The 55675-nt window shown below is 72.9% G+C and carries 54 protein-coding genes (1 of these 54 cut by a window edge); 29 read left to right on the forward strand and 25 right to left on the reverse strand.

The window, feature by feature from the left end; all coding sequences use genetic code 11:
- Nucleotides 1-93 precede the first annotated feature (93 nt).
- The 9 genes from E4U92_RS25605 (at nt 94) to E4U92_RS25645 (ending at nt 7869) form a co-directional block, all read left to right on the forward strand.
- Nucleotides 94-738: an HAD family hydrolase gene (locus E4U92_RS25605; RefSeq protein WP_137302830.1), complete on the forward strand. Its 645-nt coding sequence runs from the start codon at nt 94-96 to the stop codon at nt 736-738.
- A gap of 69 nt (nt 739-807) precedes the next feature.
- The gene (locus tag E4U92_RS25610; RefSeq protein ID WP_137302831.1) at nt 808-1542 is read left to right on the forward strand and encodes a VC0807 family protein; all 735 of its coding nucleotides are present in this window, start codon (nt 808-810) and stop codon (nt 1540-1542) included.
- Between the two features lie 66 nt (nt 1543-1608).
- Nucleotides 1609-2832: an MFS transporter gene (locus E4U92_RS25615; protein WP_137302832.1), complete on the forward strand. Its 1224-nt coding sequence runs from the start codon at nt 1609-1611 to the stop codon at nt 2830-2832.
- Nucleotides 2783-3958, forward strand: a complete 1176-nt coding sequence (locus tag E4U92_RS25620; RefSeq protein ID WP_137302833.1) for an acetoin utilization protein AcuC — start codon at nt 2783-2785, stop codon at nt 3956-3958. The genes E4U92_RS25615 and E4U92_RS25620 overlap by 50 nt, the downstream gene beginning before the upstream one ends.
- A gap of 100 nt (nt 3959-4058) precedes the next feature.
- Nucleotides 4059-4874, forward strand: coding sequence for a phosphatase (locus E4U92_RS25625; protein ID WP_137302834.1), 816 nt, complete (start codon nt 4059-4061; stop codon nt 4872-4874).
- Between the two features lie 129 nt (nt 4875-5003).
- Complete coding sequence (locus E4U92_RS25630) at nt 5004-5216, forward strand: helix-turn-helix domain-containing protein (protein WP_158101684.1); 213 nt, start codon at nt 5004-5006, stop codon at nt 5214-5216.
- 134 nt (nt 5217-5350) lie between these two features.
- Entirely contained in the window at nt 5351-5449 is a 99-nt protein-coding gene (locus E4U92_RS25635; protein WP_003948845.1) for a 30S ribosomal protein bS22, read from the forward strand.
- A 216-nt stretch (nt 5450-5665) separates the two neighbouring features.
- Nucleotides 5666-6757 (forward strand): NAD-dependent epimerase/dehydratase family protein, encoded by a 1092-nt coding sequence (locus E4U92_RS25640; protein ID WP_137302835.1) that lies wholly within the window; start codon nt 5666-5668, stop codon nt 6755-6757.
- 14 nt (nt 6758-6771) lie between these two features.
- Entirely contained in the window at nt 6772-7869 is a 1098-nt protein-coding gene (locus E4U92_RS25645) for a lysophospholipid acyltransferase family protein (protein ID WP_137302836.1), read from the forward strand.
- Nucleotides 7870-7952: 83 nt separating this feature from the next.
- On the opposite strand, the gene E4U92_RS25650 is transcribed toward E4U92_RS25645, so the two are convergent.
- The 3 genes from E4U92_RS25650 to E4U92_RS25660 form a co-directional block, all read right to left on the reverse strand.
- Nucleotides 7953-9200: a DUF5667 domain-containing protein gene (locus tag E4U92_RS25650; protein WP_137302837.1), complete on the reverse strand. Its 1248-nt coding sequence runs from the start codon at nt 9198-9200 to the stop codon at nt 7953-7955.
- A 270-nt stretch (nt 9201-9470) separates the two neighbouring features.
- Entirely contained in the window at nt 9471-10304 is an 834-nt protein-coding gene (locus E4U92_RS25655) for an ECF subfamily RNA polymerase sigma factor, BldN family (RefSeq protein ID WP_137302838.1), read from the reverse strand.
- Nucleotides 10305-10710: 406 nt separating this feature from the next.
- Nucleotides 10711-11625 carry an HAD family hydrolase gene (locus E4U92_RS25660; RefSeq protein WP_137302839.1) on the reverse strand — a complete coding sequence of 305 codons (915 nt, stop codon included), beginning with the start codon at nt 11623-11625 and terminating at the stop codon, nt 10711-10713.
- 106 nt (nt 11626-11731) lie between these two features.
- Between E4U92_RS25660 and E4U92_RS25665 the strand changes: the two genes are divergently transcribed.
- The 5 genes from E4U92_RS25665 (at nt 11732) to E4U92_RS25685 (ending at nt 17522) form a co-directional block, all read left to right on the forward strand.
- Nucleotides 11732-12016 (forward strand): glutaredoxin family protein, encoded by a 285-nt coding sequence (locus E4U92_RS25665; protein ID WP_107119741.1) that lies wholly within the window; start codon nt 11732-11734, stop codon nt 12014-12016.
- Between the two features lie 280 nt (nt 12017-12296).
- Complete coding sequence (locus E4U92_RS25670; protein WP_137302840.1) at nt 12297-13058, forward strand: redox-sensing transcriptional repressor Rex; 762 nt, start codon at nt 12297-12299, stop codon at nt 13056-13058.
- On the forward strand, nt 13055-14833 hold the full coding sequence (locus E4U92_RS25675; protein ID WP_137302841.1) for a glutamyl-tRNA reductase: 1779 nt from the start codon (nt 13055-13057) through the stop codon (nt 14831-14833). The genes E4U92_RS25670 and E4U92_RS25675 overlap by 4 nt, the downstream gene beginning before the upstream one ends.
- Complete coding sequence (gene hemC / locus E4U92_RS25680) at nt 14830-15825, forward strand: hydroxymethylbilane synthase (RefSeq protein ID WP_137302842.1); 996 nt, start codon at nt 14830-14832, stop codon at nt 15823-15825. The genes E4U92_RS25675 and hemC overlap by 4 nt, the downstream gene beginning before the upstream one ends.
- Nucleotides 15822-17522, forward strand: a complete 1701-nt coding sequence (locus tag E4U92_RS25685; RefSeq protein ID WP_137302843.1) for a bifunctional uroporphyrinogen-III C-methyltransferase/uroporphyrinogen-III synthase — start codon at nt 15822-15824, stop codon at nt 17520-17522. Before hemC ends, E4U92_RS25685 begins: the two co-directional genes overlap by 4 nt.
- Nucleotides 17523-17705: 183 nt before the next feature.
- Here E4U92_RS25685 and E4U92_RS25690 read toward each other — a convergent pair whose 3' ends face one another.
- Nucleotides 17706-18998, reverse strand: coding sequence for a sensor histidine kinase (locus E4U92_RS25690; RefSeq protein WP_137302844.1), 1293 nt, complete (start codon nt 18996-18998; stop codon nt 17706-17708).
- Between the two features lie 480 nt (nt 18999-19478).
- Between E4U92_RS25690 and E4U92_RS25695 the strand changes: the two genes are divergently transcribed.
- Complete coding sequence (locus E4U92_RS25695; RefSeq protein ID WP_137302845.1) at nt 19479-20423, forward strand: response regulator; 945 nt, start codon at nt 19479-19481, stop codon at nt 20421-20423.
- A 51-nt stretch (nt 20424-20474) separates the two neighbouring features.
- Here the strand turns inward: E4U92_RS25695 and E4U92_RS25700 are convergent, their stop codons facing one another.
- Both E4U92_RS25700 and E4U92_RS25705 read right to left on the reverse strand, forming a co-directional pair.
- Entirely contained in the window at nt 20475-21110 is a 636-nt protein-coding gene (locus E4U92_RS25700) for a L,D-transpeptidase family protein (RefSeq protein WP_137302846.1), read from the reverse strand.
- Nucleotides 21111-21341: 231 nt separating this feature from the next.
- Nucleotides 21342-22202, reverse strand: a complete 861-nt coding sequence (locus tag E4U92_RS25705; protein ID WP_137302847.1) for an alpha/beta fold hydrolase — start codon at nt 22200-22202, stop codon at nt 21342-21344.
- A 197-nt stretch (nt 22203-22399) separates the two neighbouring features.
- Between E4U92_RS25705 and hemB the strand changes: the two genes are divergently transcribed.
- The 3 genes from hemB (at nt 22400) to E4U92_RS25720 (ending at nt 25743) form a co-directional block, all read left to right on the forward strand.
- Nucleotides 22400-23392: a porphobilinogen synthase gene (hemB, locus tag E4U92_RS25710; RefSeq protein ID WP_137302848.1), complete on the forward strand. Its 993-nt coding sequence runs from the start codon at nt 22400-22402 to the stop codon at nt 23390-23392.
- 114 nt (nt 23393-23506) lie between these two features.
- Entirely contained in the window at nt 23507-24406 is a 900-nt protein-coding gene (locus E4U92_RS25715) for an SAM-dependent methyltransferase (RefSeq protein ID WP_137302849.1), read from the forward strand.
- A 116-nt stretch (nt 24407-24522) separates the two neighbouring features.
- Complete coding sequence (locus E4U92_RS25720; RefSeq protein WP_137302850.1) at nt 24523-25743, forward strand: aminotransferase-like domain-containing protein; 1221 nt, start codon at nt 24523-24525, stop codon at nt 25741-25743.
- A gap of 16 nt (nt 25744-25759) precedes the next feature.
- On the opposite strand, the gene E4U92_RS25725 is transcribed toward E4U92_RS25720, so the two are convergent.
- Genes E4U92_RS25725 through E4U92_RS25735 form a run of 3 tightly spaced genes read right to left on the reverse strand, consistent with a single transcriptional unit; the run spans nt 25760 to nt 27614 of the window.
- Nucleotides 25760-26551, reverse strand: coding sequence for a DUF4253 domain-containing protein (locus E4U92_RS25725; RefSeq protein ID WP_137302851.1), 792 nt, complete (start codon nt 26549-26551; stop codon nt 25760-25762).
- Nucleotides 26552-26598: 47 nt separating this feature from the next.
- Nucleotides 26599-26790, reverse strand: coding sequence for a DUF397 domain-containing protein (locus E4U92_RS25730; RefSeq protein ID WP_137302852.1), 192 nt, complete (start codon nt 26788-26790; stop codon nt 26599-26601).
- A complete protein-coding gene (locus tag E4U92_RS25735; RefSeq protein WP_137302853.1) occupies nt 26787-27614 on the reverse strand; it encodes a helix-turn-helix domain-containing protein in 828 nt (275 codons plus the stop codon). The genes E4U92_RS25730 and E4U92_RS25735 overlap by 4 nt, the downstream gene beginning before the upstream one ends.
- 113 nt (nt 27615-27727) lie before the next feature.
- Between E4U92_RS25735 and E4U92_RS25740 the strand changes: the two genes are divergently transcribed.
- A complete protein-coding gene (locus E4U92_RS25740; RefSeq protein WP_137302854.1) occupies nt 27728-28141 on the forward strand; it encodes an ATP-binding protein in 414 nt (137 codons plus the stop codon).
- Here the strand turns inward: E4U92_RS25740 and E4U92_RS25745 are convergent.
- The 5 genes from E4U92_RS25745 to argS all read right to left on the reverse strand — a co-directional run bounded on the left by E4U92_RS25745 (nt 28133) and on the right by argS (nt 35177).
- Complete coding sequence (locus tag E4U92_RS25745; protein WP_137302855.1) at nt 28133-29521, reverse strand: DUF6177 family protein; 1389 nt, start codon at nt 29519-29521, stop codon at nt 28133-28135. The genes E4U92_RS25740 and E4U92_RS25745 overlap by 9 nt on opposite strands.
- Before the next feature lie 63 nt (nt 29522-29584).
- A complete protein-coding gene (locus tag E4U92_RS25750; RefSeq protein WP_137302856.1) occupies nt 29585-30457 on the reverse strand; it encodes an immunity 49 family protein in 873 nt (290 codons plus the stop codon).
- Nucleotides 30458-30469: 12 nt separating this feature from the next.
- Nucleotides 30470-32848 carry a hypothetical protein gene (locus tag E4U92_RS25755; RefSeq protein WP_137302857.1) on the reverse strand — a complete coding sequence of 793 codons (2379 nt, stop codon included), beginning with the start codon at nt 32846-32848 and terminating at the stop codon, nt 30470-30472.
- On the reverse strand, nt 32845-33276 hold the full coding sequence (locus tag E4U92_RS25760; RefSeq protein ID WP_206666481.1) for a DUF6507 family protein: 432 nt from the start codon (nt 33274-33276) through the stop codon (nt 32845-32847). The genes E4U92_RS25755 and E4U92_RS25760 overlap by 4 nt, the downstream gene beginning before the upstream one ends.
- 131 nt (nt 33277-33407) lie before the next feature.
- Nucleotides 33408-35177 carry an arginine--tRNA ligase gene (gene argS, locus E4U92_RS25765; RefSeq protein ID WP_137302859.1) on the reverse strand — a complete coding sequence of 590 codons (1770 nt, stop codon included), beginning with the start codon at nt 35175-35177 and terminating at the stop codon, nt 33408-33410.
- A gap of 137 nt (nt 35178-35314) precedes the next feature.
- Here argS and lysS point away from each other — a divergent pair, with 137 nt between their 5' ends.
- Nucleotides 35315-37057: a lysine--tRNA ligase gene (gene lysS, locus E4U92_RS25770; RefSeq protein WP_137302860.1), complete on the forward strand. Its 1743-nt coding sequence runs from the start codon at nt 35315-35317 to the stop codon at nt 37055-37057.
- A 95-nt stretch (nt 37058-37152) separates the two neighbouring features.
- On the opposite strand, the gene E4U92_RS25775 is transcribed toward lysS, so the two are convergent.
- The 3 genes from E4U92_RS25775 to E4U92_RS25785 form a co-directional block, all read right to left on the reverse strand.
- Nucleotides 37153-38436 carry a DUF2637 domain-containing protein gene (locus E4U92_RS25775; protein ID WP_137302861.1) on the reverse strand — a complete coding sequence of 428 codons (1284 nt, stop codon included), beginning with the start codon at nt 38434-38436 and terminating at the stop codon, nt 37153-37155.
- A 103-nt stretch (nt 38437-38539) separates the two neighbouring features.
- Nucleotides 38540-39559 (reverse strand): DUF3558 domain-containing protein, encoded by a 1020-nt coding sequence (locus E4U92_RS25780; protein WP_137302862.1) that lies wholly within the window; start codon nt 39557-39559, stop codon nt 38540-38542.
- Nucleotides 39560-39690: 131 nt separating this feature from the next.
- A complete protein-coding gene (locus tag E4U92_RS25785; protein WP_137302863.1) occupies nt 39691-40491 on the reverse strand; it encodes a DUF3558 domain-containing protein in 801 nt (266 codons plus the stop codon).
- A gap of 204 nt (nt 40492-40695) precedes the next feature.
- Here E4U92_RS25785 and E4U92_RS25790 point away from each other — a divergent pair, with 204 nt between their 5' ends.
- Nucleotides 40696-41889 carry an RtcB family protein gene (locus E4U92_RS25790; RefSeq protein WP_137302864.1) on the forward strand — a complete coding sequence of 398 codons (1194 nt, stop codon included), beginning with the start codon at nt 40696-40698 and terminating at the stop codon, nt 41887-41889.
- A 41-nt stretch (nt 41890-41930) separates the two neighbouring features.
- Here E4U92_RS25790 and E4U92_RS25795 read toward each other — a convergent pair whose 3' ends face one another.
- From E4U92_RS25795 to E4U92_RS25810, 4 genes are all read right to left on the reverse strand, one after another.
- Nucleotides 41931-42731, reverse strand: a complete 801-nt coding sequence (locus E4U92_RS25795) for an LAGLIDADG family homing endonuclease (RefSeq protein ID WP_308433323.1) — start codon at nt 42729-42731, stop codon at nt 41931-41933.
- Nucleotides 42732-42902: 171 nt separating this feature from the next.
- The gene (locus E4U92_RS25800) at nt 42903-44162 is read right to left on the reverse strand and encodes a GNAT family N-acetyltransferase (protein ID WP_137302866.1); all 1260 of its coding nucleotides are present in this window, start codon (nt 44160-44162) and stop codon (nt 42903-42905) included.
- A gap of 11 nt (nt 44163-44173) precedes the next feature.
- Nucleotides 44174-44959, reverse strand: coding sequence for an SDR family NAD(P)-dependent oxidoreductase (locus E4U92_RS25805; RefSeq protein ID WP_137302867.1), 786 nt, complete (start codon nt 44957-44959; stop codon nt 44174-44176).
- Nucleotides 44960-45157: 198 nt separating this feature from the next.
- Entirely contained in the window at nt 45158-45493 is a 336-nt protein-coding gene (locus E4U92_RS25810; RefSeq protein ID WP_137302868.1) for a YnfA family protein, read from the reverse strand.
- 131 nt (nt 45494-45624) lie between these two features.
- Here E4U92_RS25810 and E4U92_RS25815 point away from each other — a divergent pair, with 131 nt between their 5' ends.
- From E4U92_RS25815 to E4U92_RS25825, 3 genes are read left to right on the forward strand one after another with little or no spacing between them, the layout of a single operon-like run.
- Entirely contained in the window at nt 45625-46131 is a 507-nt protein-coding gene (locus tag E4U92_RS25815) for a hypothetical protein (RefSeq protein WP_373311692.1), read from the forward strand.
- 14 nt (nt 46132-46145) lie between these two features.
- The gene (locus tag E4U92_RS25820) at nt 46146-46676 is read left to right on the forward strand and encodes a MarR family winged helix-turn-helix transcriptional regulator (protein WP_137302869.1); all 531 of its coding nucleotides are present in this window, start codon (nt 46146-46148) and stop codon (nt 46674-46676) included.
- A 26-nt stretch (nt 46677-46702) separates the two neighbouring features.
- Nucleotides 46703-47515: a maleylpyruvate isomerase family mycothiol-dependent enzyme gene (locus E4U92_RS25825; protein WP_137302870.1), complete on the forward strand. Its 813-nt coding sequence runs from the start codon at nt 46703-46705 to the stop codon at nt 47513-47515.
- 21 nt (nt 47516-47536) lie between these two features.
- On the opposite strand, the gene E4U92_RS25830 is transcribed toward E4U92_RS25825, so the two are convergent.
- Nucleotides 47537-48397: a helix-turn-helix transcriptional regulator gene (locus E4U92_RS25830; RefSeq protein WP_137302871.1), complete on the reverse strand. Its 861-nt coding sequence runs from the start codon at nt 48395-48397 to the stop codon at nt 47537-47539.
- Between the two features lie 126 nt (nt 48398-48523).
- Between E4U92_RS25830 and E4U92_RS25835 the strand changes: the two genes are divergently transcribed.
- The 5 genes from E4U92_RS25835 (at nt 48524) to E4U92_RS25855 (ending at nt 53334) form a co-directional block, all read left to right on the forward strand.
- A complete protein-coding gene (locus tag E4U92_RS25835; RefSeq protein WP_137302872.1) occupies nt 48524-49633 on the forward strand; it encodes an LLM class flavin-dependent oxidoreductase in 1110 nt (369 codons plus the stop codon).
- Complete coding sequence (locus E4U92_RS25840; protein ID WP_137302873.1) at nt 49630-50259, forward strand: FMN reductase; 630 nt, start codon at nt 49630-49632, stop codon at nt 50257-50259. Before E4U92_RS25835 ends, E4U92_RS25840 begins: the two co-directional genes overlap by 4 nt.
- Before the next feature lie 74 nt (nt 50260-50333).
- Nucleotides 50334-51065 carry a response regulator transcription factor gene (locus E4U92_RS25845; protein WP_137302953.1) on the forward strand — a complete coding sequence of 244 codons (732 nt, stop codon included), beginning with the start codon at nt 50334-50336 and terminating at the stop codon, nt 51063-51065.
- Nucleotides 51066-52496: a sensor histidine kinase gene (locus E4U92_RS25850; RefSeq protein ID WP_137302874.1), complete on the forward strand. Its 1431-nt coding sequence runs from the start codon at nt 51066-51068 to the stop codon at nt 52494-52496. It abuts the gene before it with no gap.
- Between the two features lie 10 nt (nt 52497-52506).
- Complete coding sequence (locus E4U92_RS25855; RefSeq protein WP_137302875.1) at nt 52507-53334, forward strand: MFS transporter; 828 nt, start codon at nt 52507-52509, stop codon at nt 53332-53334.
- A gap of 24 nt (nt 53335-53358) precedes the next feature.
- On the opposite strand, the gene E4U92_RS25860 is transcribed toward E4U92_RS25855, so the two are convergent.
- The 3 genes in view from E4U92_RS25860 to modA are tightly spaced (each overlapping or abutting the next) and all read right to left on the reverse strand, a layout consistent with a single transcriptional unit that may run on beyond the window.
- Nucleotides 53359-54447: an ABC transporter ATP-binding protein gene (locus tag E4U92_RS25860; RefSeq protein WP_137302876.1), complete on the reverse strand. Its 1089-nt coding sequence runs from the start codon at nt 54445-54447 to the stop codon at nt 53359-53361.
- Nucleotides 54444-55250, reverse strand: a complete 807-nt coding sequence (gene modB / locus E4U92_RS25865) for a molybdate ABC transporter permease subunit (RefSeq protein ID WP_137302877.1) — start codon at nt 55248-55250, stop codon at nt 54444-54446. Before modB ends, E4U92_RS25860 begins: the two co-directional genes overlap by 4 nt.
- On the reverse strand, nt 55247-55675 hold the 3' portion of the coding sequence (modA, locus tag E4U92_RS25870; RefSeq protein ID WP_137302878.1) for a molybdate ABC transporter substrate-binding protein. 399 nt of this gene lie beyond the right edge of the window; the window shows 429 of its 828 coding nt (coding positions 400-828); its start codon lies beyond the right edge, outside the window; its stop codon occupies nt 55247-55249. Before modA ends, modB begins: the two co-directional genes overlap by 4 nt.

Here is a 55675-nt window from a genome sequence, read left to right on the forward strand (position 1 = left end):
ACCCTGTGGGAGAGTAGGACACTGCCGAACAATCATTGTAGAAAAGCCTCGTGCCATTCGGCACGGGGCTTTTCTGCGTTTAGGCTCGGTGTCATGCGCTATGACCTCGTCATCTTCGACAACGACGGTGTGCTCGTCGACAGTGAGCCGCTCTCCAACCGGCACCTCGCCGCGTACCTCACCGAGCTCGGGCACCCGACGACGTACGAGGAGTCGATACGCGACTACATGGGCTCCGCGATGCACCGGATCCACGACCTGGTGCTGGAGCGGACCGGGCAGCGGCTGCCGGCGGACTTCGACGACGTCTTCCACGCGCGGGTGTTCGCGGCGTTCGAGCGGGAGCTGAAGCCCGTGGCGGGGGTCGTCGGGGTGCTGGAGAGGCTGCGGGCCGAGGGGGTGCCGTGCTGCGTGGCCTCGTCCGGGAGTCATGAGCGCATCCGGGTGGGGCACCGGGTGACGGGGCTCGACCAGTGGTTCGACGAGGGGCGGATCTTCAGCTCGCAGGACGTCGGGCGGGGCAAGCCGGCGCCGGACCTCTTCCTCCACGCGGCCCGGGAGATGGGAGTCGCCCCTGAGCGGTGCATCGTCGTCGAGGACTCCCCGCTGGGTGTGCAGGCGGCGGTCGCGGCCGGGATGGACGTGGTCGGGTTCACCGCGATGACGCCCGCCGAGAAGCTCGCCGGGGCCCGCAAACTCTTCGGCGACATGGGGGAGTTGGCTCCGCTGCTCGTCTGACATCTGTCATGCGGACTGCCGGACGATCGTTCCTACCGGACGACCCCCTCCGGCGGCGAAGCTGAGGGCATGACGACGAAGACGCACGCGAAGCGCCCGGCCCTGACCCCCCTGATCGTGGATGTCGCCGTGCCCGTCGGTGGGTACTACCTGCTCAAGGACGGCTTAGGGACCAGCACGTTCGCCGCGCTGGCGGGCAGCAGTGTGGTGCCGGCGCTGCGGACCGCGTGGGGCGTGGTCAGGGAGCGCGCGCTCAACGGGCTCGCCGCGCTGATCCTCGCGGTCAACGTCGTCGGGCTGCTGCTGGGCCTGGTGTCCGGGGACCCGCGGCTCATGCTCGCCAAGGAGAGCGCGGTCGGCAGTGTCATCGGGCTCGGGGTGCTGGTGTCCGTGGCGCTCGGGAAGCCGCTCATGACCGCCGCCATGAAGCCGTGGCTGGTCAAGGGGCGGGCCGAGCGGGAAGCGGCCTGGGAGCGGCTGTGCGCCGGGTCCGCGGACTTCCGGCGGGCCGAGCGGGTGTTCTCGGGCGTGTGGGGCGGCTTCCTGCTCACGGAGTGCGCCGTGCGGGTCGCCGGCGCCTACACACTGCCCGTGGACACCATGGTGTGGCTCGGGTCGGTGATCCTGGTCGTCACGCTGGGCTCGGCGTTCGCGGTGAGCGGTGCGCTGGCGGCCGGGCCGATGGCGCGGATGCTGCTCGGCGAGGTCGAGGCGGGGGCGGCCACCGGCGCGGAGCCCGGGGCGGAGACCACGGCCGTGTCCGGCCGGACCGTGGGGGCGCCCGAGGTCGCCCTCGCCCGCTGAAGCTGAGCAGAACTCATCTTCGGCCGGATCTACCCAGCAGTAGCCCGGGGCCCTACGCTCGCCGCCATGACTGATGTGCTGCGGCGCGGCAGGGCCTCGCTGGCGTTCGGTTTCCTCGCGCAGGGCGTCGCGTTCGCCCTGCTCGTGACCCGCATCCCGGCCGTGCAGGACCGCTACGGGGTGTCCGACGCGCTGCTGCCCGTCTTCCTGGCCGCCGTGCCCGTGCTGGCCGGCGTCGGGAGCGTGACGACCGAGCACCTGGTGAAGCGGGTCCGGCCGAGCGTGGTGCTGCGCTGGTCCCAGCCGGTGGTGCTGCTGGCGCTGCTCGGGGTCGGGGCGGGGGAGCGGATGGTCGAACTGGCCGTCTCGCTCGCGGCGTTCGGGCTGGCGGTCGGTGCGCTGGACGCGTCCATGAACATGCTCGGGGTGAGCCTGCAGCGGTCGTACGGGCGCAGCATCATGCTGAGCTTCCACGCGGCGTACAGCCTGGGCGGGATCGTCGGGGCGTCGCTCGCCTGGGCGGGGGCGCACTGGCACCTGGCGCTGTGGGTGTCGTACCTGCCGGTGGCGGCGGTCCTGCTGCCGGCGGTGCTCGTGGGGAGCCGGTGGTACGTCGACGCGGGACCGGCGGAGGGCGGTGCGGAGGGTGGAGCCGGTGCCGGGCAGGGCGGGGCGCTCGTCTTCAAGCTGCTGCTCCCGCTGTGCCTGGTGATGTCGTTCGCGTACATCGGTGACTCGACCGTGTCCAACTGGAGTGCCAAGTACCTGCAGGACGTGCTGGGGAGTTCGGAGCAGCTGGCGACGGTGCCGTACAACGTGTACATGGTGACCACGCTGCTGGGGCGGGCCATCGGGGACTCCGGGGTGCGGCGGTTCGGGGCCGTGGCGGTGGTGCGGGCCGGGGCCGTGGTGGCCGCGGCGGGGTTCGCCGTGGTGGCCGTGGCGCCGGGGCCGTGGGTGGGGATGCTCGGGTTCACGCTGCTGGGGCTGGGGTTGTGCGTGCTGGTGCCGCAGACGTTCGCGGCCGCCGGGCGGCTCTTCCCGGGGGCCTCGGACGCGGCGATCGCCCGGCTGAACATCTTCAACTACGTCGGGTTCCTCGTGGGGTCGCCGTTGGTGGGGGCGCTGGGTGACGCGTGGAGCTACCGCGGGGCCATGCTCGTCCCGATGGTGCTGGTGTCGCTGACGTTGGTGTACGCCCGGTCGTTCGCGCGTCAACCGGACCGATACGGTGGCGGGCATGAGCGGCCGCGCACAGCTGATGTGGGACGAGGCAGTAACGGGCTATGACTTCGGGCCCGAGCATCCGATGGATCCGGTCCGGCTGGAGCTGACCCGGAAGCTGGTGGACGCCCTCGGGCTGGACCGGGAGGTGGACGTCGTCGCGGCCAAGCCGGCCGGGGAGTCGACGCTGCGCCTGGTGCACCGCGAGGACTACATCGACGCCGTGAAGGCGGCGTCCGCGGACCCCCGGTCGGCTGACGAGGCGTACGGGCTGGGCACCCTGGACGATCCCGCGTTCGCGGGCATGCACGAGGTGAGCGCGCTGATCGCCGGGCAGTCGGTGGGCGCGGCGGAGGCCGTGTGGCGGGGCGAGGCCCTGCACGCGGTGAATTTCGCGGGCGGGCTGCACCACGCGATGCCCGGGGCCGCGTCCGGGTTCTGCGTCTACAACGACGCCGCCCTCGCGATCGCGCGGCTGCTGGAGCTGGGCGCCGAGCGGGTCGCGTACGTGGACGTCGACGTGCACCACGGGGACGGCGTGCAGGCGGCGTTCTGGGAGGACCCCCGGGTGCTGACGATCTCCCTGCACGAGCATCCGCGGACCCTGTTCCCGCAGACCGGCTGGCCGGAGGAGACCGGGGCGGCCGGGCCGGCGGAGGGCTCCGCGGTGAACGTGGCCCTGCCGGCGGGGACCGGGGACGCCGGGTGGCTGCGGGCGTTCCACGCGGTGGTGCCCGAGCTGCTCGCGGAGTTCCGGCCGGACGTGCTGGTGACCCAGCACGGGGCGGACACGCACTTCGAGGACCCGCTGGCGCACCTGGCGGTGTCGCTGGACGCGCAGCGGGCCGTGCAGGTGGCGTGCCACGAGCTGGCGCACGCGCACGCCGGGGGCCGGTGGGTGGCGCTGGGCGGCGGCGGATACGCCGTGGTGGAGGTGGTGCCGCGGTCGTGGGCGCACCTGGTGGGGATCGCGGCGGGCCGGGAGGTGGCGCCGGAGACGGTGATCCCGGAGAGCTGGCGCCAGGCCGTGTACGCGCGGACCCGGCAGCTCGGGCCGATGCGGATGACCGACGGGCGGTGGCCGGTGGAGTGGGCCTCCTGGGAGGCGGGGTACGACCCGGCGGACCGGCTCGACCAGGCGGTGCTGGCGACACGGCGGTCGGTGTTCCCGCTGCGGGGACTGCTGGCGTAGATCACCGCCGGGCCGGCCCCCGGCGGGCGGCGTTACGCCGACCGTGCGCAGTTCGCCCGATCCGCTGGTCGGCTCCCGGGCGCTGCGTCAGGATCGTCGGGTGGTGAGCGCGGGGGCCCTGTGGGGGCATCTGGTGGGCTCCCGGCTGGCGGGGGTGGTGGGCACCTCGCGGGAGGCGGGGCTGCGCAGCTACCGGTTGTTCGCGGCCCGGGACCCGCGGGTGCTGCTGGGGATCGACCCGGGGAGCGGGTGGGGCTTCGGGGACGTGCTGGCGGTGATGGCCGAGCGGGTGGGCGTGCCGGCCGACCCGCGGTGCGTGGCCGGACCGGACGTGATCGACCCGGCGCTGACCCTGGCCGGTCTGGACGCCTTCGCCGGGCGGGTCGCGGAGGTGGTGCGGCGCCGGGGAGCGGTGCTGATCGGCACCGGGCACCCGCACCGGCTGCTGGGCTTCTACGCCTGCCTCGCGGACGCCTTGTCGGCGGGGGGATGTACTGTCCTCACCCCGGCGCAGGGTCGCCGTGTCGACATAACGACCCGGTTCGGTCTACGCACGTACAACCTCGCGTACGTACGGGGCGTCGGGTTCGTACGGGAGAGCGGGGGCCTTTGCGCCGGGAGCACGACCGGCGCGCACTGCCACTCGCCGCTGCCGGTGCGGGTGGCCCTGGATGCCGCGGCCGAGGCCGGCGGGCCGCTGCCGCAGCTCGTGATCGGGGACCACGGATGGGTCTGCGGGGCAGGTCAGCTGGGGTTCGAGGCGGTCGGCCTGGCCGACACGGACGACCCGGCGCTCTTCGTGGGGCAGGCGCAGGGCGTGGTGTCCGCCGTCGTTCCGCTCGACGACGGTGTGCGGGACGATTACTACCTGCCGCTGGCCCGCTACGTACTCAATCGAGCGTGTCTGTCACAGTAGGCCGCCGATGGGTGCACCTCTTCCCCACTCGCATCACCCGCCCCTAGTCTGGGGAGTGAGCACGCAACGACGAAGAGTCACCGGAAGGGGAAGCCGGTGGCCGTCGAGTGCGGAAGGTTCAGGTGTGTCATGGCAGCAGCCGGCGAGAGGCCTCTGAGCGAGGTCCAGTTCCTGACCGTGGCGGAAGTCGCCTCGGTGATGCGAGTGTCCAAGATGACCGTGTACCGCCTGGTGCACAGTGGTCATCTGCCCGCGATCCGGGTGGGGCGGTCCTTCCGCGTCCCCGAGAACGCGGTTCACGAGTACCTCCGCGACAGCTACGTGGGGGTGGAAACCGCCTAGTGGTAACCGGCCGACAGCGGCCTCCGACCCTCGATTAACGGCCTCGGCACTCGGGCGGGTAGGCTAGCCCCTCGTAGGTCGTGTGGGCCCATGGCGCCCAAACACCGAGTGATGAGAAGTGAGCGAGGGTAGTCGTGGGCTCTGTTATCAAGAAGCGGCGCAAGCGGATGGCCAAGAAGAAGCACCGCAAGCTGCTCAAGCGCACGCGCGTTCAGCGTCGTAACAAGAAGTAAGGTTGCGCGACGCGAGCCGCGAAAGCGTGTTGTGGCCCCCCACCAGGATTCCGGTGGGGGGCCACGCGTCTTTCCGGGGCGGTTTCGGTCATCGGGCATCGCGTGGTCGTCACAGGGCGACATCGAACCGATAAGTTGACGCAGAGGGGAAACCCGCCGGACGGAGGGTCCTGTCGCAGGTGAGTCCTGAAGGTCCTGGAAGGAAGGCGCTGCACCGTGGGCAAGGTCGTGCTCGTGACCGGGGTGGCCCGTCAGCTCGGAGGCCGGTTCGTCCGGCGGATCCAGCGTGACCCGGAGGTCGACCGGGTCGTCGCCGTGGACGCGGTGCGGCCCGAGCACCACCTGGGCGGCGCCGAGTTCATCCAGGCCGACATCCGGCAGCCCACCATCGCGCGGGTGCTCGCCGAGACGGGTGCCGACACCGTCGTCCACCTGGACGTCACGGCGACGGCCCTGGGCAGCGGCAGCCGGGCCACGGTCAAGGAGACCAACGTCATCGGCACCATGCAGCTCCTCGGTGCCTGCCAGAAGTCGCCCAAGGTGCAGCGGCTGGTGGTGAAGTCCAGCACCAACGTGTACGGGTCGGCGTCCCGGGACCCGGCCGTGTTCACCGAGTCGACCCCGGCCAAGTCGCTGCCGAGCGGCGGCTTCGCCAAGGACGCCTGCGAGGTAGAGGGCTATGTGCGCGGGTTCGCCCGGCGCCGGCCCGACGTCGCCGTGAGCGTGCTGCGGTTCGCCAACATCCTCGGCCCCACCGCCGAGACGCCGCTCGCCGCGTACTTCTCGCTGCCGGTGCTGCCGACCGTGTTCGGCTACGACCCGCGGCTGCAGTTCGTGCACGAGGACGACGTGATCGACGTGCTGCGGATCGCCTCGCACGAGCCCCGCCGGGGCACCCTCAACAGCGGGACGTTCAACATCGCCGGGGACGGGGTGCTGCTGCTGTCCCAGTGTTCCCGCCGGCTCGGGCGGCCCACCGTGCCGCTGCTGCTGCCGGCCGTCACGTGGGCCGGCTCCCTGGTGCGTACGCTGGGGATGACGGACTTCTCCCCCGAGCAGATCCGCCTGCTCACGCACGGCCGGGTCGTGGCGACGGACCAGATGCGCGAGACCCTGGGCTTCGTCCCCAAGTACACGACGGCGGAGACCTTCGCGGACTTCGCCCGCAGCCGGGGGCCGGGGCTGCTGCCCCCGCAGGCCGTGGCCGGGGCCGTCGACCGGGTCGCCGCCCTGGCCGTGCCGGGCGGCGGCGGCTCGGCGGCGGCCGCCGCGCCGACGTCCCACTCCCCGACGCAGAGCGCCAACTGAGGAGCGCAGCAACGATGGCGGACGCCAAGGTCATTCCGTTCGACGACGACCGGTCCCGCGGGAGCGCCGCGCAGCGCCCGCCGCGGCGCCGTGGCACGGGGAGCCGGCGCACCGGCGGCGAGCAGCCGGTGCCGGTGCGCGAGATCCGCGGCGCGGGCGAGGCCCGTGACCCCGGCGAGGTGCGTGAGGCCGGCGACCTCCAGGCCCTGCCGGGCGGGGCCGCGGCGCCGGACGACGTGCCCGGGCCGGACGGGGAGCAGCGGGCGGGCGCCGGCGGGCTGGAGCGGCGCATCGCGAGCGGGCTGGCGTTCCTGCGCCGCCGTCTCACCGGGGACTACGAGGTCGACGACTTCGGCTACGACGAGGAGCTGACCGACCAGGTCCTGATGTCGCTGCTGCGGCCGGTGTACGAGAAGTACTTCCGGGTCGAGGTGAAGGGCGTCGAGAACATCCCGGCCGACGGCGGGGCGCTGATCGTCGCCAACCACTCCGGGACGCTGCCGCTGGACGGCCTGATGATGCAGGTCGCCGTGCACGACCACCACCCGGCGGGCCGGCACCTGCGGCTGCTCGCCGCCGACCTGGTGTTCGTACTGCCGGTCGTCAACGAGCTCGCCCGCAAGCTCGGGCACACCCTGGCCTGCGCCGAGGACGCCGAACGGCTGCTGGAGCAGGGCGAGCTGGTCGGGGTCATGCCGGAGGGCTTCAAGGGCATCGGCAAGCCGTTCAGCGAGCGCTACAAGCTGCAGCGGTTCGGCCGGGGCGGCTTCGTCTCGACGGCGCTGCGGCACGGCGCGCCGATCATCCCCTGCTCGATCGTCGGGGCGGAGGAGATCTACCCGATGCTCGGCAACGCCAAGACGCTGGCCCGGGTGCTGGGCTTCCCGTACTTCCCGCTGACGCCGACGTTCCCGTGGCTCGGCCCGCTGGGCGCGGTTCCGCTGCCGACGAAGTGGACGATCCAGTTCGGCGAGCCGATCCCCACGGACGGCTATCCGCCGGAGGCCGCCGAGGACCCCATGCTGATGTTCAACCTGACCGACCAGGTGCGCGAGCAGATCCAGCACACCCTGTACAAGCTGCTGGTGCAGCGGCGGTCGGTGTTCTTCTGACGCCTGCGGCCTCGTGGCCGGTGGGTACGTCGATGGGGGCGCCCCTCTCCGGGAGGGGCGCCCCCATCTGCATCCGCGGGCCGCTAGTCGGTGTCCTCGCCGTCGATGCCCAGGCCGGGCAGCAGGCCCGGGAGCAGCGGCGGGATCGTCACGTCCGGCTGGGTGCTCGGCAGGACGGGCGGCGAGGTGGTGCCGGCGCTGTCCGGCGGGTCCAGCAGGCCGCCGGTGTTGCCGCCGAGCAGGCCGTCGTCCGACGTGCCGGAGCCGGCGGAGCGGCTCGGGCTGCCGCTGCCGTCGCCGGTGTGCCCGCCGGTCGTCGTGCCGCTGCCGGTGCTCGGCGAGGTGGAGCGCTCGCTGCTGGAGGCGCCGGCCGACGCGGAGCCCGTGCCCGGGCCGGTCCCCGTGCCGCCGCCCCGGGCCGGGGGCTGCGGGAGCAGGGACTGCAGCGGCGCGACTTCCTGGTCTATGGCGTCGAGCACCGACGACACCTGCTCACTGACGTCCCCGAGCTGCACGGGCAGCCGGTCGCGCAGCTTGCTCCACGCCTCGCGGTGGGACTGCGAGAACGAGGACAGGGCCTGGATGGGGCCCAGGGAATTGGGGTCGCGCTCGTAGGCTTCGTGCAGCAGGCGGTGGCCCTCGGAGGCGTCGTGCTGCATGCCGAACAGGGTGCGGCGGATCTCGCTCACGGAGTCGTGGTCGAGGTCGCCGCCGCGGCCGCGCTCCAGGAGCCGGCGCGCCTCGTTCAGCCGGGTGGAGGCCAGGTCGAGGTACGCCTGGCCACGCTCGCTGTCGCCCTCGGCCAGGTAGTTGAGCTTGAAGTCCTCGATGCCGCGCTTGAGGCCGTAGAGCGAGTCACCGGGGAGGGCGTCGGAGCTGGCGGCGGCGACCCCGCCGAAGGCGCCCGCGGCGACCCCCACACTGAGGCCGCCCGCGGTGAGGCTCTTGGCGAGCCGGCTGCGGGGGCGGAACCTGCCCAGCGGGGTCGCCCGGTGGGCGCCCCGCCGCGCGGAGCGCTGCTCGGGCACCGAAGGGTCCGCGGCCTCGCCCCCGAACCTGCCTTCCTGGAGCATGGCCTCCATCGCGGCGACCAGCTGGGCCCGCTGCACGACCTTGACCTCGGGGTCGAGCTCGGGTCTGGGCAGCTCGGCGAGACTCGTGGCGAGGGCCAGCAGATGGCCCTGCCCGGTCTGGTCCGCAGCGGCGGGTGCCGGTGCCGGTGCCGGTGCCGGTCCTTCGGACTGCTCGGCCGCCGGGCCCTGTTCGGACTGCTCCTGAAGGGCTTGGGCGAAGGCGTTCGCCCGCCGGTGCGCCGATACGTTCGCGATCACTGGCGGCACCTCCTCTCGTCATGACGGTCGACTCCCCTGGGGTCCTCGGGGTTGCACGTCTTCGACCGGTTCTCCTCGATCGGGTGATCGAGGCCGGTCGGGACGTGACCACAGGGAGCCTGTATCCCGCACAACGACTGGCGCGGCACTTGGGTTACGGACTGCGGATGATCGGATCGGGAAGGCAACGGACTTTCACTGACCGTGAGTTGGGGATCGCGGAGCGTGGGGGTGGGGCCGGGTGGGGCCGGCTCGGCGTTAGCGGGACGCTCAGCGGGCGTCGTCCGGGAGGAGGCGGGCCAGGGTGCGCACGGCGCGGTACTGCAGGGTCTTGATGGCGCCCTCGTTCTTGCCCATCACGCGTGCGGTCTCGGCGACCGACAGGCCCTGCAGGAAACGCAGCGTCACGCACTCCTGCTGCTGGGGGTTGAGCCGGCGTACGGCGTCGAGGAGGGCGGCGTTGGACAGGGACTCCAGGACGGAGTCCTCGGGTGAGCGCTCGACCTCGTTGGCGTCGAGCATCTCGCCGGTGGTGACCTCCAGCCGGAACCGGCTCGACTTGAAGTGGTCGGCGACGAGGTTGCGGGCGATGGTGACGAGCCAGGCGCCGAAGTCGCGGCCCTGCCAGGTGAAGGTGCCGATGCGGCGCAGCGCGCGCAGGAACGTCTCACTGGTGAGGTCCTCGGCCGTGGCGCGGCCGCCGACGCGGTAGTAGATGTAGCGGTAGACGGTGTCGCTGTACTGGTCGTAGAGGCGGCCGAAGGCGTCGGCCTCGCCGGCCTGGGCGCGCTCCACGAGGTCCATCATCCGGGCGCTGTCGCTGTCGGCGGCCGGCCGCCGGGCGGTGGTCGCGGCCGCGCGTCCGCGTCTGACGGCCGCGCGCCCGTCGCCCGACCGCCGTCCCTCGACGACGGGGCTGCGCCCCGGCACCTGCTCGAGGCCGTCGGCCAGTGCGTAGCACGGGCCGGCCGGTGCGGTGGCCGTGGCGAGGGCGGGGACGGCGTACGCGGTGGGGACGAGGCCGCGCAGCGTCTCTTTGACCGTTGCGACTGTTGCGCGCAGCGTAGCCAGGCCCGAGGCGTCAACCCCGACATGTGGGTACACAAGACTCCCAGAGGCAGAGCTTCCATCACGTGCAGTGCCGGACCGTTCACCCGTCGTAGCGACGGAGGGGTACCGGATTGCGTCTGAGGAGAATAACGCTTCGTGCAGGGCCTGCTACACCGAGTTGCTCAAATCATCGATTGCGTCGCTTCCGTATCCGTTTGCCGTTCGGTCAAGTGCCTGAGTGTGACCGGTTGTTGATCGGAACGGTTCGGATCGGGGGGTGATACGGGACGTGTTGTGGCTGTCCGCCGACAAGAGGACTGGAAGCGGCTCCGGCGGGGTACGACGGTGGGATTGGTCGCTTCGTCCGGGGGTGTCGCCGAAGGCGACGCAAACGATCGTCTCGGCCGCGTGCGTGATCGACCCGATCGGCCGGCGGACGCCGCGACGGTCCGGCGCGTGCCTACCGGCGGCGCCGGTGCAGCGCGATGGCCGCCGCCGTTCCGCCCGCCACCGCGCCCACGCCCGCCGCCGCCGGGATGCCCACCTTCGCCGCCTTGCGGCCCGTGCGGTAGTCGCGCAGGCGCCACTCCAGCTCGCGGGCGTGCTTGCGCAGCTTGCTGTCCGGGTTGATGGCGTAGGGGTGGCCCACCAGGGACAGCATCGGGATGTCGTTGTGGCTGTCGCTGTACGCGGCGCAGCGGGACAGGTCCAGGCCCTCGGCCGCGGCCAGCGCGCGCACCGCCTCCGCCTTGGCCGGGCCGTGCAGCGGCTCGCCGACCAGCCGGCCCGTGTAGACCCCGTCGACCGACTCGGCCACCGTGCCCAGCGCGCCGGTCAGGCCCAGGCGGCGGGCGATGACCTGGGCGATCTCCACCGGGGCGGCGGTGACCAGCCACACCTTCTGGCCCGCGTCCAGGTGCGCCTGGGCCAGCGCGCGGGTGCCCGGCCAGATGCGCTCGGCCATGTACTCGTCGTAGATCTCCTCGCCGATCGACTGCAGCTCGGAGACGCGGTGGCCCTTGACGATCGACAGCGCCGAGTCGCGGGCCTCCTGCATGTGCTCGGGGTCCTCGACGCCGGCCAGCCGGAACCACGCCTGCTGCCAGGCGAAGCGGACCAGGTCGCGGGTCTCGAAGAACTTGCGCTTGTACAGGCCCCGGCCGAAGTGGAAGAGGGCGGCGCCCTGCATCACGGTGTTGTCCAGGTCGAAGAAGGCGGCGGCCCGGTCGTCGCCGAGGACGGGGAACACCGGTTCACCGGGCGGCCGGGTCTCCTGGGTGGACTTGCGGGCGGCCTCCGCCGAGGCCTCGCCTGCCAACACGCTCCGCGCCGTGGCGGAGCGCCTGCGGGGGGTGAGCCATCCGAGAGCGGCCATGGCGTGAGCATAGCCATTCCGCCTGCGGATTCCCGCAGCCGCCGGGTGGGGGCGCTGTGAACTCTCCGCGTCCGGACCGTTAAAGAGGGAGCGGTGAGGCGTGAGAATGGCTGGCATGAGTCCCCTCTTTCGTCGTAAGGGCCCCGCCCCGCAGGACCGGCTGGTCACGCTCATCGGGAAGCCCGACTGCCACCTGTGCGAAGAGGCACAGGAGGTCGTCGAGAAGGTGTGCGGCGACCTCGGCGTCCCCTGGGAGAAGCAGGACATCACCCAGGACCCCCGCCTCCACGAGCAGTACTGGGAGCAGATCCCGGTCGTCCTCGTGGACGGACGGCAGCACACCTTCTGGCGCGTGAACGAGCAACGGCTGCGCAAGGCGCTGACCGACTAGTCCAAACGGGTCGCCGCGTCGCTTAGGATCGACGGCGACTTGGTCTCGGGGGCGGGATTCGTGAGGAGAGTGGGCGGTTTTGCCCCCGACAAGGAAGGAACGCGGGCGTGTATACGCCGGTTCCCCGCAGGCGCGCCGGGATCGCGTGACCCCGGTCACGTTGGCCGGGCAAATCGGACACCATCTTTGTGCACGCGTTCACAAAGACATAGCCTGCATAGGACGGGGCGGTCGTGGGACGTATGACCGCCTACAGCCCCGCTCTACCCGCAGGAGCACCGTGGCAACTGGCCGAACTCACCGACCGGCGACCCGTAGCCGAGGGATTCCCGAGGCCACCGTCGCCCGTCTTCCGCTGTACCTCCGCGCCCTGACCGCGCTGTCGGAGCGCTCGGTCCCCACGGTCTCCTCCGAGGAGCTCGCGGCCGCGGCCGGCGTCAACTCCGCCAAGCTGCGCAAGGACTTCTCCTACCTCGGCTCCTACGGGACGCGCGGCGTGGGCTACGACGTCGAGTACCTCGTCTACCAGATCTCCCGGGAGCTGGGCCTGACGCAGGACTGGCCCGTCGTCATCGTCGGCATCGGCAACCTCGGCGCCGCCCTCGCCAACTACGGCGGGTTCGCCTCCCGCGGTTTCCGGGTCGCCGCCCTGATAGACGCCGACCCGGCGATGGCCGGCAAGCCCGTCGCGGGCATCCCCGTGCAGCACACCGACGAACTGGAGAAGATCATCCAGGACAACGGTGTGAGCATCGGCGTGATCGCGACGCCCGCCGGCGCCGCCCAGCAGGTCTGCGACCGGCTCGTGGCCGCCGGCGTGACCTCCATCCTGAACTTCGCGCCCACCGTGCTGTCCGTGCCCGACGGCGTCGACGTGCGCAAGGTCGACCTCTCCATCGAGCTGCAGATCCTCGCCTTCCACGAGCAGCGCAAGGCCGGCGAGGAAGCCGGCGCCGCCGCGGCCCACCCGGCCGCCGCGACCCGCCCCGACGCGGCGGACCAGGGACCCGACGGGGACGTGCCCGCCGTGATGCCGGCATGAGCCTCCTCGTCGTCGGACTGAGCCACCGCAGCGCCCCGGTCAGCGTGCTGGAGCGGGCCTCGCTGGGCCCGGACGCGCAGATCAAGTTGCTCCAGGACACCGTCGCCGCCGAGCCGGCCACCGAGGCCGCGGTGCTGGCCACCTGCAACCGCATCGAGCTGTACGCCGACGTGGACAAGTTCCACGCGGGCGTCGCCGAGCTGTCCACCCTCCTCGCCCAGCACAGCGGGGTCGGGCTGGAGGAGCTCACCCCCTACCTCTACGTGCACTACGAGGACCGCGCCGTCCACCACCTGTTCTCGGTGGCCTGCGGACTGGACTCCATGGTCGTCGGCGAGGGCCAGATCCTCGGACAGATCAAGGACTCCCTCGCCCGGGCGCAGGACCTGCACACCGCCGGGCGGCTGCTGAACGACCTGTTCCAGCAGGCCCTGCGGGTCGGTAAGCGCGCCCACTCCGAGACCGGCATCGACCGGGCCGGGCAGTCGCTCGTCACCTTCGGCCTGGAGCAGCTCGCCGGGGACGGCGCGGTGCCCGACTGGGCGCACGGCAAGAAGGCGCTGGTCATCGGCGCCGGATCGATGTCCTCGCTGGCCGCCGCCACCCTCGCGCGCGCCGGGGTCGCCGAGATCGTCGTCGCCAACCGCACCTTCGAGCGCGCCGAGCGCCTCGCCCAGATACTCACCGGGGCCGAGGGAACGGCCGTGACGGCCCGCGCGGTGCCCATGGACGCCGTCGGCGCCGAACTGACACGTGCCGACGTGGCCGTCTCCTGTACCGGCGCGACCGGCCTCGTGCTGACGGCCGAGGCGGTCGCGGCCTCCCTGGCCGGCCGCAGCGGCCACGCCGTCCGCCCGCAGCGGCCCGACGCGCCCGCGGACACCCGCGCCACCGGGCGGACGCCGCTGCCGCCCACCTCCCTCGGCACCGAGGACGGCTGCCCGCTGGACCTGCCCGCCGTGCAGTCCACCGCCGGCTTCTCCGTGGCCGGCGAGGCCGCCGTGGCCGGGATGGGCGCCGCCGAGCTGGAGCAGCACGCCGCCTGGGTCGACAACGGCGCACCGGACGCCGCGGGCCGCGCCCCGCGCGCCGCGGCCGGCACCGCGACCCGGCCGGGCACCGCCGCCCCGCTCGATCCCGCCGAGGACGCCGACGCCATCGCCGCGCTCGCCGCGGCCGTCACCGCCGTCGGGCGCATCCCCGAGCGCCGCAGGCCCGAGCCGGTCGCCGACGCCGTACGGCCCGAGCCCGTGCTGTTCCTGCTCGACCTCGCCATGCCGCGCGACATCGACGCGGCCGCGCACCGGCTCACCGGGGTCCGGCTGGTCGACATCGAGTCGCTCGCCGAGGCCTCCGCGGACGCGCCGATGGCCGCCGACGTCGACCAGGTGCGCCGCATCGTCTCCGACGAGGTGACCGCCTTCGGCGCCGCCCAGCGGGCCGCGCACATCACGCCGACCGTCGTCGCGCTGCGCACCATGGCCGCCGACGTCGTCGCCGGCGAGATCGCCCGCCTCGAGGGGCGGCTGCCCGGCCTCGACGACAAGCACCGCGCCGAGATCACCCAGACCGTCAAGCGGGTCGTGGACAAGCTGCTGCACGCGCCGACGGTGCGGGTCAAGCAGCTCGCCGCCGAGCCCGGCGGAGCCGGGTACGCGGACGCGTTGCGCACCTTGTTCGACCTCGACCCCGAGACGGTGGCCTCCGTCTCCCGCGCCGAGGACAGCACGACCGAGAACACCGAGAAGAAGGCCAGAACCGAGGGCCAGCGATGACTGAGAAGGCACTGAGGCTCGGGACCAGGCGGAGCAGACTCGCCATGGCCCAGTCCGGGCAGGTGGCGGACGCCGTGAGCCAGGTGACCGGACGGCCCGTCGAGCTCGTCGAGATCACCACCTACGGCGACACCTCGCGCGAGCACCTCGCGCAGATCGGCGGTACCGGCGTCTTCGTCACCGCGCTGCGCGACGCGCTGCTGCGGGGCGAGGTCGACTTCGCGGTTCACTCGCTGAAGGACCTGCCGACGAGCCAGCCCGAGGAGCTGGTGCTGGCGGCCGTGCCCGTGCGCGAGGACCCGCGGGACGTGATCGTCGCCCGCGACGCGCTGAAGTTCACCGACCTGCCGCGCGGCGCGCGCATCGGCACCGGCTCGCCGCGGCGCATGGCGCAGCTCAACGCGTACGCGCGCGCCCACGGCCTCGACATAGAGACCGTGCCGATACGCGGCAACGTCGACACCCGCATCGGGTACGTCCGCGACGGCGGACTCGACGCCGTCGTCCTCGCCGCCGCCGGGCTGAACCGGATCGGCCGGGGCGAGGAGGTCACCGACTTCCTCTCGGTCGACACCGTGCTGCCCGCCCCCGGCCAGGGGGCCCTGGCGGTCGAGTGCCCCGCCGACCGGGCGGACCTGATCGCCGCGCTCGCCGAGCTCGACGACCCCTTCACCCGGGTCGCCGTGACGGCCGAGCGGTCGCTGCTCGCCGCCCTGGAGGCCGGCTGCTCCGCGCCCGTGGGCGCGCTGGCCGACCTGCCGCCGTTCTCGGCTCCGTTCGAGCGGGGGAACCCCCACGCGGACGGGCAGATTGTCAAGGAAATGCGCCTGCGCGGCGTCGTCGGCACGACCGACGGCTCCCGCATGGTGCAGCTGTCCACCACCGGTCCCGTGCCCGAGACGCACGACCAGGCGGCGACGCTCGGTCGGCACCTCGCCGCCGAGATGCTCGCCCAGGGCGCGGCCGGTCTGATGGGGGAGCGAGCACAGTGAGCCCCACCGCCCTTCCTGCCGCCGGTCCTGAACACGGGCACGTCACCTTCCTCGGTGCCGGACCCGGGGATCCGGGACTGCTGACTCTGCGCGCCGTCGAGGCGCTGGCGAACGCGGACGTCCTCGTCGCCGAGCACGAGGTGCTCGACGTCGTGCGTGCGCACGCCAGGCCGGGCGTGTCCGTCGTGAACGCGGACCCCTCGCCGGACCTCGTTCCGGTCCCGGGCACACCCCAGCCGACGGTTGTTGACGGCGCGTCAACGACCGCTGCTGTCCCCGCCGTGCGGGATGCCGCACATCTTGTCATGGAGGCCGCGCGGGGCGGCAGGCGGGTCGTCCGTGCGGTCCCCGGGGACCCGGGACTTGATACGTACGCGGCGGAGGAAATGCTCGCCTGCGCGGCCGCCGGTGTCCCCTTCGAGGTGGTGCCGGGTGTCGCGGCGGCGGTCGGCGTGCCCGCGTACGCCGGTGTGCCGCTGCGCGACGCCCAGGGCGCGGACGTCCGGTTCGTGGACGCCCGCACGGCGTCCGACCGGTGCTGGACCGAGGTGGGCGCCTCCGACGGCACGGTCGTCGTCTCGACGACGCTGGACTCCGTCGCCGCGGCCGCCGGTGAGCTGGTGGCGGCCGGGCGCAAGCCCGACACCCCGCTCACGGTGACCGTCGCGGGGACGACCACCCGCCAGCGCACCTGGAACGCCACCCTCGGCACCATCGCGCAGACGCTGAAGCAGGCCAAGGTGCTGCCCTCCCCGGAGGGCGGCCGCCCGGTGATAGCCGTGGTCGGCGAGCGTTCCGCCCCCGCCCTGCGCGACCAGCTCGCGTGGTTCGAGTCCAAGCCGCTGTTCGGCTGGAAGGTCCTCGTGCCGCGCACGAAGGAACAGGCGGCGTCGCTCTCCGACCAGCTCCGGTCCTACGGGGCCGTGCCGCACGAGGTGCCGACGATCGCCGTCGAGCCGCCGCGCACGCCCCAGCAGATGGAGCGGGCCGTCAAGGGCCTGGTGACCGGTCGCTACGAGTGGATCGCGTTCACGTCGGTCAACGCCGTGCGGGCGGTCCGCGAGAAGTTCGAGGAGTACGGGCTCGACGCCCGCGCCTTCGCGGGCATCAAGGTCGCCGCGGTGGGCGAGCAGACGGCGAAGGCCCTGATCGCCTTCGGCGTGAAGCCCGACCTCGTCCCGTCGGGCGAGCAGTCCGCGGCCGGCCTGCTGGAGGACTGGCCGCCCTACGACCCGGTCTTCGACCCGATCGACCGCGTCTTCCTGCCGCGCGCCGACATCGCCACCGAGACCCTGGTGGCCGGGCTGATCGAGCTCGGCTGGGAGGTCGACGACGTCACGGCCTACCGGACCGTGCGCGCCTCGCCGCCGCCGGCCGAGACCCGCGAGGCGATCAAGGGCGGCGGCTTCGACGCGGTGCTCTTCACGTCGTCCTCGACGGTCCGCAACCTGGTCGGCATCGCCGGCAAGCCGCACAACGTCACCGTCATCGCGTGCATCGGCCCGGCCACGGCCAAGACGGCCGAGGAGCACGGGCTGCGGGTGGACGTGATGGCACCGGAGCCGTCGGTGCACAAGCTCGCGGAGGCCCTGGCCGACTTCGGCCTGCGGCGCCGGGCGGCGGCCCTGGAGGCGGGCGACCCGGTGACGCGGCCGAGCGAGCGGCGGCCGGGGGCGCGGCGGCGCCGGGCCACGTGAGGCTCGGGGGCGGCGTCCGTGAAGCCTGCGGCCGGTGCGGAGGCGCCAGGTCGCTGGTGAAGTGAGGGCCGGGCGTGCGCCTGGCCCCGTGGGACACGGACCGGGGGTCCGGTGGCCGGGCGGTCGCCGGACCCCCGGTCTCTTCGGTCGCCCGCCTCGTGGGCGTGGAGGAGCTGCCCGGGGTCAGCCGCTGCCCCGGTCGGGTCCCGGAGGACGGTGGTCCCCGGGGAGCTGCTGTCCCAGCGGGAGCCGGAGCCGTACCTCGAAGCCGCCCTCCGGGCGCGGCCCGGCGGTCAGCGTGCCGTGCCAGATCTTCGCCCGCTCCCGCATCCCGATCAGGCCGTGCCCGGATCCGGCCTGCCGTACTGCCTCACCCACCGCGGGAGCCGGGCCGGTCCGCGGGCCGGGTGCCCGGCCGCCGCGGTCGAGGACGGTGACGTCCAGCTCGTGGTCGCGGTACGCGACGGTCACCTCGGCGGCGGCCGCCGCCGCGTGCTTGACGACGTTGGTGAGCGCCTCCTGCACGACGCGGTAGGCGCACAGTTCGACGCCCGGGTGCAGGGGCCTGCGCTCCCCGCTGAAGCGGACGGTGACGCGCAGGCCGGCCACCTCCAGGTGCTCGGCCAGCGCGGGGATGCGGTCGATGCGGGCGAGCAGGTCGTCCGGCACCGGCGCGGCGGGCCCCTCGCCGTTCCCGGCGCCGTCCCGCACCGGGGCGCCCTCGTCCGCGCCGGTCACGTCGTGGGTGCGCAGGACGATCAGCAGCCGGCGCAGCTCGTCGAGCGCGTCCCGGCCGGCCCGTGTGGCGACGCCCAGCGCGGTGCGGGCGGCCGGGGGGTCGGAGTGGAACGTGTACTCGGCGATCCCCGTCTGCAGGGTGGCGATCGTCATGTGCTGGGAGATCGTGTCGTGCAGCTCCCGCGCGATGCGGAAGCGCTCGTCGAGCACGGCCCGCCGGGCCTCCTGGCGCTGCTGCCGGTCCAGCAGGGCGGTCAGCCGCCGCAGTTCGGCGTTGCGCTGGGCGAGCCGGCGCTGGGTGAGCCCGACGGCCCCGGCGACGGCGGGCACGATCACCGCCTGCACGGCCACCACCGGCCAGGGCAGCCGGCCGTACACACCGCTCAGGGCGATGACCGCCGCCAGCACCACCGCCCCGCACCCGGCCCGCCCGCGCCGCTCCCCGGCCGCGACCGAGACGAAGGCCACCGCCGGGCCCCAGAAGTTGAGGGACGGCTGGTACCCCAGCACCAGGTAGGCGGTGAACCCGCCCGCCGTGATCACCAGCACCGGGAACGGCCGCTTCTCCCCCAGGGCGAGGGGCAGGGCGACGAGCGCCGTCAGGAGGTACGCCCGCACGTCGAACGGCTGCCACGGCGCCGGGTGGTAGAAGGCACCGGCCAGACAGCCGGCGACCGCGGAACCGACGGCCACGGCGAGCTGCGCCGGCCGCGGGCGCGGGGCACGCGGTGCGGGCATCCGGGGACGGCAGCCGACGGTTCCCACCTGATCCGCCCCCACCACGAGTCGTTCGAGGTCTCCGGCCAGATCGACGAGACACCCCCCAAGGTCCCCGCGGGCCGGCGGGAGCGGCACCCCCGCCGCCGCTCCCGCCGTTCCCCCGTACCGTCGACGGCGACCCCCACACGCCGTCGACACGGCCCGAACCGCAGCCGCGGGGACCGGGGTTGCACCCCCGCCGCCGCGCCCCTCGTCGAGCCGGTACGACGAGACTAGGCAAGCCGGGACGGCCCGCGCATCCGACGGGAGACCGATCCCCGGGTCAACCACAGGCGTCGAACGGCGTGCCGGGGTAAACCAGCGCGGCAGCCCGGCCCCTGGCCCCGACGGTCACCTGGGGATACGGCACCCGGTGGACGAGCCGTGGCCCTGGCGCAACGGCGGACCACCGTTACTGCGTCGATGAGCAGTACACGACCGCACACGGGGGGAACCGCTATGCGCACTGTCCGTGAGACCCTGACGGCCTCCGACCCGGGAGCCGTGACCGTCGCCGGGCTCCGGCCGGGCACCGGCGGCGACACGTACGGCACGACCGCCGCGCCCGCCACCCGGGGGAGCGGGGACCGGCAGCAGCACGTCGCGCGGGTGCTGGTCGTCGACCACCACGACCTGATGCGGGCCGGGCTCGTGGCTCTGGTCGGGGCCGAGCCGGGGCTGGTGGTGGTCGGGGAGGCGGCGGACGGCCCGGCGGCGGTGGCGCAGGCGGCCCGCACCCGACCGGACGTCATCCTGATGGAGCCGGCGCTACCGGGGCTCGACGGCGCGCGGGCCTGCGCACGCATCCTGTCGGCCGCCGCGCGGGCCCGGACGGCCCGGCCCCGGGTGCTCGTGCTGGCGTCCTCCGACGCCGACGAGCAGGTCGGCCGGGCGGTCCACGCCGGGGCGTCGGGTGTGCTGTACAAGGACGTCGCCCCGGACCGGTTGCTGCGGGCGCTGCACGTGCTGGCCGCCGGGGACTGCCTGTTCGCCCCCGGCGTGGTCCGCCGCCTCGTGGCGGGCGGCGGACCACGATCGGGCGGCGGCACCTGCGCCGGTACGGACGCTCCCGGGACGGCCGGGGCGTCGGACGCCGGTCCGGCGCCCGGTCTGGGCGTCCTCACGCCCCGGGAGCGGCAGATCCTGGGGCTCGTGGCGACGGGCGCGACCAACGACGAGATGGCCGCCCTGCTGAGGGTGACCGAGGCGACCGTGAAGTCGCACCTGAGCCGGGCGATGACCAAGCTCGGCCTGGTCAGCCGGGCGCAGGCCGTCGTCCTGGCCTACGAGACCGGCCTGGTCGTCCCGCACCGCTGCCGGGCCGGACGGGGAGAGCCTCCGCTCCGGCCCGGCACGTGGGTCACGGGGGCGCGGCACGTGGGTCACGGGACCCGGATCACGTGACGGCCGCCCGTCGGCGGGACGGGATCCACGAGCCGCGGGTCCCGGACGGGGTCAGCCGACGTAGAGCTTCGTCGGGTGCGGGAAGTTGGCCCGGTAGCCCTTGAGCTGCCGGATGTCCGACGGCTTGAGCTTGATGCAGCCGGCCGACTTGTAGTCGCTGTTGCCGTCCCAGCGGTACGGCTCGGACCGGCCCTGGGCGCCGCTGGGCAGCATCTCGCTGTGGATGAACAGGGCGGTGCGCGGTGTGCCGTTGCTGCACCGGGTGTCGTTGAGCAGCCAGGAGATGCCGTTGACGCCCCGGGCTCCGCCGTTGTGGTGGTTGTAGAAGGCGCGGATCGTGTATGTGCCGTTGGGCAGCCAGCCCGCGTTGCGTGCGCAGGAGTTCCGGCTGCCGTTGCCGGAGCCCGCCCGCCAGCTGGCCACCGTGAAGCTGTGCACCCGGTCGCCGTTCCACTGCACGTAGACCAGGCTGAGCCGGGAGTTGGAGGGGTTGCTGCTGTTCTTCTTGAACGACAGGTAGGTGTAGTTGTCGCCGGCCGCGGCGGCCGTCCCGGCCGCCCGGGTGGTGGTGCCGTCCGTGGCCGCGGTGGCCGCCGTGGCCGGCAGCACCCCGACCACGGTGAGGGCGGCTCCTGCCGCCGCCACGGCCGCGAGAGCCGATCGGCCGTTCCCCCGTACTGCGCGCATGTGTGTTCCCCTTCTCGCGCGTCGTCCGTGCGGTCCCGCGGAGGTGCGGGGCCGCGCTGCACCGACACCGTACGGAGAACGGGGCGCCGGGGTCGTCCCGTGGCAGTGGGGGATCGTCCCTCAACTTCCGCCCTACATGGCGAAGTTGGCCTCAACCGGGCTTGTGGCGGGCGCGCCCGGTCCGGGTCGCCGGGGGGGGGGGGGCGGCGGCCGCCTGGGCCGCCGGACGGCTCAGCCGGCGAAGAAGTCCGCCAGGGCCGCGGCCAGGTCCTGCGGGGCCTCTTCGGCGACGTGGTGGCCGGAGTCGACGCCGTGGCCGCGGACGTCCGTCGCCCAGTCGCGCCAGATCCGCACCGGATCGCCGTAGAGCTGCTCCAGGTCGTCCCGCAGCGACCACAGGATCAGCGCCGGGCACCGCACGCGCGTGCCGGCGGCCCGGTCCTCCTCCTCGTGCCGGCGGTCGACGGTGAGGCCCGCCCGGTAGTCCTCCAGCATCGCGCGCACCACCTCCGGGTCGCGGGTGGCCTCCCGGAACTCGTCGTGGTTCTCCTGTCCCATGACCCGCGGGTCGCCCCGGTACCAGGCGTCCGGGTCGGCGTTGATGACGCGCTCCGGGGTGTCCGGCTGGGCGAAGAAGAACCAGTGCCACCACTGGGTCGCGAACTCCGGTGTGATGCGCGCCAGGTGCTCGCTGAGCGGCAGGCCGTCGATCAGCGCCACCCGTTCCACCGCCCCCGGGTGGTCAAGGACCAGGCGGAACGCGACGGCGGCCCCGCGGTCGTGCCCGACGAGCGCGAACCGTTCGTGACCCAGCGCCCGCATCACCGCCACCACGTCGGCGGCCACCGCCCGCTTGGAGTGGGCGCTGTGGTCCGGCGCCGGGGCCGGGCCCCGGGAGCGGCCGTAGCCGCGCAGGTCCGGGCAGACCACGGTGAAGCCGCGGTCCACCAGCAGCGGGGCCACCCGGTGCCACGTGGCGGACGTACGGGGATGGCCGTGCAGCAGCACCACCGGCGGCCCGTCCCCGCCGTACCGCACGAAGACGGACGCCTCACCGGTCTCGACGTACCTGGTCCGGAATCCCTCGAACACGCTCGCGTGCCTCCCGCCCTTGTCCCGACGTCAGGGGTGACCCGCCGTCCTCGTCCGTGCCGCCGAGGACCGCGGGCGCAGCGCTGTGGGTTCCCCGCGTGGCGGCGCCGACACCGTGGCGGGCGGCCGCTCGGGGACGCCGCGGGGCCGACTCGGCGTCGGCAAAGGCACCGGCCGGGCGGGCGTAGCGTAGGTGTATGGCGAAGTACGGATCCTTTCCCGGTGCGCGGCCGCGGCGGCTGCGGACCAGTCCGGTCATGCGGCGGATGGTCGCCGAGACGCGGCTGCACCCCGCCGACTTCATCCTCCCCGCGTTCGTGCGGGAGGGCGTGAGCGAGCCGGTGCCGATCGGGGCCATGCCCGGGGTCGTGCAGCACACCCGCGACAGCCTGCGGAAGGCCGCCGTTGAGGCCGCCGAGGCCGGGGTCTCCGGCATCATGCTGTTCGGCGTGCCGGAGGACACCAAGAAGGACGCCCTCGGCACCGCCGGGACCGACCCCGACGGCATCCTCCAGGTCGCCCTGCGCGACGTGCGGGCCGAGGTCGGCGACGACCTGCTCGTGATGGCCGACCTGTGCCTCGACGAGTTCACCGACCACGGGCACTGCGGTGTCCTGGACGACCAGGGCCGGGTCGACAACGACGCCACCCTGGAGCGGTACGCCGAGATGGCGCAGGTGCAGGCCGACGCCGGCGCCCACGTCGTCGGGCCGAGCGGGATGATGGACGGGCAGATCGGCGTCATCCGCGACGCCCTCGACCAGATCGGCCGCGAGGACGTGGCGATCCTCGCCTACACCGCCAAGTACTCCTCCGCCTTCTTCGGCCCCTTCCGCGAGGCCGTCGGGTCCTCCCTGCGCGGTGACCGGCAGACGTACCAGCAGGACCCCGCCAACTGGCGCGAGTCGCTGCGCGAGCTCGCCCTCGACCTCGAGGAGGGCGCTGACATGGTCATGGTCAAGCCGGCCGGCCCGTACCTCGACATCCTCGCCCGGGTCGCCGACGCCGTGGACGTGCCCGTCGCCGCGTACCAGGTCTCGGGCGAGTACGCGATGATCGAGGCCGCCGCCGAGAAGGGCTGGATCGACCGCGACCGCGCCATCCTGGAGTCGCTCACCGGCATCAAGCGGGCCGGCGCCCGCACGATCCTCACCTACTGGGCGACGGAGGTCGCCCGGACGCTGGGCTGACCCCGGAAGGGGGGTCTCCGGGCACCTTCACGTGCCCTCAGGAGTTAGGTTGTCGACCACTTCCGCGCTTGTGCGTGGACGACACCGACCTGCTCATGACCCAGGGGGACCCCCATGCCAGGTGACGCGCTCGACCACGACCCCGCCGAGCTGCGCAGACGGATCGACACCAGCAGGGCCCATCCGGCGCGGGTGTACGACGTCTTCCTCGGCGGCAAGGACAACTACCCCGTCGACCGGGCCGCCGCGGCCGCCGGCCTCGCCGCCAACCCGCGCGGCTACCTCGACGTCCGTCACAACCGCGACTTCCTGCGCCGCGCGGTGACCGCGCTGGCCCAGGAGGACGGCATCCGCCAGTGGCTGGACATCGGCACCGGCCTGCCCACCGCCGAGAACGTCCACCAGATCGCCCAGCGGATCATCCCCGACTCCCGTGTGGTCTACGTCGACAACGACCCCGTCGTCCTCGCCCACGCGCGGGCGCTGCTCACCTCGGGGTCCGAGGGCCGCACCGACTACATCGACGCCGACCTGAAGAGCCCCGCGCAGATCCTCGAACAGGCCGCCAAGACCCTCGACTTCGACCGGCCGGTCGCACTGTGCCTGGTGGCGATCCTGCACTTCATCGAGGACGAGGAGGCGTACCCGATCGTCCGGGAACTGGTGGACGCGCTGCCCGCCGGCAGCCGGCTGGTGCTCAGCCACCTCACCGACGACCTCAACCCGGAGAACATCCGCGCCGTCCAACGCACCTACACCGAGCGCGGGTTCACCTTCGTGCTGCGCCCGCGCGCGGACGTCGAGCGGTTCTTCACCGGCAACGGCCTGACGCTCGCCGAGCCCGGCGTGGTCCCGGTGCACCACTGGCGCTCCGAGCCCGCCCCGGTCCCCGAGCAGCCCGACCCGGCGTACCTGGCCTCCCTCGACGACATCGAGAAGGTCCGCTACCACGACATAAACGACGTGACGGACGCCGACATCAACGTGTACGGGGGCGTGGCGGCCAAGCCGTGACCGCAGCGACGGCCCGGGTGGCGTCCATATCCCGAAAAGGTCATGTGTAGAGGGCACCCATCTCCCTAGGCTGCGGGCAACGCGAGGCGCCCGCCCGCAGCCGAAGGAGCCGTGTCATGACCGTCGCCCCGGAAACCGCCCGCCCCCGCGAAGCCGCCGCCCCGCCGCCGCTCGCCGCCCGCGCACGGACCGTCGGCGGGTCGCCGGTGCGTGACATCCTCGCCGTCACCGCACGCCCCGAGGTGATCAACTTCGCCGGCGGGCTGCCCGCCCCGGACGTCTTCGACCGGGCCGGGGTGGCCGCCGCCTTCCGGTACGTGCTCGACGAACTCCCCGCGCAGGCCCTGCAGTACGCCACCACCGAGGGCGAACCCGCCCTGCGCGGCCTCCTCGCCGCCCGGCACACGGCCCGCGGACTCGCCACCGAGCCCGACGACCTGCTCGTCACCACCGGCTCCCAGCAGGCCCTCTCCCTCCTCGCCGGCGCGCTCCTCGACCCCGGCGACACCGTCCTCGTCGAGGAACCCTGCTACCTCGCCGCCCTCCAGGTCTTCGGCCTCGCCGGCGCCCGCGTCCTCGCCGTCCCCGGCGACGCCGACGGCCCCGACCCGGACGCCCTCGCCGGCCTCGTCACGCGCGAGCGGCCCAAGCTGCTCTACACCGTCCCCACCTTCCAGAACCCCACCGGCCGCACCCTGCCCGCCGACCGCCGCGCCGCGCTCGCCGCCGTCGCCGCCCGCCACGGCCTGTGGATCGTCGAGGACGACCCGTACGGCGAACTGCGCTACGAGGGCGAGCGCGTGCCCTGGATCGCGGCCCACGACGACGCCCGCGACCGCACCGTGCTGCTCGGCTCCTTCTCCAAGGTCATGGCGCCCGGACTGCGCCTGGGCTGGCTGCGCGCCCCCGCCGAGCTGCGCCGCGCCTGCGCCGTCGCCAAGCAGGCCGCCGACCTGCACACCCCGACCGTGAACCAGCTCGCCGCCGCGCGCTACCTCACGGAGTACGACCTCGACGCGCACGTCGCCAGGGTGGCCGGCGTCTACCGCGAGCGCCGGGACGCCATGCTCGCCGCCCTGCCCGGCGCGCTCCCCGAGGGCTCCACCTGGAACCGCCCCGAGGGCGGCATGTTCCTCTGGGCGCGGCTGCCGGAGCCGTACGACACCACCGCGCTGCTGCCCCGGGTCGTCGCGGAGAACGTGGCCTACGTCCCCGGCGCGCCCTTCTACGCCGGCGCCCCCGACCCGGCCACGCTGCGGCTGTGCTTCGTCACCCAGACCCCGGAGGAGATCACGAAGGGCCTGCGCCGCCTGGGCCGCGGCCTGCTGGGGGGCTGATCGCCCAGGGGTGGGCTCAATCCCACCAGAAGGTCCAGGCGTGCTCGCCGACCAGCCCCTCGGCGTAGGCGTCGAGCGTGCCCGGGCCGCTCTGCAGGACGTTGTCCGGGCAGAACGCGAAGTGCTCCGCCGCCACCTGCGCGGCCTCCGTGGGGGTGGCCGGCGGAGCGGCGACGGACGCGACCAGGACGTCGAAGCCGAGGCCGACGACGCGCAGCCCGAAGCGGTCCTCCCAGGTGCGCAGCACGGCGCACAGCCGCGCGACGTCGTTCTCGTGGTTCAGCGGGCCCGTCCAGCCGACGGCCGCGGGTATGTCGGCGCTGCGGCGGGCGGACACCAGGGCCAGGTGCGGGTCCTTGAACCAGGAGGGGCACTCGGCGGACAGCCCGTCGGCGATCTCCGCGGCCCGCACGTCCGGCGTGGCGGTGGCCCCGGGCCTGCTCTCACCGAGCCCGGGCCAGGCCTCGTCCTCGGCGGCGCACTCCTCCCAGTACTCGGCCAGCACCTCGTCCGGGTCGTGGTCCCCCGGGTACGACACCTCGCCGGGCCGCAGCTCCCAGCCCTCGGGCCCGCCCTGCGACCCGCCGAGGTCCACGAGCACGGGCAGCAGCCCCGCCCGCGCCGCGGGCCCGCCGAGCGCGCTCCAGGTGCCGGGCGCGGCCGACTTGTCGGCGTGCCACAACAGGGGCTCGTGCCACGGCCCGTCCTCCGTGACGTCGACGAGCCGCCCCGGCGGGAGCCGGAGCCCGAGCGAGCGGCCACTCGGATCGGTGGCCAGGAGGGGCAGCGGATTGGGAAGAGTCGCCATGCCGCCGACTGTAGGGGGACCCACTGACAACGGGCCGCCCGCGCGGGTCACTTCACGGCGTGGGCGAGGAAGTCGGTCCAGGTGGCGGGGGTGATGTGGAGGGTGGGGGCGTGGTGGTCCTGGGCGGTCTTGGAGTCGCGGACGTGGATGGTGTGGGGGGTGACGGCGACTTCGAGGCACTGGCCGCCGTCGCTGCCGCTGTAGGTCGACTTGAACCACTGAAGCGCTTCGCTGTTCATCGCTCTCCTAGCAGGCGGTCGAGCAGGCGCAGCGAATCCTGGGTGGTCATGGCCTGCGTCCGCAGCATCGCATATCTGCGCGCGAGGATGGATACCTCGTCCGGGCTGGAGACCCACTGGCTTCCGCGCTGCGATTCGGTGTAGGCCACGTGCTGGTGGTCCGGTGTTTCAAGGAGCGTGAAGGGACCGTCCAGCCCGGCGTGCATCGGGCTGTCGAGCGGGAGGATCTGGAGCGACAGATTGGGCAGCGAGGAACAGTTACGCAGGTGCCGGAGCTGCTCCCTGTAAGTCTCCTCGGTGCCGATCCGCAGATGGAGAACCGGCTCCCAGAGCATGAAGCTCAGCGTCGGCGGACACCTGCGCTGCAAAATCTCCTGGCGGTCGAGCCGCAGCCGCAGGACGGTCTCCAATTCGCCCTCGACGTACGCCGGGATGCGGTTGAGCAACACGCACCGGGCGAACGCAGCCGTCTGGAGCAGGCCCGGGATGACGGCGTTGTCGTAGAACGACAGCGCAATGGCAACGCGCTCCTGCTCCATGTACTCCTCGGCCCATAACGGGAACTGGTCGATGTCCGGGAGGTTGGCGACGCCGGTGGACAGCAGGCCCTTGGTCTGGAGGATCTCGTCGAGGAGGTGGGCGAGGTCGGACTTGAGGGAACGGCGGCCCTGTTCGATGGAGGCGATCGTCTCCTCGTCCAGGCGGACCATCTCGCCGAGGGCGCTCTGGGTGAGGCCGGCGGCCCGGCGAGCGGTGCCGAGTTGGCGGCCGAGCATCTTCATGGAGGAGAGGTTCTTCTTCGGCGGGAGCTTCCTGGCGTTCATGGTGGGTCCCATCCCCCGAGGCATCCGTACGCGACCCGGTAGGAACCCGTACAAAAATTCCGTACGGGTTCACCGAGTGATCCACGGTAGTGACGGTGAGCGACAGTCGTCCTGTGAACGAGACGATCCAACTCCCGCCGCTGAGGCAGAGGTTCTTCCGACGGGAGCGCAGGTCCGTGCCGCGGGCGCGGAGGTTCGCGGACGAGACGCTGACGGGCTGGGGCCTGGCCGGGTGGGAGCGGACCGGGGACGTGTTGCTGTGCGTGAGCGAGCTGGTGACGAACGCGGTGGTCCACGGGGTGCCGCCGGGACGGCAGTTGCTGGTGTTCCTCAGGTGGGACGGCAGGGTGCTGCACGTCGAGGTCCATGACAGTGGCGGCGGCGAACCGCGTGCGAGGGACGGGAAGCCCTGCGACGAGGGCGGCCGGGGCCTGCTGCTGGTGACGCTGCTCAGCGACAAGTGGGGCGTGCGGCAGCGGGAGTTCGGCAAGGCGGTGTGGTGCGAGTTCGCGTCCGACTCAGGCTGACGTGAGGTGGGCTGTGAGCCTGCGGAGTTGTGTCCAGGGGTCGGTGTCGGGGCTGTCGGCGAAGAGGTAGTGCAGGGCCGGGGCGCTGGGGCGGCCGAGTCGGCGAGGGGGCGTGGGGAGGGGCGGGCGGCCGGCGTGGGCGAGGCCCACGGAGTGCACGTCCCGTGCTCCGAGAGTGAACGACAAGGGCACGGGCGGGACTTCGAGCCCCGGCACGAACGTCAGGTCCGAGCGTCCCGGCTGGAGGGTGGTGAGCATCGTCGTGAGGCGGTGCTCGGTCACTAGGAGTTCCGCGACGGATTCGACGGCGTCGCTCGGCACGTCCGTGGGGGAGGCGTATCCCAGGCTGAGGGTGACGTCCTGGGCGACACCGGCCGTCGTGCGCGAGACGCGCAGGGTGGCGATGCCCGGGCGGTCCGGTTGGCCGATCGCCACAACGTGCGTCGGGGCGGGTGCGCGGGTCCGGGCGAGGTCCGTGAGCTGTGCCGGTGACCAGGGGAGGTTGACGGGTTCCGCGGTACTCCAGCCGACGGGTGGCGCGCCGGTCAGGTGGTGCCAGGCTGCGTCCAGGCCCAGGCCGATCGTGAGGTCGGCGTCGGGGGCGTGGACGGTGCGGAAGGTGAGGGTGAGCCGACGTTCGGAGGTGGCCGCGGGCACGGGCGGCTCGGTGCCGGCCGCAGCTGTGAACGTGCCGTCCCGCCAAGCGAGCCGAATGCCGGACAAGCCGTCGTGATAGCCGCCTTGCGGGTCCTGCACGACCCACCGGTTGGGGGAGCCGCCGAGGGCGCGGCGCAACGGGAGTGTCAGTCGGGTGTGCGGCGGGGTGACCAGGTGCAGCGCGCGGTTCGCCGCGATGGCGGTCCGGAGCGTGTCGGCGAGCCGGGTGGTGAGGGGCAGGACGGGACGGTCGGAGAGGACGACGGCCGTCGACTCCGTCAGGACGTCGACGGAGGCCGCGAAGCCGTCAGGACGGGCGGCGTCGGTACGGTCCTGGTCCCCTGGTATCTCGACGGCGCGGGTCGTCGCCGTGTGCCGGGGCCACACCGTGCCACCGAGCAGGGTCGTCAGGCGTCCGCCGACCGAGCCCGCGAGTGCCGTCGCCTCCGGTACGGCGGAGGAGGCGCGGGTCTCCGTCCACCAATAGGGGAGCGGGGGAGCAGTGACCTCCGGGCCGAGCAGGCGTTCCGCTTCACCCGGGGTGTGGACGAGCAGCGGTGCGTCGACGGCGACGAGAGGCACGCCGTCCGGGCTGCACAGCTGAACGACTCCTCCACTGTGGTCCTCGGTCAGGCTCAGCCCAGGCCCACCGGCGAAGAACCCGACCAGCAGCGAGCGCGGGTCCGGCATCTTGGGGGTGAGCACGATGACGTCTTGGGCCACGCGGGTGCCTCAGTCCCTCTTTGTGTTCCGCTCGCTTGCCTCTTACTTTCCACACCGTTGCCGTCAGGTCGCGAACTCGCCGACCCAACTGCGCTGCAACAAGTGGAGGGGAAGGTATTCCGACTGGACCTCGATGGGGCGGCCGGCGTCATAGGCGAGGCACGCGATGGCAAGGGGGGCAAGGGCAACGTCCCCTGCACTGGTCTCCTGTCGCTCTTCCACGTCTGCTGTCCAGTAGTCCTTGTGCAGTTGGACAGCCTGTGCGAGAGCTTCGTTGAACGTGACGGGGTCCCGACTGATGAAGCGGAAGAAGAGATTGACCGGCGGGTAGAGAAGCTTGAGCATCATCTCCCGATCGACGAACTGGAGTCGATCCGGGTCGGTACCGTCGAATGCGGCGGTCAGCTTCTCGCCCAAGCCCGGCCGCTCCAGCCAGTACGTCTGGAGGGCGTCAACCCAGTGATAGACGTATTCCTCAAACACCGCACCCGAGGCCCGTAGGGTCTCGACCGGCACGTGGCTCAGCTGGGTCATCCTCGCCTGGTCACGGCAGATGACCGCCAACCAGAAGGCGTCGAGCCAGGTACCGGCGTCCACGAAGTGAGTGACGCCGACGGCGGGGATGGTTCGCACCTCATGGCCGATCATGCACTGAACAGTCGAGCCCTGGGGTGCGAGAGCTGAGGAGAACAGGGCTGAGCCGATCTGCATGGCCATGACCCAGGACTCCCACGTCTCGAGTTTGTCCGCGGTGGGGTCGCTGCGGCACTGCGACTTAGCGGTGCCCACAGCATTGGCGAACGTCAACCCGAAACTGCTGGGGTGAGCCTCCAACTGCTCCACGCGCTTGAGCGTGCGCTCGTTACGTACCTTGCGGAGCCTGTCGGGATCGGGGTGGCTGGCATCGAGGGCCGGCCGGGTGATCGTCGTCGGCATGGCGCCACTCCCTCAGTTGGTGATGTCGAACTGCTTCATCCGGTAGCCAGCGTACTGAGCGCCGTGCGCATCAGCCTTGACGAGGACGTAGTCCACTTTGCCCTGGTCGAGTGCCGTACCGAGATCGTCCGCCAACTGGCGTTCGGCGTCGGCCTCGTCGAACATGCCTCTGTCTTCGTACCTCTCAGCTCGCTGTTGCATCTCGTAAAGGATCGTTTCGAAGTACTCCCGCGACCCCTGAGTCACCATTCGGCCGTCGAGACCTTTCCGTACGCCGAGCCTGGCTCTGAGTGATCCCTTCGCCTCGACAACGACATATCTGCCGCCCGGTCTCCGGTAGATCTGATCGAACCGGTTGTTCCCGAACGCCCCGTCGTCCACGCGGACGGCGTCGGGATAGTGCTCCGGTACCGCGTGCTGCTCTGCGACCGTTTCGCCGAACAGCTCGCTCTGCCGGTTCATGTCCGCATGCAGTGGCGAGTGCTCCGCGTCCGCCCGCTGCATGGCTTCGGCGAGCTCGTCCGTGCGGTGAACCGCGTATGCCTTCTCCGCCGCTTCCATCTTCTTTTCCGCCGCCTGGTCGAGGGCGATCGCCTCGTTCCGCTTGGCCGCCTGTCCGTCCAAATGGTGCAGGATGTCATGGTTGACGGCGGATCGTTGCCCCGTTACGGGGTCATTGTGCAGATAACGCTCTGCGACGGGTGGTGGCAGGTCGTCCTTGAGTATCCATTGAGAGGGGTTGTCCGGGTCAGGTACGAGCTGGGGCAACTCCTGCCCGAACCCCCCACTGGACGAAGTGGACCGACGGTATCCGTTGGACCGGTAATGCTCCCTGAACCACTGTGGATCATTGTTCGCTCGCTCGACCTGCTGTCGCATGATCTCGCGCGGCTCCAGCGGGTCATGGCCTGCGGAGTGCGGGGATCCCGGGCCACCGCTGCCCGTGTGTCCGCCCACCGACTGCCCGTGCGTTCCTGCATCGGCAGCTCCGTTGGCCCCAGCGGACCTGGCGCCGACGCCGACCGGCTGCTGGGCGTCGTTTGCCGCAGCGCCCAGCGTGGACCGGTCATGGGCAGACGGTTCGTGGGCCGCCTCCCCCGCGTGCTGGCGGATCGTTCCGTCCGCGTTCAGGACGTCGCCCGTCCTCGTGTCGAGGTAGACGCGGTGGCCCGCGTCGTCGACCAGTTCCGCGGCGTGTTCCGGGATCGCGGGCGGGCGTTCCGCCAGGGGTGCGTCGGGCAGGGCGTACGTGGCGCCCGTGCGCAGGTCCTTGAGCTTGCTGAACGCGTCGCCGACCTTGACGAAGGCGAACTTGCCCGCCTTGCCGGCGTACGTCATGGGGTCGATGGCCCGGCCGACCTTGCCCACGACCGACAGGGTGCGGGCGGCGGCGCCCGTCCTGGCCGCACCGGAGGCCGCCGAGCCCGCGCCCTCCGTGCCGAGGACCGTGAGCACGTTGAACGTGACGGCGCCGGCCGCGCGGGCGGGGTTGGTCTGCCACGTGTCCCACGCGACCAGGCCCTTGACCATCCCCTTGTGCGCCTCGCGCGACTCACGCAGCCACGCGGGCTGCCGGTCTGCGGGCACCAGCCACCACGTGCCGAACGTCGCCGACGTCAGCGCGGACGCCGTGCCGAGCTTGGCCAGGTTCTTCCACGCCTCGCCCGCCGCGTGCGAGCCGTCCGAGCCGAACAGCGTGCCCACCCCGTGGATCGTGCCGATCACGCCGTCGGTCCAGATGCCCTCCCACACCTGCCCGGCCTCGTGGCGGAGCCAGCCCCAGCCCTCGTACTCCCGCTCGGCCGGGGCACCCCACGGGGTCTGCCGGGCGTGGTCGAGGTCGTCGGCGCGGTAGCCGTACATGCTGTCGCCGTGCGAGCCGTCGTCGACGGTGAGCTTCTGCCCGCCGATCAGCCCCATGATCTTGTTGTAGGCCCGCCGCTCGGCGGCCTGGAACGCGGCGACCGCGTGGTTGACCTCCCGCCACAGCGCGTTGTTGCGGTCGACCTTGTCCTGATCCTTGCGCCAGTCCTCGTCCCCGCTCACCGAGGCGACGAACGCCGTCGCGTCCGCCTTCAGCGTCTCCAGCCGGTCGACCAGCGGCTGCACCTCGGCGCTGTACTCGGACAGGGCCGACACGACCTTCTCCAGGTCGTCGGCGAACGCGTCCGACTTCGCCCGCACCGGCTCCGTCGAGGACAGCAAGTCCCCCGCCTCCGGAGCGTGGTAGACGGCCCCCAGCCCCTGGAACGTGGTGTGGATGTCCGCACCCGACGCCCTGAACTGCGCCGCGTTCGCCGTCAGCAGCATCACGTCGACGTCCAGCGTGGACAGGTCCCCGATGAAGTGCGGAATGCCCGACGGGTCGATCAGCGTCGCCCCGTCGCTCACCTGTCCACCCTCGGCAGGTCCACCTTCGGCTCCTTGGCCGCCTCCCGCTGCGCCGTCGCCGCCATCGTGAGGTCACCCTGAATGTAATGCCCGGTGGCTTCCGCGGCTCCGTTCACCGAACGCGACGTGCGGTCCGAGAGGTAGATGAGATCCCGCGTCCAGTGCTCCAGGAACGCACTCAGCGCGGCGCCGACCAGACCCGCCGTGCTCGCGTAGGGACCGTACTGATCGGTCAGCGTTCCCGCGGCCGACGCCGCCTCCTCCAGGTTGTCCTGCATCGCCGTACCCGTGTCCGACAGGTTCTTCGCCACCGTGCCGGTGTTCCGCAGAACCCCGCGCACCCCCGCGACGTCGATGTCCCAGCCCGTCACACTGCCCCCGTGAATCCGCGTGCGCCGTCGATCATCGAACATGTTGTCGCACGCCATGTTGCATGCGCAACGCGGATCCGTGGCCGGTGGCCGGATCCGTGCGGCACGTGACGGCAGGGAACGACAACGCGGCGGCCCCGCCGGAAGGGTCCCGGCGGGGCCGCTATTGCAGGCTTCCTGACCCGACGTCAGAGCCGCTCGGGCGTCCTGATGCCCAGCAGGGCCATGCCCCGGTGCAGGGTCTTCGCCGTCACGTCGCACAGGAACAGGCGGTTCTCCACCTGGGCCGGGGTGTCCGCCTTCAGGACCGGGCATTTGTCGTAGAACGACGTGTACAGCGACGCCAGTTGGTAGAGGTACGCCGTCAGCTTGTGCGGGGCGTACTCGGCGGCCGCCTCCCCCACCGTCTCCGCGAACGCGTCCACGTGCAGGCCCAGGGCCCGCTCCGCCGGGTGGAGTTGCAGGTCCGGGTGGGCCGCGGGGCGGACCTCGCCGGCCTTGCGGAGGATGGAGTGGATGCGGGCGTAGGCGTACTGGAGGTAGACCGACGTGTCGCCGTTGAGGGAGACCATCTGGTCCAGGTCGAACTTGTAGTCGCGGGCCGCCGACGTCGACAGGTCCGCGTACTTCACCGCGCCGATGCCCACCTGGGTGCCCCGCTCGGCGATCTCCTCCTCGCCCAGCAGGTCCTGGGTGTCCTTCTCGCGCACCACGGCCGTCGCCCGGTCGATCGCCTCGTCGAGGAGGTCGACGAGCTTGACCGTCTCGCCCTCACGCGTCTTGAACGGCTTGCCGTCCTTGCCGAGGACCGTGCCGAAGGCGAGCTGGACCGCCTTGACGTCGTCGTTCAGCCAGCCGGCCCGGCGGGCCGTCTCGAAGACCATCCGGAAGTGCAGGGACTGCCGGGCGTCCACCACGTACAGCAGCGTGTCCGCCTTGAGGTGGAAGACGCGGTCGCGGATCGCGGACAGGTCGGTCGCCGCGTAGCCGTAGCCGCCGTCGGACTTCTGCACGATCAGCGGGACCGGCTTGCCGTCGGGGCCCTTGATGTCGTCGAAGAACACGCACAGCGCGCCCTCCGAGCGGACCGCCACCCCGGACTCCTCCAGCAGGCGGCACGTCTCGGCCAGCATGTCGTTGTACCCGGACTCGCCGACGATGTCGGCGTCCCGGATCTCCATGTCCAGCTTCTCGAACACGGAGAAGAAGTAGATCTTCGACTCGTCGACGAACTTCTGCCAGATCGCCAGCGTGTGCTCGTCGCCCGCCTGCAGGTCCACCACGCGGCGCCGGGCGCGCGTCTTGAACTCCTCGTCGGAGTCGAACTTCCGGCGCGCGGCCTTGTAGAGGCGGTCCAGGCTGGACATCGCCTCCTCGCCGCTCACCTCGGCGCCGCCGTGGTCCAGTTCGTGCGGGTGCTCGTCCAGGTACTGGATGAGCATGCCGAACTGGGTGCCCCAGTCGCCGATGTGGTGCCGGCGCACCACCGACTCCCCGGTGAACTCCAGCAGCCGGACCACCGCGTCGCCGATGACCGCGGACCGCAGGTGACCGACGTGCATCTCCTTCGCCACGTTCGGCTGGGCGTAGTCGATCACCGTGGTGCCCGGCTCCGACGCGAGCGGCACACCGAGGCGGCCGGTGTCGTCCGCGTACCGCGCGGCCAGGTTCCGCACGATCGCCCCGTCCGCGACGGTGACGTTCAGGAAGCCGGGACCCGACACCTCGACGTCCGCGATCACGTCACCGGTGACCACCCGGGAGACGACCTGCGCCGCCAGCTCCCGCGGGTTCGCGCCGGCCTTCTTCGCCAGGGCCAGCATGCCGTTGGCCTGGTAGTCCGCCCGGTCGCTTCGTCGCAGCAGCGGGTCCGCGGAACCGGCCTCGGGCAGGGCGGCCGAGATCGCGGACGACAGGTGCTGCTGGACGGAGTCGCTGAGGGACGTGACCGAGGCCATAGGAGTGGGTGCCGTTCTCCTCGTGGGATGGATAGACCCGCCCAGTATCCCACGGGGGGTAAAGCCGTTTTCCCGGTCAGGGCGCCGTCTGGGAGTATGGGGAGGTCCGATCCCCTTCCAGCAACAGATCAGAGGACGTGCCGATCGTGGCTCAGAGCACCGAGACCACCGACTGGGTCTCCCGTTTCGCGGACGAGGTCATCGAGGCGTCGGAGCGCCGGGCCCCGGGCAAACCGGTCGTCGTCGCGTCCGGGCTCTCCCCGTCCGGCCCGATCCACCTCGGCAACCTCCGCGAGGTCATGACCCCGCACCTGGTCGCCGACGAGATCCGCCGCCGCGGGTACCAGGTGCGCCACCTGATCTCCTGGGACGACTACGACCGCTACCGCAAGGTCCCGGAGGGCGTCCCCGGCGTCGACAAGACCTGGTCCGAGCACATCGGCAAGCCGCTCACCTCGGTGCCCGCCCCCCAGGGGTCCCCGCACCCCAACTGGGCCGAGCACTTCAAGGCGGCGATGGCCGCCTCGCTCACCGAGCTGGGGGTCGAGTACGACGGGATCAGCCAGACCGCGCAGTACACCTCCGGCGTCTACCGCGAGCAGATCCTGCACGCCATGAAGCACCGCGCCGACATCGACGCCGTGCTCGCCCAGTACCGCACCAAGCCCAAGACCGGACCCAAGCAGTCGCAGAAGCCCCTCGACGAGGCCGAACTGGAGGCCGCCGAGGGCTCCGGCGCCGCCGCCGAGGACGACGGCTCCTCCGGCTCCGCCGGGTACTTCCCGTACAAGCCGTACTGCGGCAACTGCGAGAAGGACCTCACCACCGTCACCTCCTACGACGACGACACCACCGAGCTGACCTACACCTGCTCGGCGTGCGGCTTCTCGGAGACCGTGCGGCTGGAGGAGTTCAACCGCGGCAAGCTGGTCTGGAAGGTCGACTGGCCCATGCGCTGGGCCTACGAGGGCGTCGTCTTCGAGCCCAGCGGCGTCGACCACTCCTCGCCCGGCTCCAGCTTCCAGGTCGGCGGGCAGATCGTCGGCATCTTCGGCGGCGAGCAGCCCATCGGGCCGATGTACGCCTTCGTCGGCATCTCCGGCATGGCCAAGATGTCCTCCTCCCGGGGCGGCGTACCCACCCCCGCCGACGCGCTGCAGATCATGGAGCCCCAGCTGCTGCGCTGGCTCTACGCCCGCCGCCGGCCCAACCAGTCGTTCAAGATCGCCTTCGACCAGGAGATCCAGCGGCTCTACGACGAGTGGGACAAGCTCGACGCCAAGGTCGCCGACGGCACCGCGCTGCCCGCCGACGCCGCCGCCCACTCCCGCGCCGTGCGCACCGCCGCCGGTGAGCTGCCGCGCACCCCGCGGCCGCTGCCGTACCGGACGCTGGCCTCCGTCGCCGACATCACCGCCGGCCACGCCGACCAGGCGCTGCGCATCCTCAGCGAACTCGACCCCGACCAGCCGCTCGGCTCGCTCGACGAGGCACGGCCCCGGTACGACAAGGCCGAGGCGTGGATCAACACCCACGTGCCCGCCGACCAGCGCACCATCGTGCGCGAGGAGCCCGACGCCGACCTGCTGAAGTCCCTCGACGACCGCGGCCGGGAATCCGTACGGCTGCTGCTCGACGGGCTGGCCGACCACTGGTCGCTGGACGGGCTGACGCACCTCGTCTACGGCGTGCCCAAGGTCCAGGCCGGGTTCTCCGCCGACGCCACGCCCAAGGAACTGCCCGCCGAGATCAAGACCGCCCAGCGGGCGTTCTTCGCGCTGCTCTACCACCTGCTGGTGGGCCGGGACACCGGCCCGCGCCTGCCGACCCTGCTGCTGGCCGTCGGCCAGGACCGGGTACGGCGGCTGCTCGGCGAGTAGGCGGGCAGGCGAGCAGCCCGGTGCCGCACGCATGACGAAGGGGGCCCTCCACCGGGAGGGCCCCCTTCCTGCGTGCTCACCGCCACCGCTGGGGCTCAGGCGATGTGGTCCTCCTCCAGCTCCGCGTTGTAGCGGTTCGTGAAGCGGTTCACCATGCGCTTGGCGTCCTCCGGGAGCAGCGCCAGACCGAACTCCGCCTCCACGTTCTCGCTCAGCTCACGGGCCGTCGGATAGCCGCTGCCACTGCTGATCGACTGCTTGAAGACCTGGTAGTAGTCCTCCTCGGTCGGCTCCGGGGCACCCCCGCCCTCACCGAGCTCCCGGGTGCGGCCCGGGGCCACCGGGATGGGGAAGCTGCCCGTCTCCTCCCCAGAGGGCTCCGGCTCCTCCGGCGGCGGCTCCTGCAGGTACTGGTCCTGGTACTGCTCGGCCTGCTGCTGCTCCTCGTACCAGTCCGCGTACTGCGCTTCCGGGTCGTAGTCGGGGTCGTAACCCCCGTGGTACTCGATCTGCCGCGGGTCACGGGCGTGCAGCCACGGACTCACCTCGGGCTCCGGCTCGGCCACCGGCTCGGAGCGCCGCGCCGGGCCCGGCACCGCCGCCGGGGCCACCGGGGCCGGCCCGGCCGCCGTACGACCGCCCGCCGCCACACCGGCGAACTCCGGCACGGCCGCCAGCGCCTGCTGCTGCGGCGGAGCCGGCGGCAGCAGCACCGGCTCGATGCCCGCCGCCGCCAGACCCGCCGGCGCCGTCTCCGCGAGCGGCACCCCGTACCGCGCCAGCCGCAACGGCATCAACGACTCCACCGGGGCCTTGCGCCGCCACGCCCGGCCGAAGCGCGAGCGCAGCCGCGCCTGGTAGACGAGACGTTCCTGCTCCAGCTTGATGACCTGCTCGTACGAGCGCAGCTCCCACAGCTTCATGCGCCGCCACAGCAGGAACGTCGGCACCGGGGACAGCAGCCAGCGGGTCAGCCGCACACCCTCCATGTGCTTGTCCGCCGTGATGTCCGCGATCCGGCCGATCGCATGGCGCGCCGCCTCCACCGACACCACGAACAGCACCGGGATGACGGCGTGCATGCCCACGCCCAGCGGGTCCGGCCAGGCCGCCGCACCGTTGAACGCGATGGTCGCCGCCGTCAGCAGCCACGCCGTCTGCCGCAGCAGCGGGAAGGGGATGCGGATCCACGTCAGCAGCAGGTCCAGCGCCAGCAGGACACAGATGCCGGCGTCGATGCCGACCGGGAACACGTACGAGAAGTTCCCGAAGCCCTTCTTGATGGCCAGCTCCCGGACCGCCGCGTACGAACCGGCGAAACCGATGCCGGCGATGATCACGGCGCCGGTCACCACCACGCCGATGAGAACGCGGTGCATCCGAGTCAGCTGTATCGGCGCTGCCACTCGTACTCCCCTCCCACTGCGTGTCGTTGCGCGCAACAGAGTGGCACATGTGTGCGGCGCACGTGGTGCCGGACCGTCAGCTCTTCGCAGAAGCGGACGGAGAGGCTCCCGCGGCCGCCGCCTTCGCGGGGGACGCCGAAGGGGACACCGACGGGGACGCGGAAGGCGCCGACGACGCCTTCGACGACTTCGACGGCGACGCCGACGCCGATGGCTGCCCGGACGAACCACCCGACGAGGCACCGCCGTCGCCCTCGCCGTTGGCCGCGCGGACCGACGCCACCGCCTCCTTCGCCGCCTTCTCGGCCCCCTTCACCAGGGTGTCCGCGGCGGGCGTCTTGTCACCGGCCAGACCCGCGCCGTTGTAGTCGACCGTGACGACCACGTTCTCCACCCGGGCGACGACCGTCTGCTGCTTGAAGGCGCCCTCCTTCTTCTTCAGGTCGTACCGCACCACCGTCGCCTGGTCACCGGTGCCGGCCACCGCCTGCGACGTCGTGCCCTTGGCGCCCGCCACGCTCTGCGCGTCCTTGACCTGCTTCGCGTAGTACTCCTGCGCCAGCCGGTCACCGGCGCCGCGCGTCGCGTCCGACTCGAAGCGCAGCAGCGACACGTTCAGCCAGCGGAACTGCGAGCCCTTCACACCGTTGTTGTCCAGGCTGCTCCAGGAGCAGCTCGCCCGGTCCGCCGGATCGGTGGACGTGCCCTGCTTGGCCTTCGCCTTCGGCACCAGCTCCGTGAGCGTCTTCGCGGACAGCGTCGCGCACGCCTTCGGCAGCGCCTGGAACGCCGCCGCCTGCACCGTCGGCGTCGCGCTCGCCGACGGGCCGGACGCCGAGGAGCCGCCCGAGTCCGCCCGGGCCGTGCCGCCCGAACCCGCGGAGTCGTCGGAACCGGAGTCCGAGGAGCAGGCCGCGGCGAACAGCAGCACGGGGAGGGCGGCCGCGGCGGCCAGGGCGCGGTTCACGCCGCCGGCCCGCGCCGCACGCCGCACCCGCCGCTCACCGCGGTCGGTCGGGGCGCATCGCTCCCCGCGGTCGGTCCGGTCGCTCAGGTCGTCTCGCTGGGCTCGTCGCTGCATGGTTCCTTCACTCATGACGCTCGTGGTTCCTGCGGTCGGATCGGGTCCGGTCGGTCCGGTCGGATCGGGTCCGAGGGGCCACGGTACGCGCTGGACCAGCCGTGCGGCTCCGGATCCCGGCCCCCGCCGCCACGCCCGCCGGGCGCCTAACCGGCGAGCGCGTCGGCGAGCTGGGAGGCCAGTTTCCGCGCCTTGTCCTGCATTTCCTTGCTGTCCGGGACCGCGCCGACGGTGGCCGGCTGCTCCTCGTACTGCAGGGTCACGATGACGTTGGACGTGCGGAACGCCACAGTGATCGTGCGCTGTTTCGCCGTCGAACCCGAGCTGCTGAGGACGTCGTTGAGGAACGCCTCGTCACCCAGGTCGTCCAGCACGCGCGGCTGCAGGTCGGCCGGGGCGGTCGACGACGACGCCGACGGAGCGGGGGCGCCGGTGCCGGACGGGGACGCGCTCACGCCCGCCGACGGGGTGCCGCTGCCCGTGTCGCTCGGCGCGGGCTCCGGCAGATCGGCCGCGTCCCGCTCGCCGGCGAAGAGCTGCTCCGCCTGCGCGTCGTCGCTGACCGAGTTCGCGTAGGACACCACGCGCTCGAAGTCCACCGAGAGGTGGTCGGTGGCGTCGCTCGACTCGACCTTCCAGCGGCAACCGACCTTGCGGTCCGTGTCGAAGGTGAGCGTGGGGGAGCCGTCGTAGGCCGCCTCGCGCTGCTGCTGGTCCGCGAGCTGCCCGATGCCCGGCAGGAGCGCGTCGAGGGTGCCCCGCGGGACCGCGCCGCACGGCTCGGGCAGCGTGGCGTACCTGCCGGGCTGGGCGGGCGCGGCGACCGTGCCGGTCTGGCCGGACTTGGAGTTGTCGTCGGAACCGCTGTCGTCCGAACCGCCGGTGCAGCCGGCCAGCAGCGCCGCGAGGAGGGCGGCGACGCCGGTTACGTACGCCTTCCGCTGCACGGTCGGCTCCTCTCGGGGTGGGTGGCCTGCTCGCGGAGTCCAGTGTCCCCGCTGGTAATTGCGTTGCCGGGCGGGGGTGGCTCCTGGAGACAATGTGTATCGCACGCACCACCGCGCACGCCGGTCCGGCGTCCCTTTCGCCGCTCTTGGTGCCTGTTTTGCGCTTCATCACTTCTGTCTTTTTCACGGGGGAACGAGGACGTCATGTCGTACGTCGAGATGCCGGGCGCCAAGGTGCCGATCCGGATGTGGGCCGACCCGGCCACCGTCGAGGAGGGCGCGCTCCAGCAGCTCCGCAACGTCGCGACGCTGCCGTGGATCAAGGGCCTGGCCGTGATGCCGGACGTCCACTACGGCAAGGGCGCGACGGTCGGCTCGGTCATCGCCATGCAGGGCGCGGTGTGCCCCGCGGCGGTGGGCGTGGACATCGGCTGCGGCATGTCGGCGGTGAAGACGTCCCTGACCGCGAACGACCTGCCGGGCGACCTGTCCCGCCTGCGCTCCCGCATCGAACAGGCGATCCCGGTGGGCCGGGGGATGCACGCGGACCCGGTGGACCCGGGGGGCTTCCACGGGCTGGCCACGGCGGGGTGGGAGGACTTCTGGGGGCGGTTCGACCGGGTCGCCGAGGCGGTGCGCTTCCGCAGGGAGCGTGCGGCCGCCCAGATGGGAACCCTTGGCCAGGGCAATCACTTCGTTGAAGTTTGCATCGATTCATCCGATTCGGTGTGGCTGATGCTGCACTCCGGCTCCCGCAACATCGGCAAGGAGCTCGCCGAGCACCACATCGGCATCGCGCAGCGCCTGCCGCACAACCAGGGCCTCGTCGACCGCGACCTCGCCGTGTTCGTGGCGGACACCCCGCAGATGGCGGCCTACCGCAACGACCTGTTCTGGGCGCAGGAGTACGCCAAGTACAACCGCACCCTGATGATGGCGCTGCTCAAGGACGTCGTCCGCAAGGAGTTCAAGAAGGCGAAGCCCACCTTCGAGCAGGAGATCTCCTGCCACCACAACTACGTGGCGGAGGAGCGGTACGAGGGCATGGACCTGCTGGTGACCCGCAAGGGCGCCATCCGGGCCGGCTCGGGCGACTACGGGATCATCCCGGGCTCGATGGGCACGGGCTCGTACATCGTGAAGGGCCTCGGCAACGAGAAGTCCTTCAACTCCGCCTCGCACGGCGCCGGTCGGCGGATGAGCCGCAACGCCGCCAAGCGCCGCTTCTCCACCAAGGACCTGGAGGAGCAGACGCGGGGCGTGGAGTGCCGCAAGGACTCCGGTGTGGTGGACGAGATCCCGGGCGCCTACAAGCCGATCGAGCAGGTCATCGACCAGCAGCGGGACCTCGTGGAGGTCGTGGCGAAGCTGAAGCAGGTCGTGTGCGTGAAGGGCTGACGTGAGGGGCCCCGGGACGGTGCCCGGGGCCCCTCCTCCGGTCACGGCCGACTGGGCATGCTCGCTTGGCCGTTGCCCAGGCGCCACCGGCGCAGATGGCAGCTCTGGATCGTCCTGCCGAGTGCCTCCGCCGCCGCTGCCGGACTGACGCTGCCGAGGAGGATCCGGTCCTCCTCCTCCGTCCAGCGGCGCCGGGTGTGTGCGGCTCTCATGCCCGCAGGGCGAGACCAGGCCGGGAGCAGCGCGGCGGCGGCCCGTTTGCGCTCCAATGACAGGCAGCCGGGGTAGTAGAGGTCCGCGGCCAGGCGCTGGGCCACCGCCATCGTGTAGAGGATGTTGAAGACGTTGTCGCGGGCGTTGCGCCTGAGGTTGCGCTCGGCGCCCGTCGTGTCCCTGCAGTAGTCGCGCAGGAAGCCCGCGACAGCCGCGCTCGCCGTGGCCAGGGAGACGAAGGGGAAGCCCTTGCCGGTGAAGCCGACGGAGCCGTCCGCGTCGATCAGCCCCCGCAGGTAGTCGCGCCGGGAGAACTCCCCGGCGGGCGGAGCGATCGTCACCGACTTGCGGCCGTACGGCAGGCCGCATGCGTTGAGCCGTGTCCTGGCCTCGAGGGAGCACAGGGTCCACGTGGCCGAGGTGTGGACCTCGGCGAAGTTGGTGGACCTGGTGCGCTCGGTGACACTGCTGTTGTACGGCGTCAGCCGCTGGAACTCGCGCAGCAGACCGACGTCCTGGCTGTTGAGTTCCACCGACAACTTGCCCTTCTGCCCGACACCTTGCTGCAGGTGCCCGTCCGCCTGCAGGAACCCGAACATATAGGCGTACTCGGGAACCCGGAGGTCCATGAACCGGTGAGTGACAGGCTCGCAGTCAGCCATGGGAAGCCCCCACTTCCATGCTGGTCAGGCCCTCGGCCGGGGGTGTCCGGGCGAGGGCCTGACGAGTTGATCGTGTGGCGAGCCTAGGTCGGCGGTTCGGTGACCGGACGGGTGATCGACCAGCTTCACCCCTGTGGGTTAACTCAGCCGCTTCTCCAGCAGGGTCACCGCGTACGGGCTGCCCGTGCCGTTCGGTTCGGCCTGTTGTTCTCCTGTGACGCGGTAGCCCGCCTTCTCGTAGTACGCGCGCAGGCGCGGGTTCGTGGCGAGGCAGTCCAGGCGGGCGTGGGTGCGGCCGGTGGCCCGGATGCGGGACTCGGCGTGGGCCAGGAGGTGGCGGCCCGTGCCCGGTGGGGCCGTGTGCGGGGTGACCATCAGGCGGTGGATGTAACCGGCGTCCGCGGGGCGGGGGCCCCAGGCCGCGAGGTCGGTCCACCACAGCTCGTAGGCGCCGGTCAGGTGGGGGCCGGTGTGGGCCAGCCAGACCTCGCCCTCGCGCATGCGGTGCAGGAAGTGTTCCTCGTTCTTGGCACCGGGCCGCCACTGGTCGATGCCGCGGGCCTGCTGCCACAGGGCCGCCGTGGAGTACAGGCGCACCAGCGCGGGCGCGTCGGCGGGGGTCGCCCGGCGGTACACCGGCTCCGGCCGGCCGGCGGGCGGCTCCTCCAGGTAGCGGGCGCGCAAGGCCGCCTTCAGGGCGTCGGTGTCCATCCCGAGGGCCGTGCCGACGTACGCGTCGACCGAGCCGTACCGCTCGCGCAGCGCCGCCAGGAACAGGCGCATCACCGGGGCGGGTGTCGTGCCGAAGGCCGGCCAGGTGGGGGTGCGGCCGCCGTTGCGGGCGCTCCACTCCGCCAGCAGGGCGCCGGTGGCCAGGGCGGTGAGGGTGAAGTCCTCGACGATCGTGTCCTCGGGGACGTCGAGCAGGGCCAGCACCAGGGCGGCCAGTTCGCCGGTGCGGTCCTTGCCCGACGCGCAGTGGAAGACCACCGGTTCGCGTGCGTCCGCGATCAGCTCCAGGGCCGTGCGGATCTCCTCGCGGCCGTCGTCGGCCACTTCCATGAAGCGGTCCGCGAGGTAGGGGCCCGGGTCGACGTCCGCCGTCAGGGCGGCCTGGTCGTAGGGGCGGTGCTCGATGCTCAGGTGGTGGTACGTGAAGGAGGCGTCCTCGGGGACCCGGCCGCGCGCCTCGATCTCCCAGCCGTGGCGCAGGTCGATCACCGTGCCCGTGCCCAGGGCGAGGAAGCGGTCCCAGTCGGTGGTGCCGGGGCGCAGCTTGCCCAGGGAGTCGGAGCGGTACAGCCGGCCGGGCCGGACCCGGTGGCGGCCGTCCGCGGTGCGGTAGCCGCCCAGGTCGCGGAAGTTGTGCAGGGCGTCGAAGGGTATGTGCCGGTCCACGCCGCCCCGTCCTACCGCTGTTCCCGGTGGATCTTGGTGTTGGACGCCTGGGCGCGTGGGCGCAGGACGAGCAGGTCGACGTTGACGTGGCTGGGGCGGGTGACGGCCCAGGTGATGGTGTCGGCCACGTCGTCCGCGGTGAGCGGTTCGGCGACGCCCTCGTAGACCTTGGCCGCCTTCTCGCGGTCGCCGCCGAAGCGGGTCAGCGCGAACTCGTCGGTCTTGACCATGCCGGGCGCGATCTCGATGACGCGGACGGGCTTGCCGACGATCTCCAGCCGGAGCGTCTCGGCGAGGACGTGGGCGCCGTGCTTGGCGGCGACGTAGCCCCCGCCGCCCTCGTAGGTGCTGTGCGCGGCCGTCGACGACACCACGACGACCGTGCCGTCGCCGCTCGCCTCCAGCTTGGGGAGCAGGGCCTGGGTGACGTTCAGGGTGCCGAGGACGTTGGTCTCGTACATCGTGCGCCAGTCCTGCGGGTCGCCGGTGGCGACCGGGTCGGCGCCGAGCGCGCCGCCCGCGTTGTTCACGAGCACGCCGATGGTCTTGAAGGCGGTGGCGAACTCGTCGACGGCCGCGCGGTCGGTGACGTCGAGGCGGTACGCGGTCGCGGAGCCGCCGGCCTCGGTGATCTCCTTGGCGAGCGCCTCGATGCGGTCCTCGCGGCGGGCGGTGAGGACGACGCGGTAGCCGGCCGCGGCGAGCCGGCGGGCCGTGGCGGCGCCGATGCCGCTGCTCGCGCCCGTCACGACGGCGATGCGGGAGGCGGCGGACGGGGCGGCGGGGGCGGTGGCCATGGAGGACGACTCCTCGTGCGGACGACGGGTGGCCCCGTCAGGATAAGCGGGGCGCCTGTCGCGCCGTGGGGCCGGTGGGGCGCTGGCCGTTGGGGGGGGCGCGGGGAGACCGGGGGCTGGGAAGTCGGGCGGTCGGGCGGTCGGGCGGTCGGGCGGTCGGTCGGTCTCCGTGGGCCGCCCGCGTTCGGCCGCCCGCGGTCAGTTCCCGCGCGGCGCGTACATGATCACCGCCATGCCCGCCAGGCAGACCAGGGCGCCCGTGACGTCCCAGCGGTCCGGGCGGTAGCCGTCGGCGACCGCGCCCCACGCGAGCGAGCCCGCGACGAAGACGCCGCCGTACGCCGCGAGGATCCGGCCGAAGTGGGCGTCGGGCTGGAACGTGGCGGCGAAGCCGTAGGCGCCGAGCGCCAGGACGCCCCCGGTGATCCACAGCCAGCCGCGGTGTTCGCGCACGCCCTGCCAGACTAGCCAGGCCCCGCCGATTTCGAGGAGCGCGGCGACGACGAAGAGGGCGACGGAGCGGAGGATCGGCATGGGGGCAGCTTCGCAGACGGCCCGGCGCGGGGCCCGGTTCGGGTGACGTCACCTGTTGGAGGGCGCCTGTGGGGCGGCGGGCGGGGGATACATCACCAGGTCCTGTGGGTCCGGTCGGCCGAGGAGTGACAGTGGTGGTGGCAGTGGGCGGCAGGCGCCGTGCGCGGGTTCTCGCTCTGGGGTGGGTGGCGGCCGCGGTGCCGGTGGTGGTCGCCCTCGCCGCCGGACCGGCCCGGGCCCAGGAGCCGGCGCCGGGGGCCGGTCTCACCTACCACGGCTACGCGGCGCTCGACGGCGGCCGCGTCGACGTCCGGCTGACCCCGCGCAACCACGGGCCGTCGGCGGTCCCCGACGCGACGGTGCGGCTGCGCTGGTCGGTGCCGCTCGCCCGGCGCGCGCAGCCGCTGCCGCCCGGGTGCGCGCGCACCGGTGAGCGGGACGTGATGTGCCGTACGGGCGCGCTGGACGCGGACGGGTGGGGCGGGGAGCTGGTGCTCGGGGTGTGGCTGCGGGGGCGTCCGGCGGAGGTGACGCTGGACATCGCCACGGTGTGGGCCGCCGGGGCGGTGGACCGCGACCGGGGGAACGACCGGCAGCGGCTGCTGGTGCTGGACACCGGCGACACGTACTCCTTCTGACGGGTGGTGCACGGATGTCCGGCTACTCCGGGTACGCGCGGGTCCGGCTGCTCGACGAGCTGTCCGTCGTCTCCCACCGCTACGTCGCCTCGTACGCGCTGTTCAACCAGGCCGTCGCCGACCGCCTGGGCCTGCACCCGACCGATCTGCAGTGCCTGAACCTGCTCACGCTGGAGCCGGGCCCGGTGACCACCGGCCGGATCGCCCAGCTCACGGGCCTGACGACCGGGTCGGCGACGCGGCTGGTGGACCGGCTGGAGCGGGCCGGGTACGTCCGCCGGGAGCGGGACGCGGCCGACCGGCGCAAGGTGCTGGTGGCGACGGTGCCGGAGCGGATCGCGGAGTTCCGGCGGATGTGGGAGCGGCTGGGCGGCGACCGCTCGGCGCTGTTCGAGGACCTGCAGGAGGAGGAACTCGCGGCGATCGTCGGCCACATGAGGCGGACGGTGCAGTTCAGCGGCGAGCAGATCGCCCGGCTCAGGTCCGGCGGCGCACGCCGCGCGGGGATCGGCGAACGGGAGGCGTCCCGGGCCGACACCCCTTAAGGGGGCGTCTCGTCCAGCGTGCGGGCATGACCGTCCTCGGCTACGACCGTTGCTGTGCCGAACTGCTCATGCAGACCGACCTGTTGAGAGCGCTGGTCGCGGATGCGGACCCGTCCGTCGCGGTGCCGGGCTGTCCCGGGTGGAACCTCGCTCAGCTGCTGCGGCACGTCGGCGGCGCCCACCGCTGGGCGGAGGCGGTCGTGCGGACCCGCTCGGCGGAGCCCGTGCCGCACGACCTGGTCGACGAGGTCGCCGGGTACGCGCACGAGACGCCGGAGGCGCTGGACGCCTGGCTCGCCGACGGGGCGCGGCACCTGGTGGAGGCGTTGCGGGGTGCCGGGCCCGACGTGCCGGTGTGGTCGCCGGGGCCCGGCAGGACGGCGCTGTTCTGGGCGCGCCGCATGCTGCACGAGACCGTCGTCCACCGGGCCGACGCATCCCGGGCGGTGGGCGCGCCGTTCGCCGTCGCGCGGGACGTGGCGCTGGACGCCGTGGACGAGTGGATGGGGTTCGGGTCGGCGCCGGAGCTGGTCGAGCCGGCGCCCGGGGTGGTGCCGCTGCTGGGGCCGGGCCGCACCCTGCACGTCCGTGCGACCGGCACGGGCACCGACGCCGCCGTCGAGGCCGCCGCGGAGTGGCTGGTCGACCTGAGCGGCGACGCCGTGGCCTGGCGCCGCGCCCACGCGGAGGCCGCGGTGACGGTACGGGCCGCGCCGGCCGACCTCGTGCTGCTGCTGTACGGCCGGTACACCGCCGACGACCGGCGCGTGGAGGTCCAGGGCGACCGGGCGCTGCTGGACCTGTGGCTGGAGCGGACGAGCTTCTGGCTGCGGGAGTGAGCGGGCCGGCCGGGCGCGGGGTCAGCGCGCGGCCTGGGCGTACGCCGTCGGCGGGACGCCCACGGTCGCGGTGAAGTCGCGGACCAGGTGGGCCTGGTCGGCGTAGCCGAGGTCGGCGGCGAGGGCGGCCCAGTCGACCGCGCGCTCGGTCTCGGCCCGCTCCAGGGCCTCGTGGATGCGGTAGCGCAGGATGACCCACTTGGGGCCGACACCGACGTAGGCCGAGAAGAGGCGTTGCAGCAGCCGCACGGACAGGCCCTCGGTGCGGGCGAAGTCGGCGACGCGGCGGATGCCGCGGTCGGTGCGGATGCGCTCGACGAGGGACATGGCGAGGTCGGCCTGGGGGTCGGGTCGGGGGCTGAGGGAGAGCAGGAAGGCGTCGAGGGCGGCGACGCGGGCGTCCTCCTCGGGCGGGTCCAGGACGGCGGCGACCCTGTCCTGCGTGGTCCGCGGGAGGTGGATGGCGGGCGTGGTCGGCGTGGCCTGTGGGGCCGGGCCTGCCGGCGCCTCGGGGAAGCGGACGCGGCGGCCGGTCCAGTCGGACACGGGGCGGTCCGGGAAGAAGGGGCGGAAGCCGCCCGGCCGGAACTGGATGCCGCAGACCCGGCCCCGCCCCTGGAGCTGCTGCGTGAACAGCTCCAGCCCGACGCCGGACACCTCGGCGAACGGGGCCTGTCCCTCGAAGTGCTGGAAGACGATGTTGACCGACGGGTGCGGGACGACGTGGGACGCGTACGGCTGGGGGAGGTCCCAGTCGATCAGCCAGTAGTGCTCCAGGTAGGGGCGCAGGGCCTCGGCGGGTTCGCGGCGGCGGAAGCGCACGCGGGAGAACAGCTCGGCGGCGTCCACGATGCCTCGGGTGTCACGGCGGGGAGCGGCCATGCGGCGATCGTAGGACGGGGGTCCGACAGCCGCAGGGGAGCACGGGGGCGGGACGGAATACGGAGACGGGGGCCACTGTTTGCCCGTATAGTTTAATCGTCAACCAAATGCGGAGGGTGAGCGGCCATGCAGTTCGGGATCTTCACGGTCGGCGACGTCACGCCGGACCCCACCACGGGGCGTACGCCGACCGAGCGCGAGCGGATCAAGGCCATGGTCGCCATCGCGCTCAAGGCCGAGGAGGTCGGCCTGGACGTCTTCGCGACCGGCGAGCACCACAACCCGCCGTTCGTGCCGTCCTCCCCGACGACGATGCTCGGCTACATAGCGGCGCAGACGCAGCGGCTGGTCCTGTCCACCTCCACCACGCTCATCACCACCAACGACCCGGTGAAGATCGCGGAGGACTTCGCGATGCTGCAGCACCTCGCCGACGGCCGGGTGGACCTGATGATGGGCCGCGGCAACACCGGCCCGGTCTACCCCTGGTTCGGCAAGGACATCCGCCAGGGCATCAACCTCGCCGTGGAGAACTACGCGCTGCTGCACCGGCTGTGGCGCGAGGACGTCGTGGACTGGGAGGGCAGGTTCCGCACCCCGCTGCAGGGCTTCACCTCCACCCCGCGGCCCCTGGACGGGGTCCCGCCGTTCGTCTGGCACGGCTCGATCCGCTCGCCCGAGATCGCCGAGCAGGCCGCGTACTACGGTGACGGCTTCTTCCACAACAACATCTTCTGGCCCGCCGACCACACCAAGCGGATGGTCGAGCTCTACCGCAACCGGTACGCGCACTACGGCCACGGCACGCCCGAGCAGGCCATCGTCGGCCTCGGCGGCCAGGTGTTCATGCGCCCGAACTCCCAGGACGCGGTCCGCGAGTTCCGCCCCTACTTCGACAACGCACCGGTCTACGGCCACGGGCCCTCGCTGGAGGACTTCACCGAGCAGACCCCGCTGACCGTCGGCTCCCCGCAGCAGGTCATCGAGAAGACGCTGGCCTTCCGCGAGTACGCCGGTGACTACCAGCGCCAGCTGTTCCTGATGGACCACGCCGGGCTGCCCCTGAAGACCGTGCTGGAGCAGATCGACCTGCTGGGCGAGGAGGTCGTACCGGTGCTGCGCAAGGAGTTCGCGGCGGGCCGCCCGGCCGGCGTGCCCGAGGCGCCGACCCACACCTCCCTGCTCGCCGCCGCCCGCAAGGGCCAGGACGTCGAGGACCAGGAGGTCGTGGCATGAAGCTCGTCGTGGTGTCCGCGGGACTGAGCGTGCCGTCGTCGACGCGGCTGCTGGGGGACCGGCTGGCCGCGGCGGTGGAACGCCGGGCCGAGGACGTGGACGTGCAGGTGGTGGAGTTGCGGGACCTCGCCGTGGAGATCGCCCACCACTTCACCAACGGGTTCCCGGGGCGGGCGCTGGCCGCCGCGCTGGACGCGGTGACCGGGGCCGACGGCCTGATCGTCGTCACGCCCGTGTTCTCCGCGTCGTACAGCGGACTGTTCAAGTCCTTCTTCGACGTGCTGGACAAGGACGCGCTGACGGGTAAGCCGGTGCTGATCGCCGCGACCGGGGGCACGGCACGGCACTCGCTGGTCCTGGAGCACGCGCTGCGGCCGCTGTTCGCGTACCTGCGGGCCGTGGTCGTGCCCACCGGGGTCTACGCCGCGTCGGAGGACTGGGGCGGCACGGACGGCCTGGCCGACCGCGTCGAACGGGCGGCCGCCGAACTGACCACCCTCATGCAGGGCCTCACCCCGACCCACCGCACCCCGAAGTCCGACGTCGAGGTCACCCCCTTCGCCGAACTTCTGACACAGGGCCCACCGCTCCCGCACCACGCCCACGACACGGTGAGAGCCCAGTAAGAAGCCCACCCCCACCCGTCCCACCCCCGCCCGACCGCCGGAGGCCTTGGCAGACTGGACCCGTGCCTCAGACCCTGCTCCTCGCCGAAGACGACCGCGCCATCCGTCACGCCCTCGAACGGGCACTGACCCTGGAGGGCTACCAGGTCACCGCGGTCGCCGACGGCGTGGAGGCGCTGGCGCAGGCGCACAAGAGCCCCCCGGACGTCCTGGTCCTCGACGTGATGATGCCCGGGATCGACGGCCTCCAGGTGTGCCGCGTCCTGCGCGCCGAGGGCGACCGCACGCCCATCCTCATGCTCACCGCCCTGGTCGAGACCGCCGACCGCATCGCGGGCCTGGACGCCGGTGCCGACGACTACGTCGTGAAGCCCTTCGACGTCGAGGAGGTCTTCGCCCGGCTGCGCGCCCTCCTGCGCCGCACGAGCAGCACCGGCGGCACCGGCGCCACGGACGGTCCCGGCGCGCCCGCCCCCGCCGCCCGGGAGTCCGAGCCGCCCGCCGAACGGCTCCTCACCGCCGCCGGCCTGCGCATGGACCCCCAGGCCCGCCGGGCCTGGCGCGGCGGCCGCGAGCTGGAACTGACCCGCACCGAGTTCGAGCTGCTGGAACTGCTCGTCCGCAACGCGGGCATCGTGCTCGACCACTCAACGATCTACGACCGCATCTGGGGCTACGACTTCGGCCCCGGCTCGAAGAACCTCGCCGTCTACGTCGGCTACCTGCGCCGCAAGCTCGACGAGCCCGGCGCGCCGCAGCTCATCCACACCGTGCGCGGCGTCGGCTACGTCCTGCGGGAGGACTGAGTGGGCACCGCCCCCGGCGTCCGGCTGCGCCGGCTGCTGGCCCGGCGGCGCCCGAGGCTCGTCTCGCTCGGCACGACCTTCGCCGTGTCCTTCGCGGCCGTCACCGCCGCCGCGACCGTCCTGGTCGGCATCCTGTCGTACAACGCCGCCGCCCGGCTGGTCCGCGTCGACCAGCAGTCGGTGTTCGACGAGGTCGTCCAGGACCTGCGGGACGAGGTCCGCCAGCACGCGATGACCCCGCAGGACTTCTCCTCCTCCGCGCCGGGCCACGACCTGGTCCGCCCGGCCCGCACCGACGTGCAGGTCCTCGGCCCGGACGGCGCCGTCGTCGACCCCGGGCGGCCGGGGCTGCCGGTCACGGCCGCCGACCGGGTCACCGCGGGGACGGCGACGGCCGGGCGGATGACCGCGCACAAGGACGTCGACGTCGGCAGCGACGTCTACCGCATCGCGACCGTCTCCCTCGGCAGCGGCCGGGGTGCCGTGCAGGTCGCGCAGGAGTTCAGCGACACCGAGGACCTGCTGCGGGCGCTCCAGCAGCGCACGCTGATCCTGATGGCGGCGGTCGTGACAGCGGCCGGGCTGTTCGGCTGGTGGCTGGCGCGGCGCATCACGCGCCGCCTGGTCATCCTCACCACCGCCGCGGAGGACGTGGCCCGCACCCGGCGGCTCGGGGTGCAGGTGCCCGTCACCGGGTCCGACGAGGTGGGGCGCCTCGGCCGGGCGTTCGACCGGATGCTGGGCCGCCTCGCGCAGTCCGAGGAGGACCAGCGCCGGCTCGTCCAGGACGCCGGCCACGAGCTGCGGACGCCGCTGACCTCCCTGCGCACCAACATCTCCCTGCTGCGCCGGATCGACGAGCTGCCGCCCGGCACCCGCGACGACCTGGTCGCCGACCTCACCCAGGAGGCGCGGGAGCTGACCGACCTGGTCAACGAACTGGTCGAGCTGGCGGCCGGGCAGTCCGGCACGGAGCCGCCGCAGCGGGTGGACCTCGGGGAGATCGCCGAGGAGGTCGCGGCGCTCGCCCGGCGCCGTACGGGGCGGGAGGTGCTGGTGCGGGCGAGCGGTGACACGACCACCGACGGGCGGCCGGGGATGCTGACGCGGGCGGTGTCGAACCTCGTGGAGAACGCCACCAAGTTCGACCGGGACGGGAAGGCGCCGGTCGAGATCAACGTCACCGGCCCGGCGCGGCCGGGGACGGTTCGGGTGGAGGTGCTGGACCGGGGCCCGGGGATCGCCGACTGCGACCTCACGCGCGTCTTCGACCGGTTCTACCGGGCCGCGGACGCCCGGTCCCTGCCGGGGTCGGGGCTGGGGCTGTCGATCGTGCGGGAGGTCGCCCTGTCACACGGCGGCACACCGTTCGCGTTCGGGCGTGCGGGGGGCGGGGCGGTGATCGGGTTCACGGTGGGGGGACGGCCGTAGCCCTGCGGCCGTGGCCGGACTGGTCGCGCTGGCGCTGGGGATCGTGGTGGGGCACCTCGCCGACCGGTACGGTGCGCGCGGCGTGTACGCGGTCACGCTCCTGGTGCAGGCCGCGGCCACGGCGGCGTTCGTGCTGGTGGACGGCTTCGGCACGTTCGTGGCGGTGGTGTGCGCGGCCGCCGGGGCGAAGGCGGCGGGGCTCGCCGCGCGCAGTCCCCTCATCCGGGTCCACGGGGGCGACCGGCCGCAGGAGTTCCGTGCCTACCTGCGCGCCGTGACCAATGTCGGCATCTCGTTCGGCGCGCTCGGCGCCGGCTGGGTCGTCCAGACCGGCACGCCGGCGGCGTACCGGCTCATGGTCGCCGGCAACGCGCTCGCCTTCCTGGCCGCGGCGGCCGTCCTCGTCCTGCTGCCCCCGGTGACCCCGGCCCCGGCCGGACCGCGCTGGGGCGCCCTGCGGGACCGGCCGTACCTCCTGCTCACCGCGCTGGACGGGCTCATGGCCGTCCAGTTCAAGGTGCTGACCGTGGCCGTGCCGCTGTGGCTGGTCGGGCAGACCGACGCGCCCCGCTGGCTCGTCTTCGGAACGATGCTCACGGGCACGGTGATCGTCGTGCTGTTCGGGGTCTTCGGCCTGGGCGCCGGACTCGCGGAGACCCTGGGCCCGGGTCTGCTGATCGCCCTGTGCATCGGCTGGGGGCGGCCCGGGTGGTACGTCGTCGGCGTCCTGTTCGCCCTGACCGGCGCGGCGGCACCGGTCGCGGTGCGCCGGGCCCGGCGGGCGGAGCGGAGCGGTCCGGTGGCCGCCGTCCCGCAGCGGGTGTCGGCGGGCGGCTGACCGGTTCTGCCCGGCGAGGGCCCGTCAGGCCGGGTAGGCGTGGGTCTGGGCTGCCTTGACCGTGGCCCAGACCGGGGTGCCGCTACGCAGGCCCAGTTCGGCGGCGGCGAGGGTGGTCAGGTCGGCGGCCAGGGGGAGTTCGCCGGTGAGGGCGATGCGGATCTGGTCGCCGTGGGTCTCCAGGCCGGTCACCTCGCAGCGCCAGAGGTTGCGGGCGCTGGAGCCGGTCGGGCGGTCGCGGTGCAGGGTGACCGCGCTGGGCGGGAAGGCGACGAAGACCGGGCCGGTGAGGTCCTCGGTCGTGGTGATCGCGGGCCCGGCGTCCAGGCGGACCGTGTGTCCCGCGGCCTCGCCCCGGTAGAGGTTGAGGCCGACCAGGTGGGCGATGTAGTCGGTGCGCGGGTGGCGGGCGATGTCGGAGGGGCCGCCCTCCTGCACACTGCGGCCGTCCTCGATGACGACGAGGTGGTCGGCCAGCACCATGGCGTCCAGCGGGTCGTGCGTCACGAGCACCGCCACCGCCTCGAACTCGGCCAGGTGGTGCCGCAGTCGGGCGCGCACGTCGAGGCGGGTGCGGGCGTCGAGGGCGGCCAGCGGCTCGTCGAGGAGCAGCAGCCGCGGGTGGGTGGCCAGGGCGCGGGCGAGGGCCACGCGCTGCGCCTGGCCGCCGGAGAGCCGGCGCGGCTTGCTCGCCGCGTGCTCGGCGAGACCCATGCGCTCCAGCCACTCGGCGGCCTGCGCCCGTGCCCGCGCCCGGCCGACGCCCCGGCAGCGCGGCCCGAACGCCACGTTGTCCAGCGCGGACAAGTGGGGGAAGAGCAGGTAGTCCTGGAAGACCACGCCGACCGGGCGGTCCTCCGGCGGCGTACGCTCCAACGGCACGCCGTCCAGCCGCAGATGACCGGCGGACAGCGGGACCAGACCGGCGAGGGCGCGCAGCGCGGTCGTCTTGCCGGCGCCGTTGGGGCCGAGGAGCGCGACGACGTCGCCGGGGGCCGCGGACAGCGCCACGTCGAGCCGGAACGCGCCCCGCTCGACGACCAGGCGGGCGTCCAGCCCTTCGGCGGGCAGGGGTGCGGAAACGGCGGCGGGGGCCGGGTCGTCGGCGGTCATGACGCGGTCATCCAGCGGTCGCGCAGGCCCGCCAGCACCGCGACCGACACGGCGAGCAGGACCAGGCTGAGGGCGATCGCCGCCTCGGGGTCGTTCTGCAGGGCGAGGTAGACCGCGAGCGGCATGGTCTGGGTGCGGCCGGGGAAGTTGCCGGCGAAGGTGATGGTCGCGCCGAACTCGCCGAGCGCCCGGGCCCACGCGAGGACCGCCCCGGCGGCGACACCGGGCGCGATGAGCGGCAGCGTCACCCGCCGGAACGCGGTGAAGCGGGAGGCGCCCAGCGTCGTGGCGGCCTCCTCGTAGCGGGGGTCGGCGGCCCGCAGGGTGCCCTCGACGCTGATGACGAGGAACGGCATCGCGACGAACGCCTCGGCGATCACCACGCCGGTCGTGGTGAACGGCAGCGTGAGCCCGAACCAGGAGTCCAGCCACCGCCCCACCACCCCGTTGCGGCCGAGTGCCATCAGCAGCGCCACACCGCCCACCACGGGCGGCAGCACCAGCGGCAGCGTGACGAGGGCCCGCACCAGCCCCCGTCCCCGGAACTCGACCCGGGCCAGCAGCCAGGCCAGCGGCACCCCGAGCACCAGGCTGACCGCGGTCGCCGCCGTCGCGCACACCAGGGACAGCCGCAGCGCCTGCCACACCTCGGCGCTGGTCAGCAGCTCCGGCATGCTCCGCCAGGGGGCCCGGACCAGCAGGGCCACCAGCGGCAGCACCAGGAACACCAGCCCGGCCAGCGCGGGCAGCAGCAGCGGCAGCGGCGCGCCGCCACGGCCGGGACGCGGTGGCGGTGCCGTCACGGTTCGAGGAACCCGGCCCCGGTCAGGACCTTCCGGCCCTCGGCGGAGCGCACGAGGGCGATGAACGCCTGGGCGGTGTCGGTGTGGTGCGCGCCCTTGAGCAGGGTGATCGGATAGTCGTTGACGGCGTCGGCCGACTCGGGGAAGTCCACGCCCTCCACCTTGTCACCGGCGGCCCGCACATCGGTCCTGTACACGACGGCGGCGTCGGCCTCCTTCAACACCACCTTGTTGAGCGCGGACTTGACGTCCTCCTCGTAGGAGACCGGGGTGAGCTTCAGCCCGCCGGCGTCCAGGGCCTTCCGGGCGGCGGCCCCGCACGGCACGGCCTGGTCGCACAGCACGACCTTCAGGCCGGACCGGGTGAGGTCCTTCAGGGAGGCGATCTTGTCGGGGTTGCCCGGGAGGGTCGCGATCTCGAGCCG

Origin of the sequence: Streptomyces galbus (assembly GCF_005280195.1) — a bacterium.
GTDB classification, from domain to species: domain Bacteria; phylum Actinomycetota; class Actinomycetes; order Streptomycetales; family Streptomycetaceae; genus Streptomyces; species Streptomyces galbus.

Excerpts from the sequence above, each read along its gene's own strand:
- E4U92_RS25605 (WP_137302830.1), top strand. The coding sequence starts at position 94 with ATGCGCTATGACCTCGTCATCTTCGACAACGACGGTGTGCTCGTCGAC.
- E4U92_RS25610 (WP_137302831.1), top strand. The coding sequence starts at position 808 with ATGACGACGAAGACGCACGCGAAGCGCCCGGCCCTGACCCCCCTGATC.
- E4U92_RS25615 (WP_137302832.1), top strand. The coding sequence starts at position 1,609 with ATGACTGATGTGCTGCGGCGCGGCAGGGCCTCGCTGGCGTTCGGTTTC.
- E4U92_RS25620 (WP_137302833.1), top strand. The coding sequence starts at position 2,783 with ATGAGCGGCCGCGCACAGCTGATGTGGGACGAGGCAGTAACGGGCTAT.
- E4U92_RS25630 (WP_158101684.1), top strand. The coding sequence starts at position 5,004 with ATGGCAGCAGCCGGCGAGAGGCCTCTGAGCGAGGTCCAGTTCCTGACC.
- E4U92_RS25645 (WP_137302836.1), top strand. The coding sequence starts at position 6,772 with ATGGCGGACGCCAAGGTCATTCCGTTCGACGACGACCGGTCCCGCGGG.
- E4U92_RS25660 (WP_137302839.1), bottom strand. The coding sequence starts at position 11,625 with ATGGCCGCTCTCGGATGGCTCACCCCCCGCAGGCGCTCCGCCACGGCG.
- E4U92_RS25665 (WP_107119741.1), top strand. The coding sequence starts at position 11,732 with ATGGCTGGCATGAGTCCCCTCTTTCGTCGTAAGGGCCCCGCCCCGCAG.
- E4U92_RS25675 (WP_137302841.1), top strand. The coding sequence starts at position 13,055 with ATGAGCCTCCTCGTCGTCGGACTGAGCCACCGCAGCGCCCCGGTCAGC.
- hemC (WP_137302842.1), top strand. The coding sequence starts at position 14,830 with ATGACTGAGAAGGCACTGAGGCTCGGGACCAGGCGGAGCAGACTCGCC.
- E4U92_RS25690 (WP_137302844.1), bottom strand. The coding sequence starts at position 18,998 with ATGCCCGCACCGCGTGCCCCGCGCCCGCGGCCGGCGCAGCTCGCCGTG.
- E4U92_RS25695 (WP_137302845.1), top strand. The coding sequence starts at position 19,479 with ATGCGCACTGTCCGTGAGACCCTGACGGCCTCCGACCCGGGAGCCGTG.
- E4U92_RS25700 (WP_137302846.1), bottom strand. The coding sequence starts at position 21,110 with ATGCGCGCAGTACGGGGGAACGGCCGATCGGCTCTCGCGGCCGTGGCG.
- hemB (WP_137302848.1), top strand. The coding sequence starts at position 22,400 with ATGGCGAAGTACGGATCCTTTCCCGGTGCGCGGCCGCGGCGGCTGCGG.
- E4U92_RS25715 (WP_137302849.1), top strand. The coding sequence starts at position 23,507 with ATGCCAGGTGACGCGCTCGACCACGACCCCGCCGAGCTGCGCAGACGG.
- E4U92_RS25720 (WP_137302850.1), top strand. The coding sequence starts at position 24,523 with ATGACCGTCGCCCCGGAAACCGCCCGCCCCCGCGAAGCCGCCGCCCCG.
- E4U92_RS25725 (WP_137302851.1), bottom strand. The coding sequence starts at position 26,551 with ATGGCGACTCTTCCCAATCCGCTGCCCCTCCTGGCCACCGATCCGAGT.
- E4U92_RS25730 (WP_137302852.1), bottom strand. The coding sequence starts at position 26,790 with ATGAACAGCGAAGCGCTTCAGTGGTTCAAGTCGACCTACAGCGGCAGC.
- E4U92_RS25735 (WP_137302853.1), bottom strand. The coding sequence starts at position 27,614 with ATGAACGCCAGGAAGCTCCCGCCGAAGAAGAACCTCTCCTCCATGAAG.
- E4U92_RS25750 (WP_137302856.1), bottom strand. The coding sequence starts at position 30,457 with ATGCCGACGACGATCACCCGGCCGGCCCTCGATGCCAGCCACCCCGAT.
- E4U92_RS25760 (WP_206666481.1), bottom strand. The coding sequence starts at position 33,276 with ATGGCGTGCGACAACATGTTCGATGATCGACGGCGCACGCGGATTCAC.
- argS (WP_137302859.1), bottom strand. The coding sequence starts at position 35,177 with ATGGCCTCGGTCACGTCCCTCAGCGACTCCGTCCAGCAGCACCTGTCG.
- E4U92_RS25775 (WP_137302861.1), bottom strand. The coding sequence starts at position 38,436 with ATGCACCGCGTTCTCATCGGCGTGGTGGTGACCGGCGCCGTGATCATC.
- E4U92_RS25780 (WP_137302862.1), bottom strand. The coding sequence starts at position 39,559 with ATGAGTGAAGGAACCATGCAGCGACGAGCCCAGCGAGACGACCTGAGC.
- E4U92_RS25790 (WP_137302864.1), top strand. The coding sequence starts at position 40,696 with ATGTCGTACGTCGAGATGCCGGGCGCCAAGGTGCCGATCCGGATGTGG.
- E4U92_RS25795 (WP_308433323.1), bottom strand. The coding sequence starts at position 42,731 with ATGGACCTCCGGGTTCCCGAGTACGCCTATATGTTCGGGTTCCTGCAG.
- E4U92_RS25805 (WP_137302867.1), bottom strand. The coding sequence starts at position 44,959 with ATGGCCACCGCCCCCGCCGCCCCGTCCGCCGCCTCCCGCATCGCCGTC.
- E4U92_RS25810 (WP_137302868.1), bottom strand. The coding sequence starts at position 45,493 with ATGCCGATCCTCCGCTCCGTCGCCCTCTTCGTCGTCGCCGCGCTCCTC.
- E4U92_RS25820 (WP_137302869.1), top strand. The coding sequence starts at position 46,146 with ATGTCCGGCTACTCCGGGTACGCGCGGGTCCGGCTGCTCGACGAGCTG.
- E4U92_RS25825 (WP_137302870.1), top strand. The coding sequence starts at position 46,703 with ATGACCGTCCTCGGCTACGACCGTTGCTGTGCCGAACTGCTCATGCAG.
- E4U92_RS25830 (WP_137302871.1), bottom strand. The coding sequence starts at position 48,397 with ATGGCCGCTCCCCGCCGTGACACCCGAGGCATCGTGGACGCCGCCGAG.
- E4U92_RS25835 (WP_137302872.1), top strand. The coding sequence starts at position 48,524 with ATGCAGTTCGGGATCTTCACGGTCGGCGACGTCACGCCGGACCCCACC.
- E4U92_RS25840 (WP_137302873.1), top strand. The coding sequence starts at position 49,630 with ATGAAGCTCGTCGTGGTGTCCGCGGGACTGAGCGTGCCGTCGTCGACG.
- E4U92_RS25860 (WP_137302876.1), bottom strand. The coding sequence starts at position 54,447 with ATGACCGCCGACGACCCGGCCCCCGCCGCCGTTTCCGCACCCCTGCCC.